The following is a 57,671-nucleotide window of genomic DNA, read 5'->3' as shown; positions in this document are numbered from 1 at the left end:
CCAAGGAGATCAAGGGCCTGATCGACGACTCGGTGGCCAGCGTGGCCGACGGCTCGGCGCTGGTGCGCAAGGCCGGCACCACCATGGGCGAAATCGTCGCCTCGGTGCAGCGCGTGACCGACATCATGGCCGAGATCTCTGCCGCCTCGCAGGAACAGTCGGCCGGCATCGACCAGGTCAACCAGACCGTGGTGCAGATGGACGAAACCACCCAGCAGAACGCCGCACTGGTGGAAGAAGCCACCGCCGCCGCGCGTGCCATGGAAGAACAGGCCGGCCAGCTGTCCGACGCCGTGGCCATCTTCCGCCTGGACAACCACGTGGCCGCTGCCGTCAGCGCGGTCACCGCGCGTGTGGTGGTGCCCGGCCCGGCCCGGCCTGCCGCCCGCCCGGCCGCGACCAGCCCGGTACGTGCCGCGCCCGCCCCGCGCGCGCCACGCACCACGCCCGACGACGGCAACTGGCAAGAGTTCTGAGCCTCCGCGGCGGCCACCCGGCCGCCGCCTCCCCACCCTCCTTCGAGTCCGCCCGTGTCCACGCCTTCTGCCCCTGCCACCACCGCCCAGAACGGCCGCGAATTCGAGTTCGCCGATCGTGATTTCCGCCGCGTCTGCGACCTGATCTACCAGCGTGTCGGCATCTCGCTGGCACCGGCCAAGCGCGACATGGTCTACGGCCGCCTGTCGCGGCGCCTGCGGGCGCTGGGCCTGCGCAACTTCCACGACTACCTGGACCAGCTCGAACGCGACGGCGGCGACGAGTGGCAGGCGTTCACCAACGCACTGACCACCAACCTCACCGCGTTCTTCCGCGAACCGCACCACTTCGAAAAGCTCGACACCGAACTGCGCGCGCGGGCCGGCCACGGCACCCTGCAGCTGTGGTCGTGCGCGGCCTCCACCGGTGAAGAGCCCTACTCCATGGCCATCACCGCCTGCGAAGCGTTCGGCACGCTCAAGCCGCCGGTACGGATCCTGGCCACCGACGTGGACACCCAGGTGCTGGCCACCGCCAGCCGCGGCGTGTACGCCATCGACCGTGTGTCCGGGCTGGACCCGGCGATCAAGAAGCGCTATTTCCAGCGTGGCAGCGGCCCCAACGAAGGCAGCTGCCGGGTCAACCCGGCCCTGCGCGACCTGATCGACTTCCGCCCGCTCAACCTGCTCAGCAACCGCTACGACGTCGGCGGTCCGTTCGATGCCCTGTTCTGCCGCAACGTGATGATCTATTTCGACAAGCCCACCCAGCGCGGCATCCTGTCGCGGCTGATCCAGCACATGGGCGATGACGGCCTGCTCTACACCGGCCATTCGGAGAACTACCTGCACGCCGCCGACCTGATCCAGCCGTGCGGGCGCACCCTGTACAAGCGTGCCCCCGGAGCCCCGGCATGAACGCCGTGGTCCGCACCGACGATGTGATGCGCTACTTCGACAGCCGCTTCAAGGTGACCGCCGCCAAGCTGCTGCCCACCCAGTACCTGGTGGTGGACGACGACACCGCGCTGACCACCACGCTGGGTTCGTGCGTGGCCGCCTGCCTGCGCGACCCGGTGCTGAAGATCGGCGGCATGAACCACTTCCTGCTGCCCGAAGGCAACGTCGGCGACGGCGCGCCCGCGCGTTACGGCAGCTATGCCATGGAACTGCTGATCAACGACCTGCTCAAGCGCGGCGCACACCGCAAGCGCCTGGAAGCGAAGGTGTTCGGCGGTGCCAACGTGCTCAAGGGCTTCACCAGCAACCCGGTGGGCACGCGCAACGCCGAGTTCGTGCGCCAGTACCTGCAGGCCGAGCACATCCCGGTGCTGGCCGAGGACCTGTGCGGCATCCATCCGCGCAAGGTGTGGTTCTTCGCCGATACCGGCCGCGTCGTCGTGCAGCGCCTGCCACACGCCCACGAAGCCGAAGTGGCCGCTACCGAATCGGCCGTGCGCGCCCGCCTGTCCAAGGCCCCGGTCACCGGCGGCGTGGAGCTGTTCGAATGACCCAGACCGGCCCCTGTCGCGTGCTGATCGTCGACGACTCCGCCGTGGTACGGCAGATGCTCAGCGAAATCCTCGCCAGCGATCGCGATATCGAAGTCGTCGGCACTGCCGCCGACCCGTTGCTGGCGCGCGAGAAAATCAAGCGCCTGGCCCCGGACGTGATCACCCTGGACGTGGAAATGCCGCGCATGGACGGCCTGGCGTTCCTGGAAAACCTGATGCGGCTGCACCCGCTGCCGGTGGTGATGATCTCCTCGCTGACCGAACGTGGCGCCGACACCACCCTGCAGGCGCTGGCGCTGGGTGCGGTGGATTTCGTGTCCAAGCCGAAATTCGACGTCGCCCGCGGGCTGCAGGCCTATGCCGAAGAGATCATCGGCAAGGTCAAGATGGCCGCGCGCTCGCGCGTGCGTACCCTCGCCCGCCCCAGCATCCCGCGCATCACCCTGGATGCGGTGGCCCCGGCCGCCGCGCCGCGCGCGATCCAGTTCCGCACCACCGACCGCCTGATCGCCATCGGCGCCTCGGCCGGTGGCACCGAAGCGCTGCGCGTGGTGCTGGAAGGCATGCCGGCCGATGCGCCGGCGGTGGTGATGACCCAGCACCTGCCTGCCACCTTCAGCACCCCGTTCGCCGAACGCCTGGACCGCCATTCGGCGATGTCCGTGCGTGAAGCCAGCGACGGCGAAGCGGTACTGCCCGGCCACGCCTACCTGCCGCCCGGCGGCAAACACCTGCGCATCATCCGCGACGGTGCGCGCTGGCGTTGCCGCGTGGACGACGGCCCGGCGGTGAACCGGCACAAGCCGGCGGTGGACGTGCTGTTCCGCTCGGTGGCCGAAAGCGCCGGCGCCAATGCGATCGGCGCGATCCTCACCGGCATGGGCGACGACGGCGCGCGCGGCCTGCTGGAACTGCGCAACGCCGGCGCCCCCACCCTGGTGCAGGACGAAGCCACCAGCGTGGTCTGGGGCATGCCCGGCGCGGCGTACAAGCTCGGTGCCACCGAAGAAATGGTCCCGCTGGAACGCATCGCCGAACGTCTGATGGCCATGGCCCGCGCATAACCGTATCGCCGGGCTCTGCCCGGCCGCCCGAATCACGTAGCGCCGGGCTCTGCCCGGCTGCCCGAATCACGTAGCGCCGCGCTCTGCCGGCCGCCCAAATCACGTAGCGCCGGGCTCTGCCCGGCCGCCTTTCGCGCGTTCCCCCCTGCCGGGCAGAGCCCGGCGCGACGGAAGCCACCCATCACAACGAAAAAACCCCCGGCGTGCGCCGGGGGTTTTCTGTTTTCAGCCCATCCACCAACGGTCGATGGTTACCGGGTGCCGGCCATCGGCCAGCACCGCATCAGGCAGCTACCGTCTTGGCCACGTCCTGATAATCCTCGATCTGGTCGAAGTTCATGTAGCGGTAGATGTCCTTGCTGCTGGCATCCAGCACGCCGATGTCGGCCATGTACTCTTCCTTGGTCGGGATGCGACCCAGACGCGAGCAGATCGCGGCCAGTTCGGCCGACCCCAGGTACACGTTGGAGTTGCGGCCCAGACGGTTCGGGAAGTTGCGGGTCGAGGTCGAGAACACCGTCGCGCCCTCGCGCACCTGTGCCTGGTTACCCATGCACAGCGAGCAGCCCGGCATTTCCATGCGTGCGCCGGCGGTGCCGAAGGTGCCGTAATGGCCTTCCTTGGTCAGCTCGGAGGCATCCATCTTGGTCGGCGGGGCCACCCACAGCTTGGTCGGGATGTCGCGCTTGCCTTCCAGCAGCTTGGCCGCCGCACGGAAGTGACCGATGTTGGTCATGCACGAACCGATGAAGACTTCATCGATGGCCGCGCCGGCCACGTCGGACAGCGTCTTGACGTCGTCCGGATCGTTCGGGCAGGCCACGATCGGCTCGTGGATGTCGGCCAGGTCGATCTCGATGACGGCGGCGTACTCGGCGTCGGCATCCGGGGCCAGCAGCTCCGGGTTGGCCAGCCACGCTTCCATTTTCTCGATGCGACGCGCCAGCGAACGGGCGTCCTGGTAACCCTCGGCGATCATCCACTTCAGCAGCGTGATATTGCTGTTGAGGTACTCGATGATCGGCTCCTTGTTCAGGTGCACCGAGCAACCGGCAGCCGAACGTTCGGCCGAGGCATCGGACAGTTCGAACGCCTGCTCGACCTTCAGCTCCGGCAGACCTTCGATTTCCAGGATGCGACCGGAGAAGATGTTCTTCTTGCCGGCCTTGGCCACGGTCAGCAGACCGGACTTGATCGCGTACAGCGGGATCGCGTTGACCAGGTCACGCAGGGTCACGCCCGGCTGCATCTTGCCCTTGAAGCGCACCAGCACCGATTCAGGCATGTCCAGCGGCATCACGCCGGTGGCGGCCGCGAAGGCGACCAGGCCCGAGCCGGCCGGGAACGAAATGCCCACCGGGAAACGGGTGTGCGAGTCGCCGCCGGTGCCGACGGTGTCGGGCAGCAGCATGCGGTTGAGCCAGCTGTGGATCACGCCGTCGCCCGGGCGCAGCGAGATGCCGCCACGGGTGGAGATGAACTCCGGCAGCGTGTGGTGGGTCTTGACGTCCACCGGCTTCGGGTACGCGGCGGTGTGGCAGAACGACTGCATCACCAGGTCGGCCGAGAAGCCCAGGCAGGCCAGGTCCTTCAGCTCGTCGCGGGTCATCGGGCCGGTGGTGTCCTGCGAGCCCACCGAGGTCATCTTCGGTTCGCAGTAGGTGCCCGGGCGCATGCCCTGGCCTTCCGGCAGGCCACAGGCGCGGCCAACCATCTTCTGCGCCAGCGAGAAGCCCTTGCCGGTATCCGGCGGGTCCATCGGCAGGCGGAACAGATCGGTCGGAGCCAGGCCCAGCGCTTCACGTGCCTTGGCGGTCAGGCCACGGCCGATGATCAGCGGAATGCGGCCACCGGCGCGCACTTCGTCGAACAGCACGTCGGACTTGACCTTGAACTCGGCGATCACCGCGCCGTCCTTCAGCGCCTTGCCGTCGTACGGGCGCAGCTCGATCACATCGCCCATGTTCATCTGCGACACGTCGAGTTCGATCGGCAGCGCGCCGGCGTCTTCCATGGTGTTGTAGAAGATCGGGGCGATCTTGGACCCCAGGCACACGCCGCCGAAGCGCTTGTTCGGGATGAACGGAATATCTTCGCCGGTGAACCACAGCACCGAGTTGGTGGCCGACTTGCGGCTCGAACCGGTACCGACCACGTCGCCCACGTAGGCCACCAGGTGGCCCTTGTCCTTCAGCGATTCGATGAACTTGACCGGGCCGCGCTTGCCGTCTTCTTCCGGCTCGATGCCATCACGCTTGTTCTTCAGCATCGCCAGGGCGTGCAGCGGGATGTCCGGGCGGGTGGTGGCGTCCGGGGCCGGCGACAGGTCGTCGGTGTTGGTTTCGCCGGTCACCTTGAGCACGGTGATGGTCAGGCTTTCGGGCACCTGCGGGCGGCTGGTGAACCACTCCGCGTCGGCCCAGCTCTGCAGCACGCCCTGGGCGTTGGCATTGCCGGCCTTGGCCTTTTCCTGCACGTCGTGGAAGGCGTCGAAGACCAGCAGGGTCTTCTTCAGCGCGTCGGCGGCGATGGCGCCGACCACGGCGTCATCCAGCAGCTGCACCAGCGGGGCGACGTTGTAACCGCCGAGCATGGTGCCCAGCAGTTCGGTGGCGCGCTCGCGGCTGATCAGCGCGTTGGTCTCGCTGCCCAGGGCGATCGCGGCCAGGTACGAGGCCTTGACCTTGGCGGCGTCATCCACGCCGGCCGGCACGCGGTGGGTCAGCAATTCCAGCAGGAACTCGGCTTCGCCGGCGGGCGGGTTCTTCAGCAGTTCGATGACGTCGGCCGTCTGCTGGGCGTTCAGCGGCAGCGGCGGGATGCCAAGCGCGGCGCGCTCGGCTACGTGGTGGCGGTAGGCTTCCAACATGACAACTCCCGGGATTTCTTTGAAAAGACTGCGATTGAATACAGCGGTGGAATAACTGGGCTCAAGCGTGCGGCACGATCAGCTTCAGGCCCTTGAAGTAGTCGCGGTAAAACGTATCGTTCCAGGTGATCAGGCCATCGCACTGCAGCAGCGCGTGGGCCCCCACCATGAAGTCGTCGAGGCTGCGTCGGCCTTGGCCGCGCTGCCGGTGGCGGCGCTGCATCTCGCCAGCGCGCAGGGCGGATTTGGCCTCCAGCGCGTTGAAGTGGACGCCCATTTCTTCCAGTGCTTCCAGCACCTCGGCGCCGCCGCGCAGCGAGGCGCAGAGCTCGGCCAGGGTCGCGCCGCAGACCACTACGCGGCCGCCGACCAGGCTCTGGCGCAGGCAGGCCTCGACCGCATCGGCCTGCGGGCCGTTGCTGAGCAGTTCGATCAACACCGGTGAATCGACGGCGATCATCGCGGGCTCAGTCTTCGTCACGGACGGCCTTCACAGCAGCCGCGGACGACTCGAACCCGTCCAGTGCGAATTTGCCGCGGGCACGCGAGATCGCATCGTCCACGCTCTTGCGCAGGATGATCCGGCCTCCTTCCAGCTCCACGGTGAGCTGGGTGCCCTTGGTCAGCCCAAGGGCATCGCGCACGGCCTTGGGCAGCGTGATCTGTCCGCGTTCAGCAACAGTAGCTTCCATGGGTAGGCCCTCTTCGGTATGTACGAATTATACATACCTGACCCCGCATACCGCCAGCGCCCGACAGCGTGTCTCAACACCCCGTGCGATGCAGATCACAGCGTGAGGGAAAAGGCCTTCCCGCGCGCCACGCGCCCGGCAAGCCGGCTGTCAGGCATCTGAACCGTTCCCATCCATTCGAGCCCCGCGGGCATCGATACCGCCTCCAGCAGGTGCACGCAGCGGAGGCGCTGGTGGCTGTCGCAGATCCGCAAGCGGTGCAGCAAGGTTTCCTGCCACCGAGCATCCGGTACGACCACCACGACGAGCCTATGCCGTTCAGTGCACCGCTTCGACTGCTGCCGCAGCAGACTTACCGACCGCGCCACCGCGAGTACCCGCTGGAGAGCACGAACGAAGTCATCCCGCACATGATCGGGGAATGCGAACGGCACGAACGTGGCGGCGGGTGCCACGCTCTCCCACTCTTCGGCGTCGGCGTAGGCGGCTACTGCGTCGGCCGCGATGGTAAGCCGCAGGGGCCGGAGTGCCGCAGGATCTGCACCGCGGGCATGCAGCAGCCGCAGTTGCCAACGGTGGCAACGGCGGCCCATGTCCGAATGGCCCCTGCACTGATCCAGCAAACGCTGGGCCACTGCGGTGTCGCCTGTCTCGATTGCATCCTCGACGGCCATCGACATCGCCAGGGTCAGGTCCGGCGTGCCAGACGCCAGCGCCTCCTCTACCGTGGCACGCCATTCCGCCTCGCCCAACTCCCTCTGGAGCCAGGCCAGCCGCTCCACCGCGTGGGCAGGCAATGCCTGGGTGACCCGACGGCAGAGCAACTGGTCCCTCTCCCGCCGCAGCCGCTCGCAACGGGCCACGTGTCCATCCCACGCGTCGGCGGCATCCTGCGGCCACCGGTGATCCAGGGTATCGGCCAGCGAGGTGGCAACAGCCAACGGCACCAGCGTTGAGAGCGCCGAGCCGGCCTGATCCACCGGCTCCAATGCCGGTGTGCAATCTCCCAGCAGCAGCTGGATCCGATCGCTCAAGAGCGGATGTGTAGTCGAGGGCACGACGCTGCACAACAAGGCCTCGTCAAGCCAGTACTGCTGCTCTCCCCGCCCAGGCCACTCCGGACCGTCCGCCAGTAAACGGCCAAAGGGCGCGGCGGCAGGTGCAGCACCGGTGCCGGTAGCCGGAAAGAACACGGGCCACCAGCGCGTGGACAGGGTGTACTTGGCCAGGCCGATCACGGCCAATGTTTCGGCCATCAACGCCGGACCGCAACAGCGGGCTGCCGCACGGTCGGACCGGTACTCGCAACTGTGCGCCAGACGCCGCCATCCGCGTTCCGCCGTGGGGCCACACACACGGCCCACCCAGGCAACCACGGCCCACACCCCTCGAGCGTACTGCGTGTGGGAAGTACCCGGAATGTTGCCCGAGGTGATCGCCAGCAACCTCGCCAGAACGGTATCCACTACGGCCCGCATCCCCCCGACATGCCCCAGCTCATGCGCCAGAACGGCCCGCAGTTGTGCAGGCGAAAGCGCCGCCATCAGCGGGAAGCCCAGTTTCAACACCGCTGCCGATGTGTCGCCCGGCATCCAGCGGCGCGTCACCTGAATGGAGGCATTGCACGCGTCATGAAACCAGATCTGGTCGACCGTCGGCACCTCCATCCTGCCGGCCACTGCATCCACTTCGGCGAACAGCGCGGGTGCATCGGCCCGTTCCACGACAGGCCATGCAGCAGCCGCGTCCGGCGCCGGCCGCCAGGTGGCCAGCATCCGTCCAGCGCGGCATAGGTGAACGGCGGCAACCGCGGTTGCCGGCGCCAGCAGAACGAGCAGCCAAGGCTGGCGTCCACCCCAGTACCACGCGAGTACCAGCACGCCAACCAGTGGCGCGGCAAGGATCACCGCGAGCGGCAACGCCAGCACCGCGGCCGCACCGCTGCCGGCAAGCAGACCGCCTGCGGCGTCCAGACAGTAGCGAGCTGCAGTCGCGGCCGCTGGACGATCAGCCGACATTGGCGGCCTGCGGCGGGGCGCCGAACGTCAGGGCATGCGCTGCGGGGACGACCCGTAGGCGGTCGCGCGCAATCGCGCGCCGCCAACGCAGCTGGCCTAGCCAGTAGCCCTTCATCTGCAGCCGATAACGCAGCTCTGCGACCCCTGGGTCATCTGGTTCGCGTTCTTCGGCACGCTCCAGCCAGACGCTGGCCAGCCAACGGTTGCAATCGACGCCCACTCCGACCAGGAATGCATTGGCCAGGTGCCTGGACGCCCACGCTTCCAGCGCGATGTCATCCTGAAGCCAGATCCGCGGCAGCACCTCATGCACGGCCTCCCAACGCTCCTCGGCCGTTCCATCCCACAGCAGCTGTACAAGATTCTTCATCGCGAACGGCCACGCCCGATGATGCGGCCCGGCAACGTCATGGACCCGCCGATAGCACCGCAGCGCATCGAGGCGCGCCTCAGGGCTGCCGCTTTCGTCGAATACACCGGCACGCCTGCATGCCCAGTGGCACAGTGCAATGGGGTGATCTGCAGCGGCGGCCTGCTCCAGCAATGCTGCGCTGCGCGTCGGATCCGGCGCAGCACGGCCACATCGGGAAGGCGCTGCGGTAGTTGATATCACCTCGGAGTAGGACAGCATCGCGTCCGCATGCCCGCGCGCGACCAGGCGTTCGAACAGCGCGATGCCAGCGTCCGAATTGGTGTCGTACAGATTGAGCGCATGCTGGCCCACATAGAGGTGCTCGACATCCGCCATCCTCAGGGCCAGGCTAAAACGCTCCTCGCGGCACCCCGCCGCTGCCGGCGCATCCCCCTCAAGACCGGCAAGGCCGGCCGGACGCGCAACGTCGAGCCACAGCAATGCGCTCGCATCGTTGTGCAGCAGCTCTTCAAGTCTCAGGCAGCGGCCCATGAGATCGGCGCTGTCAGGAATCCCGGCGTCAGCCGTGCATTGCTGCAACGTATATAGACTCCATTCCGCAAACCGGTACGGCATGAGCTCGAACATCTGCACCAGCATCGTGTAGACGCGCTGCATCATCACCGGATCCCAACGCACGACACTGTCCACCTCCGTGCGCGCCAGACAGGCCAGGTGCCGGGTGTAGGCGCGCAGCACACGTGCACGCGTGACCGGCAGCAGCGTGGTGGTCAGCAGCGCGTCGAGGCATTCCTGCACCTGGGCAATGTCGTCGGCATCTTCGCTGTCCTCAAGCATCCCGATCCAGTCGTTCTCCTTGAGCTCGCGGAGGTGATTGCGCTGCGCCTCGGTCAGCCCACTGCAGATCGGCCCATCGATGAAGCCCTGCATCTGCTCGTGGCTGCCACCCCAGCGCGGATAGAGAAAGTAGAGATAGTCGCAGAGCAGGTCCAGGTCATCGGGACTCACCGCCAACGCCTGACGCAACCAGTAGATCTTGCCGTCCTCGAACTCATGCGGCAGCCGAGGCGCCAGGCAGGCCGGCAGGCTGGGAATCTGCTGCAGCGGCCCACCAAGGGCGGCCACATGCGCCAGGCCCGCCTGCCACATTGCATCATCGTGCTCCCCGGCGGCGGAGCAGTCATCGGGTGCTGCGCCGGCCTGCTGCGCCAGCAGCCACTCCGGCTCGCCGAGATAGCAGGTCGCCCGCAGCAACCGGTGCCACGCCATGCGCCCCTGCGGGTTGCACTCCAGCGCCTGCAACAGGCAGGCCACCGCCTGCTCGCTGGCCATGCCTGCCCCGATCCACTGCGCGCGGCTGACCCGGTCCGCACACTGGCCGGATCGGATGCGTGCGGCCGCCGCTTCCCAGGCGATGCCCAGGGCGAGCCACGCATGGTAGCTGCGCGGGCTTCGCGCAGCCCATGCCCGCAATGTCTGCATCAGCGCGGCATGCTCCAGCCACGGTGCGACCAGCTGCTGCAGCAGCCACTGCGCGGAACCCATTCCAGTACGGCGACTGCCCAGGTCATCACGTGCCGCAAGCAGCAGCTCCAATGCCTCGCTGTCGCCCGCCAGGAGCAGCCTGCGGGCCGTGGCACGGGCGCTGACGGCGTCGACCAGTTCCGGACGCTCATGGGGGGTATCGGACGTTCAACGGTCATCTGCTTGGCCTTGTCGGTATCAACCGAGCACTCTGTGCAGCCCGCCCGGCCAGCGCCATGCAATAAGTTGCAACGTCATTGCCGGGGATGGGAACCGTGACACAGGCACTACACACAGCCATGTAACCTTGCGTCCTGCGCCAAGGGCGTTGATCCGGCCCTGTCTCCGCCATACTGGCGGGGATCCCGGGGGCCGGCATACCCCGGCAAACGCAAGCAGGCCTGCCTCGGGCGGGCCAACGCAAGCCATCCGCAAGAGGAGTCACCCGCATGAGCGATTCGTTCTCCACCCGCAGCCAGCTGGACGTCGGCGGCACGACCTACGACTACTTCAGCCTGCCCAAGCTCGGACAGCAGTTCGACATCTCCCGCCTGCCCTACTCCATGAAGATTCTGCTGGAGAACCTGCTCCGGCACGAGGACGGCGGCGCCACGGTCGGCCGCGACCACATCGAGGCGGTGGCCCGCTGGAACCCGACCGCCGAGCCGGACATTGAAATTGCGTTCATGCCTGCGCGCGTGGTCCTGCAGGATTTCACCGGCGTGCCGTGCGTGGTCGACCTGGCTGCGATGCGCGACGCGGTGGTCAAGCTGGGCGGCCGCCCGGAACAGATCAATCCGCAGATCCCGTCGGAACTGGTGATCGACCATTCGGTGCAGGTGGACGTGTTCGGCACGCCCGACGCGCTGGACCTCAACGGCAAGATCGAGTTCCAGCGCAACATGGAGCGCTACGGCTTCCTGCGCTGGGGCCAGAAGGCGTTCGACAACTTCAAGGTGGTGCCGCCCAACACCGGCATCGTCCACCAGGTGAACCTGGAGAACCTGGCGCGCGTGGTGATGACCGCCGACAAGGACGGTACGCCGGTGGCCTACCCCGACACCGTGTTCGGCACCGACAGCCATACCACCATGATCAACGGCATCGGCGTGCTCGGCTGGGGCGTGGGCGGCATCGAAGCCGAGGCGGCCATGCTCGGCCAGCCCTCCTCGATGCTGATCCCGCAGGTGGTGGGCTTCAAGCTCACCGGCAAGCTGCCCGAGGGCGCCACCGCCACCGACCTGGTGCTCACCGTCACCCAGCAGCTGCGCAAGCATGGCGTGGTCGGCAAGTTCGTCGAGTTCTTCGGCGAAGGCCTGCAGCACCTGCCGCTGGCCGACCGCGCCACGATCGGCAACATGGCCCCGGAATACGGCGCCACCTGCGGCATCTTCCCGATCGACGAAGAATCGCTGAACTACCTGCGCCTGTCCGGTCGCAGCCAAGAGCAGATCGCGCTGGTCGAGGCCTACGCCAAGGCGCAGGGCCTGTGGCACGACGCGCAGACCGCGCACGCCAGCTACAGCGCCACGCTGGAACTGGACATGGGCACGGTCAAGCCGTCGCTGGCCGGCCCCAAGCGGCCGCAGGACCGCGTGCTGCTGGAAGACGTCAAGCAGAACTACCGCGACAGCCTGGTCGGCCTGACCACCAACCGCGACAAGCGCAACGCGGATGTGTCCAACTTCGTCAACGAAGGCGGCGGCGCGGCGGTCGGCAACGAACAGCTGGCCAAGGGCTACAGCGATGTCGAACTGGACGGCACGACATTCCGCCTGAAGGATGGCGCGGTGGTGATCGCCGCGATCACCTCGTGCACCAACACCTCCAACCCGGCGGTGATGATCGGCGCAGGCCTGCTGGCGCGCAACGCGGCCGCCAAGGGCCTGGACCGCAAGCCGTGGGTGAAGACCTCGCTTGGCCCAGGCTCGCGCGTGGTCACCGATTACCTTGAAAAGGCCGGTGTGCTCACCGAGCTGGAAAAGATCGGCTTCTATGTGGTCGGCTACGGCTGCACCACCTGCATCGGCAACTCCGGCCCGCTGCCGGCCGAAGTAAGCGCCGGCATCGCCGCCGGCGACCTGGTGGTGACCTCGGTGTTGTCGGGCAACCGCAACTTCGAGGGCCGCGTGCACCCGGAAGTCAAAATGAACTACCTGGCCAGCCCGCCGCTGGTGGTGGCCTACGCGATTGCCGGTACCACCGACATCGACCTCACCACCGAACCGCTGGGCAATGACCGCGACGGCAACCCGGTCTACCTGCGTGACATCTGGCCGAGCAACAAGGAAATCGGCGATGTGATCGCCGCGACCATCGGGCCGGAGATGTTCAAGCAGAACTACGCCGACGTGTTCAAGGGCGACACCCGCTGGAACACCATCGCCTCGCCGGATGGCGACCTGTACGCATGGGACGGCGCGTCGACCTACATCAAGAACCCGCCGTATTTCGACGGCATGACCATGCAGGTCGGTCACGTCGACGACGTGCATGGCGCGCGGGTGATGGGCCTGTTCGGCGACTCGATCACCACCGACCACATCTCCCCGGCCGGCAACATCAAGAAGGACTCGCCGGCGGGCCGCTTCCTGCAGGAGCGCGGCGTGCAACCGGCCGACTTCAACAGTTACGGCAGCCGCCGCGGCAACGATGACGTCATGGTCCGCGGTACGTTCGCCAACATCCGCATCAAGAACCTGATGTTCGGCGGCGAGGAAGGCGGCAACACGCTGTACTTCCCCACCGATGGCGGGGAACCGCAAAAGCTGGCGATCTACGACGCGGCCATGAAGTACAAGGCCGACGGCGTACCGCTGGTGGTGTTCGCCGGCAAGGAGTACGGCACCGGCTCGTCGCGCGACTGGGCCGCCAAGGGCACCAACCTGCTGGGCGTCAAGGCCGTGATCACCGAGAGCTTCGAGCGCATCCACCGCTCCAACCTGGTGGGCATGGGCGTGCTGCCGCTGCAGTTCAAGGCCGGCGAGAACGCCCAGAGCCTGGGCCTGGACGGCTCGGAAACGATCGACATCACCGGTTTGAACGATGGCGCCAGCAAGACGGCCACGGTGACGGCGACCAAGGCCGATGGCTCGGCGAAGACCTTCGAGGTCCACGTCATGCTGCTCACGCCGAAGGAAGTGGAGTACTTCAAGCACGGCGGCCTGCTGCAGTACGTGCTGCGCCAGCTGGCAGCCAAGGGCTGATCCCGGCCGGCAGGCCCCGACCGTTGCTCGGGGCTGCCGCGAAGGGGCCACGACCGACGGTCGTGGCCCCTCTGTCCGTGGCCCTGCGCGGCCGTCTCCCCTGCGGCGAATCGCCGCCCCTTCACGCCCCCTTCGCCTTTTCCATCCGGCCCGGTATGCTGGCCGGACGTGAACTGGCGGATACTCAGGGCCAGCACACACTTCATCAACGATTCCTGGAGGGGGAATATGAGTCTGGAACGTCCCTGGCTGCAGAGCTATCCCAACGGCGTACCCGCCGAGATCGACGTCAACGAGTTCGCTTCGGTCTCTGCCGTGTTCGATACCTCGGTGGCCAAGTACCGCGACCGTCCCGCCTACTCCAGTTTCGGCAAGCAGCTCACCTACGGTGAAACCGACGCGCTGGTCGAGCAGTTCGCTGCCTACCTGCTCGGCGAGCTGCAGCTCAAAAAGGGCGATCGCGTCGCCCTGATGATGCCCAACTGCCTGCAGTACCCGGTGGCCACCTTCGGCGTGCTGCGCGCCGGCCTCACCGTGGTCAACGTCAACCCGCTGTACACCGCGCGCGAGCTCAAGCACCAGCTGGTGGATTCGGGCGCCGCGGTGCTGGTGGTTGTCGACAACTTCGGCGACACCGTCCAGCAGGTCATTGCCGACACGCCGATCAAGCAGGTGATCACCACCGGTCTGGGCGACATGCTCGGCGCCAAGGGCCTGCTGGTGAACTTCGTGCTGAAGTACATCAAGAAGATGGTGCCCAACTACAGCATCCGCGGCGCGGTGCGCTTCAACCAGGCGCTCAAGCTGGGCAGCCGCCACACCCTGCCCAAGGTCGAGATCGACCACGAGGATGTCGCCTTCCTGCAGTACACCGGCGGCACCACGGGCGTGGCCAAGGGCGCCATGCTCACCAACCGCAACCTGATCGCCAACATGCAGCAGGCCTCGGCGTGGCTGTCCACGTCGGGCATCGAGCCGGGCAAGGAAGTGATCATCACCGCCCTGCCGCTGTACCACATCTTCGCGTTGACGGCGAACGGCCTGGTCTTCATGAAGTTCGGTGGCTGCAACCACCTGATCACCAACCCGCGCGACATGAAGGGCTTCGTCAAGGAGCTCAAGGCCACCCGCTTCACCGCCATCACCGGCGTCAACACGCTGTTCAACGGCCTGCTCAACACGCCCGGCTTCGACGAGATCGACTTCTCCACGGTCAAGTTCACCCTGGGCGGCGGCATGGCCGTGCAGCGCGCGGTCGCCGAGCGCTGGAAGAAGGCCACCGGGGTGACCCTGGTGGAAGCCTATGGCCTCACCGAGACCTCGCCGGCGGCCTGCATCAACCCGCTCAACCTGGCCGAGTACAACGGTGCGATCGGCCTGCCGATCCCGTCCACCGATGCCTGCGTCAAGGATGACAACGGCAAGACCCTGACCCCGGGCGAAGTGGGCGAGCTGTGCATCAAGGGCCCGCAGGTGATGAAGGGCTACTGGCAGCGGCCGGAAGAAACCGCCCAGGCCATCGACGCCGACGGCTGGCTGCACACCGGCGACATGGCGCGGATGGACGAGCACGGCTTCTTCTACATCGTCGACCGCAAGAAGGACATGATCCTGGTGTCCGGCTTCAACGTGTACCCCAACGAGGTCGAAGACGTCATCGCGATGATGCCCGGCGTGCTCGAAGTGGCCGCGGTCGGCGTGCCCGACGAGAAGTCGGGTGAAGTGGTCAAGGTGGTCATCGTCAAGAAGGACCCGAACCTGACCGCCGAGATGGTCAAGGAACACGCCCGGGCCAACCTGACCGGCTACAAGCACCCCCGGATCGTGGAATTCCGCAAGGAACTGCCGAAGACCAACGTCGGCAAGATCCTGCGCCGCGAACTGCGCGATACGCCGGCGGCGTAAGCGGGCGGAGCAACCGCACTACCAAACGCCCGCAAGGCACTGCCTTGCGGGCGTTTTCGTTGCTGGCAGAACATTCTGCGGCGTTGCGACCGTGCCTCGGCCTACTTCCCGTAGCGCTCCTGCAGGATCTTCAGATAGTCGGCCAGAGGGCCCATCGACATGCTTGCCCTGCGCGAATCGACGCCATCCGGGTCGGAAAGGGATGTTGCAACCGCCTTTCCCGCCACGATCTCAACCTGGGTGCCGTAATACTGCTGCTTGCCTTCGGCCAGCAGAACGCGGTCGGTCAGTGCGGCGAACTGTTGCCTGGACATCTGACGCGAGTCCATCAACGGCCTGGCAAGCTCCAGAGCGCGCCGCTGAAACGCCGGATCATCGGTTGCATGTTGAACCAGCAGGAAGGCAGTAGATACGCCGTCCCGACCCACCATGCGGACGTCGGGAAACCCCACGTCGTCAAAGATTCTCTTTATCTCCCCGATATTTTTTCTGTCAATTTCCCGCATCTCGGCCAGCAGCTTTTCGCGCGCGGCTCCCGTCGCCGTGGAAAGCCCGGCCCGAGTGGCCTGGTCGCCCGCGATCATCTCTCCCAGGCGTCGACGAACTGCCGGCTGGGTATACGGTTTGAAGTCCGCCGAGAGCCGGGGATCACCATTGATATCAGAAAGGCTTTGCCCGGCCGCGTACGCGGACCTTGCTGAAGCGGTCTGCTCCTCCACAGATGGCAGGCCATAAAAATCACGGAAGAATCGTGCCCCACCGATGCCATCCAGCACCGGGCTGATCGCAATCCCGCCGTCGACCAGCCCCATGAGTGTTCCGTACGACTGGGTCTGATCGTGCCGGATCTGGATGTGATCGGAGAGCCGCGCGTAGCCAAGCGGATCGATGTCCATACCCACCCGATCATCCAGGAGCCGCAACAGCTGCTGCTGGAAATCAAAATCGTTCGATGCGCGGAGCAACAGTGTGCCGGCATTGTCGATGCCGTCCCTTCCCACCGCATCGAACGTGGGCCAGCCTCGTGTTTCAAGCAGGTCCCTGAAGCGCGCCAGTGCCGTTGCGGACAAGGGGTCCGTGCTAGCCGCCACCTGGGCAGCGATGCTTCTCTCGAGGTCCTGGTCCGGACCTTTCGCGCGTGAAATCCCGAGAGTGCGTTCGGCAGAGGACGCGGTCGTCGCTCCAACCAGGAGTGCGATAAACACGACCGCTGACGTTGTCACGCGCCCAACGCCTGCGACGTAAATTCCCTTCATTCCACCCCCCCTTTAACCCCTGTCATCGCGCCAGGAAACCACGCAATGGCGTAAGCACCCGCCGCACGTGACAGCAGAACGCGACCACTGAAGGGTCTATTAGTTACAGATCGGCACGCGGCGGGCAAGTGGCCCCGGCAGCGAGGGGCAGACCCGCGCACCTCCTCCCTGACCCGATGCACCCCGTCAGGATTCGTTCTATTCCGAACGCCGCCACCCAGAGCCCGGGACCTGCCGGGCCGGAGCCCGCAGCCTGCGCCAGAGCCCCGCGCCGCAAGGCTTTGCGGGGGTCAGCGCGGCATGAAGCGGTCCCGGATGACAGCCACCGGCCGTGCCTCGGTCTCCCGGGGCTGCGCCTGGCCGGGGCAGCGCTTGCGGGCGGTTCACACCCCGCGCATAGAATCACTCGCCGCCGCACGTTCTGCTCGCCCCCTTCATTCTCCGTCCGCAATGCGGTCGGCCGGACGGTCTTACGGAGAACTCCCATGTCTGCAGTCCATCCCTTTGCCCCCCGCCCGCAGCTGCACCCGACCCTGCGCATCACCGAAGAAGCGCACCGTGACGTGTACTGGATCCACATGCACGCCAACCTGGTCGACAACCCCGGCCGCCCCTGCTTCGCCTCGCGGCTGGTGGACGATATCGTGGGCTACCAGCGCGAGCTCGGCGAACGCCTGAGCATCTCCCATGCGCTGTCCCCGCATGTGGTGCTGGCCTCGGACAGTGACGTGTTCAACCTGGGCGGCGACCTGGAGCTGTTCTGCCGCCTGATCCGCGAGGGCGACCGCCCGCGCCTGCTCGACTACGCCCAGCGCTGCGTGCGTGGGGTGCATGCGTTCCACGCCGGCCTGGGCGTGCGCGCGCACAGCATCGCGCTGGTGCAGGGCAACGCGCTCGGCGGTGGCTTCGAAGCCGCACTGAGCTGCCACACCATCGTGGCCGAGGAAGGCGTGCTGATGGGCCTGCCCGAGGTGCTGTTCGACCTGTTCCCGGGCATGGGTGCCTACTCCTTCATGTGCCAGCGGATCAGCCCGCGCCTGGCCGAGAAGATCATGCTGGAAGGCAATCTCTACACCGCCCGCCAGCTGCACGAGATGGGCCTGGTGGACGTGGTGGTGCCGGTCGGTGAGGGCGTGGCCGCGGTCGAGCGGGTGATCAAGGACAGCAAGCGCATTCCGCACGCCTGGGCGGCCATGCGCGAAGTATCGGAAGTGTCCAGCATGGTGCCGCTGCACGAAATGATGCGGATCACCGAGATCTGGGTGGACACGGCCATGCAGCTGGGCGAAAAGTCGCTGCGTACGATGGACCGGCTGGTGCGTGCACAGGGACGGCGCAACGGTGATGCCGGCTGAGCCTGGCCATGTTCAGGAGGGCGTGCACTCGTCGCCATCGGACTGCCGCAGGGCGACAGCCCGGGCGTCGAGTGCCTTCCTTCCCTGCCGTAACGCATTGCCCAGCGCGGCCGCACGCGGGGTCCATTCGGCCTTGAGCTGCCAGTCGGGCATGCGCATCAGTTCACCCCCGGCGCTGGCCACCTGTACCAGGCCGAGGTTGCTGGCCACCCCACGCAGCGCGTGGGCGTGTTCGCGCAGCTGATCCCAGGCCTGCTGTTCACCACTGGCCTGGATGCGGGCCATGCAGCCGTCGACATCGCTCAGGCACTGGGCGATGAACTGCTTTTCAAACCCCTCCCCCATGCCCAGCGCGGCCAGTTCGTCGAGCACCGCCGGATCGAGTGCGCCGGCCACCACCGGCGCGGCGGGCACCGCCTGGATGCCCGGCTCGGGCCGGGTGTTGGCGGCGATGTCGGCCAGGATGTCCAGCAGGCGCGTGGCCACCACCGGCTTGGCCAGGAACGCCCGCGCGCCGGCCTGTTCGCAGCGCAGGATCGAATCGGGGGTGACGTCGGCGCTGAGCACCATCACCGGGATGTAGGGCATGCCACTGGCCTGCATCACCCGCAGCTGCTTGAGCAGGTCCAGCCCGCTCATGCCCGGCATGTGCAGGTCGACGATGGCGGTGTCGAAGTCGGACTGCTCCAGCATGTCCAGCACCTGCTCGCCACCGTTGACGCAGACCACCTTGTGGCCGGCCTTTTCCAGCAGGCGCTGCAGCACCATGCGGTTGGCCGCATGGTCGTCGGCCACCAGCACGCGCAGGCTGCGCACCCGGGCGCGGTGGCGCAGGAACGGATTGGAGAACGCAATGACGTTGCCGTTCTCGGTGGTGTCGCCGGTCAGTACCGGGGTCATCGCCACGTCCAGCGCGATTTCCACCCAGAACACGCTGCCGCGTGGGCTGTTGGGGGCATAGCCGATGCGGCCGCCCATCGATTCCACCAGGCCCTTGGCAATGGAGGTGCCCAGCCCGGTGCCCTCGTGGCGGCGGGCCAGGCCCACGTCGGCCTGCTCGAAGGCATCGAACAGGCGCTCGCGCAACGCAGCCGGCACGCCGATGCCACTGTCGAGGATCTCGAAGCGCAGCATCACCCGCTCGCCAGCCTGGCCGTCCAGCAGCGACACCCGCAACGCCACGAAGCCGTCATCGGTGAACTTGACCGCGTTGCCCATCAGGTTGAGCAGAATCTGCTGCAGGTGGCCGGCGTCGCCGTACAGGCGCGGCGGCACGTGCTCGTCCACCACTACGCGGTACTCCAGCGCCTTGGTGCGCGCCTGCGGGGTCAGGATCAGGTTGATCGCCTGCAGCACGTCGGCCAGGGCGAATTCGTGGCGCTCCACGCGGACTTTGCCGGCCTCGATGGCCGAGATGTCCAGCACCTCCTCCACCAGCGCCAACAGGCTGCGCGCCGAGGCCTGGATGGTGTTGAGGCACTCGCGCTGCTCCTCGTCCAGGCGCGTGGTGGCCAGCACTTCGGTCATGCCGGCCAGGCCGTTCAGCGGGGTGCGGAATTCGTGGCTCATGTTGGCCAGGAAGCGGCTCTTGGCCTCGTTGGCCTGGCGCGCCTCGGCCACCGCGCGGGTCAGCGCATGCAGCAGCGAATCGAAGTACAGCGGGATCGCCGCCAGGCCCAGCAGCAGCCCCCACGCCAGGTAGCTGTGCTGCTGCCAGTACGGCGCCAGCATGATGGTGCACAGGAAGGCGACGCAGCCCATGGCCGTGGCCACGCGCAGGTAGGTACTGCCATAGCGCATGCCGTTGCCGATGGTGACCCACAGGCACACCGCATACAGCGGCGCGGCCGGCTCGCCCTGGATGGTCATGATCAGCCCCATGCAGGAATAGTCGGTGAGCATGCCGATCACCCGCCGCACGTGCGACACGCCCGGCTGCAGCAGGATGGCCACCAGCAGCCCGGCCGACACGGTCAGTTCGAAGGCCAGGATCAGCCAGGTGGCCAGCAGCGTATCGCCGTGGTTTTCCAGGTAGCGCCAGCCCAGGTAGATGATGAACAGCGCGGTGATGGCGATGCGGATCAGGTTCTGCGCGTGCTCGCTGTCGGGCCGGCCGGACAGGCGCTGCTTGAAGCGGGCCAGCAGGTGCTGCTTGCCGGCGTGGCCGGTGCGGGGAGAGTCGTTCATGGGGGGCACTCGCATGCGTCGGCGCAGCAGGGTCGAGCAGCACATCGGCACCACTGCCAGCCCCAGCCAAAGGAAGAAAGCCAGCCTGGCGTTGTCCATCCAGTACGGAGTCAGCAACACGGTGGTGCCAAAGCCGAGCATCGCCAGCGCAATGGCCGCGGCCAGATACCGGTTGCCATAGCGCAGCCCATTGCCCACCGTCACCCACATCACCACCGCATACACCCAGGCCAGCGGCTCGCCCATCTGGATCATGCCCAGCGCGATCAGCCCGTAGTCGGCCAACATGCCAACCACCCGGCGCAGGTGCGAACGCTGCGGCCGCCACAGCAGCCAGCCCAGCAACAACAACGACAGGCCCAGCCCGGTCAGCGCCGTGGCCAGCACGCCGTGGTATTGGTCCAGCAGATGGTTGCGCGCCCCGGCAAGCAGCACATACAGCAGGATCAGCGAAATCAGCGCGATCCGCACGACCACCTGCCCGTGCTCGGTATCCGGACGTTGCGCCAGCCGGCGCTTCAGCCACGGGTACAGGGGCTGCATCTCACATTCCCGGGCGGGTCGAGGCGGTCGAGTGCTGGGCGCAGATCTCTTCCAGCTGCTCGCGGCCCTTCATCAGCGCATCCACGCAGCGCGGGTCGAACAGGCGGCCGCGCTGCGCATACAGGTAGGCCATGGTGGCTTCCATCGTCCAGGCTTCCTTGTACGGACGCGGCGAAATCAGCGCGTCGAACACATCGGCCACCGCCACGATCCGCGCTTCCAGCGGGATCGCATCGCCGATCAGGCCATCGGGATACCCGCTGCCGTCATAGCGCTCGTGGTGGCGCAGCGCGATCAGCGCGCCGACCTGGATGAAGCGGTTCTGGCTGCCGCTGAGCAGCTCGTAGCCGATCCGCGGGTGCCGGCGCATGATCGCCAGCTCTTCTTCGTTGAGCTTGCCCTGCTTGAGCAGCACCGCATCGGGAATGGCGATCTTGCCCATGTCGTGCAGCGGGGCGGCCATTTCGATCAGCTTGCACTCTTCCTCGGGCAGGCCGAGTTGTTCGGCAATCAGCCCGGCCACGTGCGCCATGCGCTCGAGGTAGGCGCTGGTGCCGGCATCACGGAACTCGATCGCACGGGCCAACCGCGACAGGGTTTCGCGTTCGCGCTCTTCCACTTCGTGCATGCTGGCCAGCAGGCGCTGCTCCAGCGACAGCGCACGCTGTTTGACGTTTTCCGATTGCTGGCGCAGCTGCAGCAGGTTGTAGCAGCGCGCGCGCAGTTCGCGCGGGCGGATCGGCTTGACCAGGAAATCGATCACGCCCGCTTCCAGCGCGGCCTGGCGGATGGGTTCGTCGCCGACCACGGTGATCAGGATCACCGGGATGTCGCGGTGCTTGGGCAGGCGGCGGAACCGGCGGGCGAATTCCAGCCCGTCCATTTCCGGCATGCGGTAGTCGAGCAGCAACAGGTCGACCGGGTGCGACTCGCACCAGGCCAGCGCGGTGAGCGGGTCACCGAAGTCGTGCACGCTCAGTTCGGGCGCGATGTCCTCGATGACATGACGCAGCATGGTGCGCGCGGACGTCTGATCGTCAACGATGACAATATTCAAGGCTGCTTCCGCCGTCTTCCTGGACCACACTGGAACATGCTGCGGAAAGGATACTCCGCCACTCTGCACACTGGCACCTTGCATGGATCCGCCTCCCGTCGCGATCGCCCGGTTCATGATCGTAGCCGCAGTGTGATGCGGGCGTCACGCCCGCTCCCTGCCCGATCATTGCCTGGCCATCACGCCGAACTGCCCGGATGACCACGCAGAAACGATACGCGCGCGGCCACGGCAGCGGAACCCCGCCCGGGATGCCCGTGCCGGGCACCCGGACGTACGTCTCAGTTTTCCGGACGCATGTAGGGGAACAGCAGCACATCACGAATCGAACTGCTGCCGGTCAGCAGCATCACCAGACGGTCGATGCCGATGCCCAGGCCGCCGGTCGGGGCCATGCCGTACTCCAGCGCACGGATGTAATCGGCGTCGTAGTGCATGGCCTCGTCGTCGCCGCCCTCCTTGGCCGTCACCTGGGCCTGGAACCGGGCCGCCTGGTCTTCCGGGTCGTTCAACTCGGAGAAGCCGTTGGCCAGCTCCTTGCCGTTGATGAACAGCTCGAAGCGGTCGGTGTAGCCCGGCTGGTCGTCGTTGGCACGGGCCAGCGGGGAGACCTCGACCGGGTGGTCGGTGATGAAGGTCGGCTGCACCAGGGTGTGCTCGACGGTGGCCTCGAAGATCTCCAGCAGCAGCTTGCCCCAGCCGTAGGACGGCTTGATGCGGATCTTCAGGCGCTCGCAATGGGCGGCCAGCGCGTCGCGGTCGGTGCAGTCGGCGGCGCTGATGTCCGGGTTGTGGTGGCGCACGGCCTCGTCCATGCGCCAGCGGCGGAACGCCGGGGCCAGGTCGATGGTGGCACCGTCCCACTCCACCGTGGTGGTGCCCAGCACCTTGCTGGCCACGTCACGGATCACGCCTTCGGTCAGGTCCATCACTTCGGTGTACGTGGCGTAGGCCTCGTACAGCTCCATCATGGTGAATTCCGGGTTGTGGCGGGTGCTCACGCCTTCGTTGCGGAAGTTGCGGTTGATCTCGTACACGCGCTCCAGCCCACCCACGACCAGGCGCTTGAGGTACAGCTCCGGGGCCACCCGCAGGTACAGATCCAGGTCCAGCGCGTTGTGGTGGGTGGTGAACGGCTTGGCCGTGGCGCCGCCGGGGATGTAATGCATCATCGGCGTTTCGACTTCCAGGAAGTCGCGGCTGTCCAGCCAGGCGCGCATGGCGCGGATGATCCGCGAGCGCTTGATGAACACCTCGCGCGACTCCGGGGTCACGATCAGGTCCACGTAGCGCTGGCGGTAGCGCTGCTCCACGTCGGCCAGGCCGTGCCACTTGTCCGGCAGCGGGCGCAGCGACTTGGTCAGCAGGCGGATGCTGGTGGCCTTGACCGACAGCTCGCCGGTCTTGGTGCGGGTCAGCCCGCCTTCCACGCCGATGATGTCGCCCACGTCCCAGCCCTTGAAGGCGGTGTAGGCATCGCCCAGGGTGCTGCCCTGCAGGAACAGCTGGATGCGGCCGGATTCGTCCTGGATCTGGGCGAAGCTGGCCTTGCCCATCACGCGCTTGGCCATGAGGCGGCCGGCCATCTTCACCTGGCGGTCGGTGGCTTCCAGCGCTTCGGCGGTCCACTGTTCGGCGTCGGCGAACTCTGCCTGCAGGGTGCCGGCGAACTGCTCGCGGCGGAAATCGTTCGGGTAGGCGATGCCCTGCCCGCGCAGGGCGGTCAGTTTCGCGCGGCGCTCGGCGATGAGGCTGTTCTCGTCGACGGGGGGCTGCGGCGCGGCGGTCTGATCGTTCATGGCGTGGGTCTATGTATGTCGGGGGGAGGTACGGTCCCCGCCATCATGCCGATGGTCGGGGCGGATTGCGAAACCGGGCGTGGCCCGGGCACAACGGATCGGGGCCGCGCGCGGCGGCCCCGACGGTCAGGCGTCGGTGCGTTTGGCACCCACGGCCAAGCCGGACTTCAGGCTGGCTTCGACGAATTCGTCGAGGTCGCCGTCCAGCACCTTCTGCGTGTCCGACCGTTCGATGCCGGTGCGCAGGTCCTTGATACGGCTCTGGTCGAGCACGTAGTTGCGGATCTGGCTGCCCCAGCCGATGTCGGACTTGGTGGCTTCCACGGCGTCACGCTCGGCGTTGCGCTTCTGGATTTCCAGCTCGTACAGCTTGGCGGCCAGCATCTTCATCGCGTTGTCGCGGTTCTGGTGCTGGCTGCGGCCGGTCTGGCAGGCCACGACCGTGTTGGTCGGAATGTGCGTGATGCGCACCGCCGATTCGGTCTTGTTGACGTGCTGGCCACCGGCACCGGAGGACCGGTACACGTCGGTGCGCAGGTCGGCCGGGTTGATGTCGATTTCGATGTTGTCATCGACTTCCGGCGACACGAACACCGAGGTAAAGCTGGTGTGGCGGCGGTTGTCCGAATCGAACGGCGACTTGCGCACCAGGCGGTGCACGCCGGTTTCGGTCTTCAACCAGCCATAGGCGTAATCGCCTTCGACGCGCAGCGTTGCCGACTTGATGCCGGCAACGTCGCCACCGGACACCTCCATCAGCTCGGTCTTCCAGCCGCGCGATTCGCACCAGCGCAGGTACATGCGCAGCAGGATCTCGGCCCAGTCCTGGGCTTCGGTACCACCGGCGCCGGCCTGGATGTCGACGAACGCCGCGGCGTTGTCCATCTGGCCGGAGAACATGCGCTGGAATTCCAGCTGTTCGACGTGCTTCTGGTACTTGTCCAGGTCGGCGACCACGGCCAGGGCGGTATCTTCGTCCTGTTCGCTGTCGGCCAGTTCCAGCAGTTCACCGGACTCGGACAGGCCATCCAGGATCGTGGCGATGCCGCCCACGGTCTTTTCAAGGTTGGCGCGTTCGCGGCCCAGGTTCTGGGCGTATTCGGCGTTGTTCCAGATATCCGGGTTTTCCAGTTCCCGGGTTACTTCTTCCAGACGCTCTTTCTTGGCGTCGTAGTCAAAGATACCCCCTGAGCGACAGCACGCGATCGGTGAGATCGGTGATGCGCTGGCGGACAGGATTGAGCTCGATCATGTCGGCAATTAGTGCGTGCGAAAAGACTGTCCATCATAGCCTATCCGGGGCTTTCCGGCCGCAACGGCCGGCGGCGCTGGCGCCCGGGCGGGCCGTGTCGGCGATCGGTGAACACGCCGGGCGGGCCAAAGGGTAGACTCCTGCCGCGCCCGGTGGCCCCCGCCAGCGGTCGCCCCCAATACCACCTACATGGAGCTTTACCCGATGAGGAAGTCATCCTCCGCTGTTCTGCTGGCCCTGGCCTGCTTCGCCGCTGGCAACGCCTCGGCCATCGACCTGAAGTCGCTGGCCGGCACCGGCATGAAGGCCGGCCAGGCCCTGACCCTGTCCGATGCCGACGTGGCCAAGGCCGCCGACCAGGCCTGCGCGTACATGGACAAGGACAACAAGGTCGCCCCGGCCAACAGCCCGTACGCCCAGCGCCTGGCCAAGATCACCCAGGGCCTGGCCAACGAAGACGGCCTGAACCTCAACTTCAAGGTCTACCTGACCGAAGACGTCAACGCCTGGGCGATGGCCAACGGCTGCGTGCGCGTGTACTCGGGCCTGATGGACATGGCCTCCGACGACGAAGTGCGCGGCGTGATCGGCCACGAGATCGGCCACGTGAAGCTGGGCCACAGCAAGACCAAGATGCGCACTGCCATGCTGACCTCGGCCGGTCGCGACACCCTGGCCGCCTCCGGCAACGCCAATATCGCCGACCTGACCCAGGGCCAGCTGGGCGAGTTGGCCGAAGGCTTCGTCAACGCCCAGTTCTCGCAGAAGGAAGAGAGCGCGGCCGACGAGTACGGCTACCGCTTCATGAAGCGCCACAGCTACGACCCGGCCGCGCTGGCCAGCATGTTCCGCAAGCTGTCCAGCGAAGGTGGCCTGATGTCCTCGCACCCGGGCTCGGAAGCACGTGCCGGTCGCATCGACGCGATGATCAAGAAAGACGGCAAGCGCTGAGCTGCCTGACGGCATCCCGGTCTGCCGGGATGCCACGCCGGCTGGCGGCGCTCCGCCGTCAGCCGGTGGCCTGCGCCGCCAATGCCTGGCGGAATGCCGGCAGCTGCCGACGACTGCAGGGCACCCGCCCGCCATCGTCCATGTGCAGCAGCGCCTCACCGCCGTCCAGGGGCTCGATCGAGACCAGCCGGCGCACGTTTACCACCCAACTGCGGTGGGCACGCACGAAGGTCGCCGGATCCAGCCGCTCCTCCAGCGCCGCCATGGTGCTGCGCAACGGATAGTCATGCCCGCGCACGCGCAGGTTGACGTAGTTGCCGGCGGCCTGGGCGTATTCGATATCGGCGGTGGCCACCAGGAAATCCCGGCCCAGCTTGCGCACCAGGAAGCGTTCGGGGCGCTCCACGGCCTGGGCCTCCTGCGGCGGGGCATCGTCGGCGACGGCCAACAGGTGCGCCTCGCCCTGCCGACGCCGCCCGAACCAGCTGAAGAAGTGTTCGATCGCCACGAAGCTGAAGAACGCACGCACATCCTTGAGGTACTCGTACACCAGCCGCGTCGGCCAGGGGGAGCCGTCTTCGTAGTGGTGGCCCAGCGCCGCATAGGACACGTGACGGATGGCCATCATCCCCACCACATGCACCAGCGACCACGCCACGCTGGCCAGCAGGTACGCCGGCAGCCGTCGCTTCCAGGTATCGGCGTGCAGTGGCCAGCGCTTGCAGCCCCACCACAGCAACGGCTGGGTCAGCAGGATCATGACGACACTGCTGAGCTCCCAGATCATCGGCTCCCACAGTGCCAGGCCATCGCCACGGCGCTGGGCGTCCATCACCTCGACGAAGGCATTGGCGACCGCAGTAGTGAGCAGGATGGCCGACCAGACCAGGAAGCGGGTGGCGGGGCGCCAGCGCACCGGCGCGGCGGGGGCCATGACAGGGTCCATGCAGAAGGGCCGGGGGAAATAGGGGCAGACACGGGATTGTAGCCGCCTGCCCCGGTGCAGACAGGGCGACGTCATCCGTGTCGCCCTGCCCTGCGTTCTGTCGGCCCGCGGTGACGTGCTAGCGCACCTCGAACTCGCCGACGAGCACGGTATCCGCGCGGTCCTTCAGGCGCATCGTGACCTGCTGGTCGCGCTGCTTGCCGGTGCCCCAGTGCGTGCTCAGGCGCAGGCTCAAGGTGGTGGCCCCGGTGACCAGCTGTTCGCGGCTGCCGAAGAAGTTCGCCTCCACCTTGTACTTGCCGGGCTTGGCATCGCGCAGCGAGAACTGCTCCGGCCCGTAGCCGCCGGTGAAGTCCTGCGACATCTGCCCGCCCTGGTAGGTGAGACGATTGCCGTAGTAGGCGCGCTCGCCGTTCGGATCGGTCACCCACAGATCCATGTCGCTGTTGTCGCTGTCCCAGCTGAGCACCACCCGCAGGTCCAGCGGCAGCGCCCGGCGCAGGCGCGGATCGACGGCGCGGGCATCCACCCGCTCGCGCGCCGCCAGGGTGTTGAGTTCGTCCAGGGCGATCAGCGAGATGCCATCGAAACGACTGTCCCAGGGCCGCACCACCACCTCGTTGAGCGCGTCCAGCGCGGGCTGGTACTGGCCGCTGGCCTCCAGCGCCAGGCCCAGGTCGCGGAAGCTCTGCGGCTCTTCCTCGCCCAGCCGCAGTACCTGGCGGAACACCGGCACCGCCAGGTCCGGCGCATTGGCCTGCATCAGGCGGTAGCCCAGCACGCGCAGCACATGGCGGTTATCCAGCTGCATCTCGGCCAGGTTGGACAATACGCGCAGGCCCAGCTCGCGCTGTCCGGCGGCCAGCAGCAGATCGGCTACGTCCAGGTAGAACGCGCTGCTGTCGCTGTGCTGCTCGCGTTCGGCCAGGTACAGCGCGTACAGCTGCGCCGGTGCGGCACCGCGCAGGCGACGGGCATAGGCCGAATCGGGTTCCCAGGCGGCCAGCGTGACGGCGATGGCGCCGCTGTTGGCGCTGCGGCTGCGCTTGCTGCCGGCGCCGGCGACCGCCTCCAGGTTGCCCTGCGGCGCAGCGTCCAGTGCCATCGGCGCCGGCGGTGCGGGCGGCGACGGCGGGGCAACCACGTCATTGGCGCGCGCCTCCATGTATACCGTCGCATCCGCAGCGGCAACCGCCATGGGCGCGGCCATGGGCGCGGCCTTGGTCAGCACCGGCTGGGTCGCGGGCGTCCCCTTGGGCCAGCGCGTATTCCACCAGCGCTCGCGTTCGGCGAACTGCGCCGCGATCTGATCCAGCCGTCGCGCACGTGCCTGCTGTTCGTCGTCGATGCGCACCGCATGCAGGCGGTCGTAGTCGGCGCGCAGCGGTGCCGGGGCGCGGATGCCATGGCGCAGGTAGTCGCCCAGGGTCTCCAGCACCAGCAGCGAGGTATCCGCACCGACCATCCCGAACTGCTGCGACAGCGTGCCGATCACCGCGGCGTTGCCCACCGGGTCGGCCGCGTAACCGGCCAGCGTGGCGCTGGCCCAGGCCTGGGCCACCAGCCCACCGTCCAGGGCGCGCGAACCGGCCAGCGGGATCCGTTGGGTGTGGTCGCGGCCATCGGCCAGGCGCACCTGCACCTCCACCACGCCATCAGCGCGCTGCACCCGGCCGGACACCCGCACCCAGCCCTGGCTGGCCGCGCTCGCGTCGGCTACCAGCTGGTCCACGCCGGTACCGCGCAGCGCCACTACCTGCGCCGGTTGCTGCAGCAACAAGGGCAGCACCGCCTCAACCTCGGCCGCGCTGGACAGCACCAGTGTCTGGCCGTGGTGGGCACCGGTCCACGCACGCAGGCGTGCGCCGTCGGTGCGCGCGCCGGCGCTGCTGAGCGCGTACAGGCGCTGACCTGAGGCCAGTGCCGGCGGCGCCGGCGTGCCGTAGTTGGAGAGGCCGTCACTGACCAGCAGGTACTCGCCGACGTCGGCGCGCGGCGTCCACGCGCCAAGCGCGCTGGCGCCGTCGAGCGGCAGGCCGGTCAGGTACGTCCTCAACGCACTCCAGTCGCCGCCCTGGATACGGAAGCGGCGCGAGGGCTCGGCGCGGTCGCGCAGCACGGTCAGGTCCACCTCGCCCGTGCCCAGCGCACCGAAGTAGCGATCCAGCACCGCGAATTCCGCGGCCCGGTCCCGCTGGCGCGCCGAACCGGACGCGTCCCACACCAGCCCCACCCGCCTGGGCAGCACCCGCGGCGTAGCCTGCGCCGGCACCGGCACCTGCGCCAGCAGATAGCGCTGCCCCTCGTGCAGGCCGGTGACCACGTCGGGCTGCCGCACCAGCGGCAGCCGCCACAGCACCTGTGCCGGCAATGCATCACCGCGCCCCTGCCACTGCGCAACATAGGCGCCCTGTTCGGGGCCGAACTTCCAGGGCGACGGCTGGATCGCCGTGGGGGCACCGGTGCCCCGGGCTTCCATCCGCAGCACCACTTCCTCGGCGCCCCGTGCGAACTGCAGCGGCATGGCCCAGCGCAACCCCTGTGCATCCACCGGCAGGGTGTCACGGAAGGTGAGCACGATGCGGCGGCTGCCGTGGGCCGGGATCGGGTACACGCGCAGGCGGAACTGGTTGCCCGCGGTCTGCTCCAGCAGGCCCGGGTCGACCCGGCGCCGCTCGATCGCCTCGAAGACCTGGCGGCCCTGCGCCTTGGGGACCGGCACCGCGTCGCGGAGCACGCCGTCGATGTCCAGCGCGAACCCGGCCACCTGCTGGCCGTCGGCCAGCGGGAATTCGAGCTGCCCTTCCAGCACGCGGCGGTTGGGGTTGAAGAAGGTCATCTCGATGCGGGTCTCGCCCAGGCCCGCCACCACGCGGCTGTCCAGGCGCACCTGGCGCAGCTGCACCGGCACCTCGGCCCCGGCCACCTGCAGCACCGGCGTCACCGGCGGCGGACGCGGCGCCGTGCGTGCCTGCGCGAGGCCGGCCTGCGTGCCCAGCAGCAGCATGCCCAGCATGCCGATCCCACGAAGTGTGCGTTGCATGTGACGCTCCTGATTGGATGACAGCAGGTTGAACGGACCATGCCGGCAAACGGGGTTGAGCCGCTGCAAGGCTTGGCGTGTCCGCCGCAGTGGGCCAAGATGCCGCTCCCCCATTGCGTCATTACAAGGATGTCCCGCATGCGCCTGTCCGCCCTGCTCCCCCTGCTGATGCTGGCCCCGTGGCTGCCCGCCCACGCCGCACCCGCCGCCGCCGTCAGCGGCCTGAGCTTCACCCACAACGACTGGACGCTGGCCTGCGACAACACCCGCACCTGCCGCGCGGCCGGCTACCAGAACGACGAGGACGGTGGCAATGCACCGGTGTCGATCCTGCTGACCCGGCTGGCCGGGCCCGACCAGCCGGTCAAGGCCGAGGTGATGCTCGGCCAGTACGACGAAACCAAACTGCCCAGGCAGTTGTCACTGCAGATCAACGACACGAAGCTGGGCGCGCTGGCGTACAAGGCCGCGGACGGCACCGCCGTGCTCTCGCCGGCGCAGGTGAAGACCTTGCTGTCCACCCTGACCGGCACCAGCAGGATCGTGCTGACCGGCAACGACGGCAAGCGCTGGACGGTGTCCGATCGCGGCGCCTCGGCGGTGCTGTTGAAGATGGACGAGTTCCAGGGCCGGCTGGGCACGCCGGGCGCGCTGGTCCGCAAGGGCACCAAGGCGGAAAACACGGTGCTGCCGGCCGTGACGATGCCGGTGGTGAAGCTGGCCAAGGTGGTGCCGACCCGCCCCGCCGATGAAGCACTGGGCGAATCGAAGGCACTGCGCGCTGCGCTGGCCGCATCGACCTCGGCCGACGACTGCGAGGCCCTGCACCCGGGCGACAGCGTGATCTCCAATGAAGGCCCGCAGGAGATCACCGTGCAGCGCCTGAGCGCGGACAAGCTGCTGGTCTCGCAGGCCTGCTGGCGCGCGGCCTACAACACCGGTGACGGCTACTGGGTGGTCAACGACCGCGCCCCGTACCAGCCCCGGCTGGTGACTACCTCGGGCGCGGGCGATGACGTGCGCACCATCGGCGAATCGCACAAGGGCCGCGGCCTGGGCGACTGCTTCTACAGCACCACCTGGGGCTGGACCGGCACCCAGTTTGTGAAGACTGAAGTCTCCAGCACCGGGCTGTGCCGGCTGGTCACGGCCGGCGGCGCCTGGGAAATGCCGACGTTGGTGACCAAGGTGCAGGAGTAAACAGCGGCACCGGTGCTGCGCGCCTCGCGCGCAGCATTCACACGTCGGCGCAGTGCTCCACGATCAGCTGGATCGCGCCGCCGCCGCGATAGTCATCGCTGACCAGACGGTAGGCGATATGCACATGATTGGCCGGGGCGGTGCCCTTCCAGCCACTGAAGTGGATCGCATTGATCGGTTCGGCACGGCCAGGCACGCGCAGGCTGAGTTTCAGGTGCTTCTCCTTCAGCACCTGCCAGCGCGCCACCTGGAAGTAACCGTCGAACAGCGGCTCGGGGAAGCCCTGCCCCCACGGGCCGGCCAGGCGCAGTGCTTCGGCGTGGCGGAAATCCAGCTCCCCCGGTGCCAGCTCGCCATCGCTCAGCAGCAACTGCTGCAGCGAGGCCGGGTCCATGCTGGATTCGACCACGGCCACGAACGCCCGCTGGAAATCCTCGAAGCGTGCGTGCGGCAGGCTCAGTCCCGCCGCCATGGCGTGGCCACCGAACTTGTCGATCAGGCCCGGGTGCGCGGCATTGACCAGCGCCAGCGCGTCACGGATGTGGAAGCCGGGGATCGAGCGTGCCGAGCCACGCAGTGAATCGCTGCCCGGTTCAGACGGGGCAAACGCAATCACCGGACGATGCAGGCGGTCCTTCATCTTCGAAGCCACCAGCCCCACCACGCCCGGATGCCACTCGGCATCGAACAGACACGCGGCGATCGGGCGTTCGCCTTCGGCAGTGAGCATCGCGCGCGACACCGCCAGTTCGGCGTCGTCGGTCATCAGCTGCTGCACCGCGCGGCGCTCGGCGTTGATCTGCTCCAAGGTCCGGGCGATCTCGCGGGCCTGGCCGCGGTCTTCGGTGAGCAGCAGTTCGATGCCCAGCGCCATGTCTTCCAGGCGCCCGGCGGCATTCAAGCGCGGGCCCAGCGCGAATCCGATGTCGGTGGCGCTCAGCCGTGCCGGATCGCGGCCGCTGGCCTCGATCAGGGCCTGCAGGCCCACGCAGCCCTGCCCGGCACGCAGGCGGCGCAGCCCGGCCGCGACCAGCGCACGGTTGTTGGCGTCGAGCGCCACCAGGTCGGCCACGGTGCCCACCGCGACCAGGTCCAGCAGGGTCAGCAGGTCCGGCTCGCGGGTCGCGGCAAACGCCCCCTGTTCGCGCAGGTGGCGACGCAGCGCCATCAACACGTAGAAGATCACGCCCACGCCGGCCAGCGCCTTGCTGGGGAAGGCATCGCCGCTGATGTTCGGGTCCACCAGCGCGTCGGCCGGCGGAAGCAATTCGCCGGGCAGGTGATGGTCGGTGACCAGCACTTTCCAGCCCAGCGCCTTGGCCGCCGCGACGCCGGCATGGCAGGCAATGCCGTGGTCGACGGTGACCAGCAGGCCCGGCTGCAGGTGCGCCAGGTCGGCCACCAACGACGGCGACAGGCCATACCCGTGCAGGATGCGGTTGGGTACCGCGTGCACCACGTCGCGTGCGCCGAGCATGCGCAGCCCGCGCACACCCACCGCGCATGCCGTGGCGCCGTCGCAGTCGAAATCGCCCACCACCAGAATGCGCGCGTTGCTGGCAATCGCCTCGGCCAGCAGGTTCACTGCAGCCTGCATGCTGCCCATCAGCTCCGGCGCGTGCAGCTGCGCCAGCTTTGGCTGCGCCTGCGCCGCATCGGTGACACCGCGTGCGGCATACAGGCGCTGCAGCAGCGGCAGCATGTCGTCGGGCCAGCCAGCCACGGGCACTGCGTCGCGACGCTGCAGGGTGACGGCGTGCGTGGTGGTCGGGGAAGCGGAGAGCGGCGCAGCAGCGGCGGTGGAAGACATCGGCATCGCCGGGTTGCAGAGAGTGCCGCCATGATACCGGCTGGCTCCGGCAGCTGCGCTGCGGGTGTATCGGTCGACACGTGCGTTCCCGTGCATGCGCCGATGTTGGATACTCCCTGCCCGCTTCCACCCGGCTTTTTCATGCCTCTCTCTGCATTGCCGCTGCGCCTGGCCATGGCCCTCTCGCTGGCACCGGTCACCGCCGCGACGGCTTCCTCACTGGGTACGTCGTTCTTCGAGCACGATTGGCTGCTGGCCTGTGACAACACCCGAACCTGCCGCGCCGCCGGATTCAGCGCCGACGCACCGTTGGCCTTCAGCCTGCTGCTGGAACGTGCCGGCGGGCCGGATACCCCGGTCACGGTGATGCTGGGCTACGTGGACGGCGCCCAATACGGGGATGCCGGTGAGAAGACGCCGGCGCCCAGGCCCACCGGCGCGCTGCAGCTGCGCGTGGACGGCCGTGCGCTGGGTACGGTGGTTCCCACGCAGCCCGAGGCACCGGCCACGCTCAGCCATGCGCAGGTCGAGGCGCTGCTGGTCGCGCTGCGGCGTGATGCGCCCATCGCGATCGTTGATGCGGCCGGCAGCGCCTGGCCCATTTCCAACCGCGGTGCCACGGCCCTGCTGCTGAAGATGGACGCGGCGCAGGACCGGCTCGACACCCCCGGTGCGCTGATCCAACGCGGCACCCGGCCGGAGTCGAGCGTACCGCCGGCCTTGCCCAGGCCGGTGCTGAAGAATCCGCCACCGCTGGCGGAAACACGGCCGAACGATGCGGCGCTTGCCGAACGCAAGGACCTGATGGACGCGCTGTTGGCCGGCCGCGACATGCAGGCGGTGTGCGCATGGCAGGAGGATCGGGTTGAATCGACGTCACTGGACGTGCACCGGCTGGACGCGGTGCACCTGCTGGTGTCGATGACCTGCCACGGGCCGGGCTACTACGCGAGCGGACCGAGCTGGGTGATCCGCGCGCAACCGCCGTTCGAGCCGGCGCTGGTCACCACCGCGCACGTGTTCCTGCGGCCTCCGGACGCGGTGCTCTACGAAGAGAGGGACGAGCGGACGCTGGGCCGCTGCGGGTTCGGGCGCTACTGGGTGTGGGATGGCACGCGGTTCGTGGTGAGCCGCGAATACGTGACCGGGCTGTGCCGGGCCATGCCGGGCGGCTTCTGGCACCTGGCCACGTTCGAGACAGAATTGCGCTGAGCCCTGGCGCTGGCCAGAGGCAGGAACGCCGACCCTCGGTCGGCGCTGTACTCAGGTGTCGTGAAGCTGGACCGGCTTCTTCCAGAAGCGCCAGCGCTGGCCCTTGTCGATCTCGAAGCGCACGCCGTCCTCGAAATCCAGCACCAGCCGACGCAGCTCGCCGCGCTGCAACGCCGACAGCAGCGGGCGGATCGCATCGTTGCCTAGCTGCTCCAGCGAACGCAGCTGGCGCAGGTCGACCAGCGCATCCACCTGCTGTTCGCCATCGGCATGCACGCCGGCCGCGCGGGCCAAGGCCTGCAGCAGCGACTCCCGGCTGCGCACCTGGGCATGCGGGGTCTGTACCGCCTGCGGCAGCTCGCCGCCGCCCCAGAACCACAGGGAGTTGATCGGCCGTTTGCCATCGGCGACCCGCTGCTGGTTCCAGTCATGGGTGTGCAGCACCACCTGCGCCTCGGTCAGCAGCGCGCGCCAACGGCGCCCGGCGTCGCCCTCGGGCAGGTGGGCGAACAGGTCATCGCCCAACACATCGTCGGGCGTGTCGAACTCGGGAAGGTGGGTGCCCGGTGGCAGGCGCAGGTACCAGCGTGAGGGTACCGGCGCATCGAGGGTAAACCCGAAACCGGCAAACAGCGGCTGCAGGGCCGGCAGTAGCTGCGCCGCGTCCTGTGCATCGGGCCGCAGCGTGTCGCCGTGGCCCATCATCCGCGCGCCCTGCATGTCCGGCACCACGTTGGCCGGGTCGGCACGCAGCCAGATCGCATCGGCGGCATCGCCCACGTCAAGCTGGCGGGTCAGCGCGGCCACCGGCCAATGCGCCGGCTGCAGCTGGAAATGCCGCTGCAGCTGGGCACGCTCGCCGGCCTGGACACTGCTGCGCTCGGCCCGCCCCAGCGCCTTTGCCACGTCATCGGGCAAGGGCGCGGCGGGAAAACGGCTGCGGGCCGGCAGCAGCAGCGTCGCGGTGGCCATCGTTTCAGTCCAGGTACTGGACGCTGACGATTTCGTACTCGCGCTGGCCGGCCGGTGCGTCGATGGTGACCGCATCGCCTTCCAGCTTGCCGATCAACGCACGCGCCAGCGGCGAGGAGATGGCGATCAGGCCAAGCTTGATGTCCGCTTCCAGGTCACCCACGATCTGGTAGCGCTTTTCCTCGTCGCTTTCCACGTCCGACAGCTCGACGGTGGCACCAAACACCACCTTGCTGCCAGCGTTGAGCTTGGTGATGTCGATGATCTCGGCGTGCGAGAGCTCGCCTTCCAGCTGCTTGATGCGGCCTTCGATGAAACCCTGCTCCTCACGCGCGGCGTGGTACTCGGCGTTCTCCTTGAGATCGCCGTGTTCGCGCGCTTCGGCGATCGCCGCGATGACCTTGGGGCGCTTGACCGACTTCAGGTGGTCCAGCTCTTCGCGCAGACGCTGCGCGCCCTTCAACGTGATCGGTGCTCTCATGCGTTCAACTCCTTGTGCAGTTCCTGCAGCGACCAGACCGGGCCGGTCCCGCGGAATTCCAGTGATTGCACCAGCGCCTTGGCGCCGGCAATGGTGGTCGAATAGGTGACGCGGTGCTGCAGCGCCTCGCGACGGATCGAGAACGAGTCGTTGATCGCCGCACGCCCTTCGGTCGTGTTGACGATATACACGATCTCGCCGTTCTTGATCGAGTCGACGATGTGCGGACGGCCTTCGACCACCTTGTTGACGATCTCGCAGTCCATGCCGTGCTGCTGCAGCCACGCACCGGTGCCACGGGTTGCCACCAGCGTGTAACCACGCTCCAGCAGCAGCTTGGCCACCGGCAGCACGCGCTGCTTGTCCGGGTCACGCACCGACACGAACGCCTTGCCCAACGGCGGGGCCTTGATGCCACCGGCCTCCTGCGCACGTGCGAAGGCGGCGCTGAAGCTGCGGCCCACACCCATCACCTCACCGGTGGAGCGCATTTCCGGCCCGAGGATCGGGTCGACGCCCTGGAACTTGGCGAACGGGAAGATCGCTTCCTTGACCGAGTAGTAGTCCGGCACGATTTCCTTGGTGGCGCCCTGCTCGGCCAGGGTCTTGCCGGCCATGCAGCGCGCGGCGATCTTGGCCAGCGCCATGCCGGTGGCCTTGGACACGAACGGCACGGTGCGCGAGGCACGCGGGTTCACTTCCAGCAGGTACACGATGTCCTCGCCGTTCTCGCCGGCCTGGATCGCGAACTGGGTGTTCATCAGGCCGACCACGTTCAGGGCCTTGGCCAGCTCCACCACCTGGCGACGCAGCTCGGCCTGGGTTTCAGCCGACAGCGAGTACGGCGGCAGCGAGCAGGACGAATCGCCCGAATGCACGCCGGCTTCTTCGATGTGCTCCATCACGCCGCCGATCAGCACGTTGCCGTCCTTGTCGGCAATGATGTCCACGTCCACTTCCACCGCGTTGTCCAGGAAGCGGTCCAGCAGCACCGGCGAATCGTTGGACACCTTCACCGCGTCACGCACGTAGCGGGCCAGGTCGGATTCGCCGTACACGATTTCCATCGCGCGGCCGCCCAGCACGTAGCTCGGGCGCACCACCAGCGGGTAGCCGATTTCGCGCGCCAGCAGCAGGGCTTCCTGGTCGTTGCGGGCGATGCGGTTCGGCGGCTGCTTCAGGCCCAGCTTGTCCACCAGTTGCTGGAAGCGCTCGCGGTCTTCGGCCAGGTCGATGGAGTCCGGCGAGGTGCCGATCACCGGCACGCCGTTGGCTTCCAGCGCGCGCGCCAGCTTCAGCGGGGTCTGGCCGCCGTACTGCACGATCACGCCCTTCGGCTGTTCGAGCTCGACGATCTCCAGCACGTCTTCCAGCGTCAGCGGCTCGAAGTACAGGCGGTCGGAGGTGTCGTAGTCGGTGGAGACGGTTTCCGGGTTGCAGTTGACCATGATGGTTTCATAACCATCCTCGCGCAGCGCCAGGGCCGCGTGCACGCAGCAGTAGTCGAACTCGATGCCCTGGCCGATGCGGTTCGGACCGCCGCCCAGGATCATGATCTTGTCGCGGTTGCTCGGCGCGGCCTCGCACTCGTCCTCGTAGGTCGAGTACAGGTAGGCGGTGCTGGTGCCGAACTCGGCGGCGCAGGAATCCACGCGCTTGTACACCGGGCGCACCTTGTGCGCACGGCGCAGCGCGCGCACGGCCGCTTCATTGGTGCCGGTCAGTTCGGCCAGGCGGGCGTCGGAGAAACCGGCGCGCTTGAGCTTGCGCAGGCGTGCGCCGTCCAGTGCGTCGATACCATCGGCCGTGACCTGTGCTTCGGCCTGGATGATCTCTTCGATCTGGTCCAGGAACCACGGGTCGATGTGCGACAGCGCGAACACGTCTTCCACGCTGAAGCCGGCACGAAACGCGTCACCCACGAAGAACAGACGCTCCGGGCCCGGGGCCTTCAGCTCGCGCTTGATGGTGGTGATGTCGTCTTCGTTGGCCAGGTCCAGGCCGGTCGGGTCCAGCCCGATCTTGCCGGTTTCCAGGCCACGCAGGGCCTTCTGCAGCGATTCCTGGAAGGTGCGGCCCATCGCCATCACCTCGCCCACCGACTTCATCTGGGTGGTCAGGCGCGCATCGGCGGCCGGGAACTTCTCGAAGGCAAAGCGCGGAATCTTGGTGACGACGTAGTCGATCGACGGCTCGAACGAGGCCGGGGTCAGGCCGCCGGTGATCTCGTTCTTCAATTCGTCCAGGGTGTAACCGACCGCCAGCTTGGCGGCGACCTTGGCGATCGGGAAGCCGGTGGCCTTGGAGGCCAGCGCCGACGAACGCGACACGCGCGGGTTCATCTCGATCACCACCACGCGGCCGGTGGTCGGGCTGATGCCGAACTGCACGTTGGAACCGCCGGTATCCACGCCGATCTTGCGCAGCACGGCGATGGACGCATCGCGCAGGCGCTGGTATTCCTTGTCGGTCAGGGTCTGGGCCGGGGCCACGGTGATCGAGTCACCGGTGTGCACGCCCATCGGGTCCAGGTTCTCGATCGAGCAGACGATGATGCAGTTGTCGGCGGTGTCGCGCACCACCTCCATTTCGAATTCCTTCCAGCCCAGCACCGACTCTTCGACCAGCACTTCGGTGGTCGGCGACAGTTCCAGGCCGCGGGTCACGATATCGACCAGCTCTTCGCGGTTGTAGGCGATGCCGCCGCCGCTGCCGCCCAGGGTGAAGCTGGGGCGGATGATGGTCGGGTAGCCGACGCGGGTCTGGATCTCGATCGCTTCTTCCAGCGTGTGCGCGACGGCGGCCGACGGGCAGTCCAGGCCGATCTCGCCCATGGCCACGCGGAACAGCTCGCGGTCTTCGGCCATGCGGATCGCGTCGCGCTTGGCGCCGATCAGTTCAACGTTGTACTTCTCCAGCACGCCGTTGTCGGCCAGGTCCAGTGCGCAGTTCAGCGCGGTCTGGCCGCCCATGGTCGGCAGCAGTGCGTCGGGCTTTTCCTTGGCGATGATCTTCTCGACCGTCTGCCAGTTGATCGGCTCGATGTAGACGGCGTCGGCCATCTCCGGGTCGGTCATGATCGTGGCCGGATTGCTGTTGACCAGCACCACGCGATACCCCTCGTCACGCAGCGCCTTGCAGGCCTGCGCGCCGGAGTAGTCGAACTCACAGGCCTGGCCGATGACGATCGGGCCAGCACCGATGATGAGGATGGTTTTAAGGTCAGTGCGCTTGGGCATTGTCTTCTCTAAGTCAGTACAGCGTGTCGGGGTGATCGCACGCTGTCGATCAGGAAACTTCCGGGGGTGCAGCGCCGCGCCAAGGGCTGCGGCACTGCAGGGACTCGCGTTCCGTCGCGATGCCGCCGGGGTCGCCGGCGGCGGCGGATCAGGCCTTGGCCTGCGCCATCAGGGTCACGAAACGGTCGAACAGCGGCGCCACGTCGTGCGGACCCGGCGAGGCTTCCGGATGGCCCTGGAACGAGAACGCCGGCACGTCGGTACGTGCGATGCCCTGGTTGGTGCCATCAAACAGCGAGCGGTGGGTCACGCGCAGGGTGGCCGGCAGCGTGGCTTCATCCACCGCGAAGCCGTGGTTCTGCGACGTGATCATCACCCGGCCATCGTCGAGGTCCTGCACCGGGTGGTTCGCGCCGTGGTGGCCGTGGCCCATCTTGACCGTCTTGGCGCCGGAGGCCAGCGCCAGCAGCTGGTGGCCCAGGCAGATGCCGAACACCGGCAGCTTCTTGTCCAGGAACACCTTGATCGCCTCGATCGCGTAGTCGCACGGTTCCGGGTCGCCCGGGCCGTTGGACAGGAACACGCCGTCCGGGTTCATCGCCAGCACGTCGGCGGCCGGGGTCTGCGCCGGCACCACGGTGATGTCGCAGCCACGCTCGGCCAGCATGCGCAGGATGTTGAGCTTTGCGCCGAAGTCGTAGGCCACCACGTTGAATCTGGGCGCGGCGCTGACGAACTCGTTGTTGTCCAGGTCCAGCTGGCCTTCGGTCCACGGGTAAGCCTTGTCGGTGCTCACCACCTTGGCCAGATCCATGCCCTTCAGGCCGGGGAACTTGCGTGCGGCTTCCAGGGCCGTGTCCACGTTGAGGCCCTCGCCGGCCATCAGCGCGCCGTTCTGGGCGCCGCGTTCGCGCAGAATGCGGGTCAGCTTGCGGGTATCGATACCGGAGATGGCCACCACGCCGCGCTGCAGCAGCCAGTCCTGCAGCGACACCTGGCTGCGCCAGTTGCTGGGACGGCGCGGCACGTCGCGCACGATCAAACCGGCCGACCACACCTTGTGGGCCTCGTCGTCCTGGTCGGTCATGCCGGTGTTGCCGATATGCGGGTAGGTCAGCGTGACCATCTGCCGGGCGTAGGAAGGATCAGTCAGCACTTCCTGATAACCGGTCATGGCGGTGTTGAACACCACCTCGCCGACGGACAGGCCGGGCGCGCCTACGGATTCGCCCTCGAATACGGTGCCGTCTTCGAGGACGAGGATTGCGGCTTGGGTCACGGAGATCTCACTTTGGCTACCGATGGGGGCACCGAAGTCACGCCTGCGCTCCACGAAAAAGCGGCTGCAAAAAAGCGCGGACTGCGGTGCGGGACCGGTCCGGCTGTCGTGATTCGGCGAGCGGGAATTGTAAAGGCAAGGGGGCTGCGACGCCAGCGTTTACATGCATGCGCTGACGTACGGGCGCAATCACCGCGCCCGGGGTTCAGCCAGCGCACCGCTCCCGGCCCCGCCGGGCCGGTCGGCCCCGATCGACCGGCCGGCCTGTTCAGCCGGCCCGTTCAGCCAGCAACGGCGGGCGTGGCGCCGGCCAGCAGGTCGCGGACCCGGTAGCTGCCCGGCGCGCGGCCGGCCAGCTGGGTGGCGGCAAACAGGGCGCCGCGGGCGAAGATGTCGCGGTTGGTGGCACGGTGGGTCAACTCGATACGCTCGCCCAGCCCGGTGAACTGGACCAGGTGCTCGCCCACGATGTCCCCGGCGCGCAGGCTGGCGTAGTGCGGGTCTGCCCCGCCCTTCTGCGCCGCGGCCCCGAGCGTCAGCGCGGTCCCGGAGGGCGCGTCCTGCTTGTGCACGTGGTGCGACTCGACGATGTCGCAGTTCCAGCCGGCCAGCGCGGCTGCGGCGCGCTCGACCAGCTCGTCCAGTACCGCCACGCCCAGGCTGAAGTTCGACGCCCATACCAGCGGGATGCTGGCGGCCGCCTGGATCAGCGCCTGGCGCTGCGCCTCGCTGATGCCGGTGGTGCCTGACACCAACCCGGCCCCCCGTTCGACGCACAGTGCCAGGATCGGGTCGAAGCCTTCGGGCAGGCTGAAGTCGATGGCCACGTCGAACGTGGGCGCACCGGCCAGTTCACTGCTGGCGAAATGCGGCACACCGTCCACCACCCGTTGCGCCGGCGACCGGCGGGTCACTGCGGCGACGATCTGCAGGGAAGGATTCTCGGCGGCGAGACGCAGCAGGGCCTGGCCCATGCGTCCGGACGCGCCGTGGATGAGCAAACGAAGAGGGGGAGTGGTCATGCCCGCAGGCTAGCGGTGCGCGCAGGCCTGCACAAGGGGAAATACGGCACGCATGCGCCCGCTTGCTACCCTGTGCGCCTGTTTTTCAAGGCCATCGCCCATGCAGCTTTCGCAGCAACGCGTTCTTGTCACCGGCGGCGCCCGCGGGCTCGGCCAGCACCTGGTACGTGCATTCGTCCGCGAGGGCGCGCAGGTGGTGATCAACTACCTGCACAGCGCCGATGCGGCGCAGGCACTGGCGGCCGAACTGGGGCCGACCACGTTGGCGGTGCAGGCCGATGTCACCGACCGGCGTCAGGTCGATGCCCTGTTCGCCCGCGCCCACGCGCACTTCGGTCACCCGATCAACTGCGTGGTCAACAATGCACTGGCCGCCTTCTCCTTCAACGGCGACGCGCGCGCCAAGGCCGACACCATCGCCTGGCCTGCGTTCCGCGCGCAGTTCGACGGCAGCGTGCAAGGCGCGCTGAACACCGTGCAGGCCGCGCTGCCCGGCATGCGCGCGCAGCACTTCGGACGGGTGATCAACATCGGCACCAACCTGTTCCAGAACCCGGTGGTGCCCTACCACGACTACACCGCCGCCAAGGCCGCGCTGCTGTCGCTGACCCGCACCCTGGCCGGCGACCTCGGTCCGGACGGCATCACCGTGAACATGCTGTCCGGTGGCCTGCTGCGCACCACCGACGCCAGCGCCGCCACGCCCGAGGCGGTGTTCGACTACATCGCCGCCAACACCCCGCTGCGCAGCGTGACCACGCCTGCCGAGTTCGCCGATGCGGCGCTGTTCTTCGCCTCGCCGTGGTCGCGCGCGGTCACCGGGCAGAACCTGGTGGTGGACGGCGGCCTGGTGCGCGACTGACATGCGCATTTCCGAGGTGGCCCGGCGCAGCGGCGCCAGCCAGAAGGCGATCCGCCTGTACGAGGCGCGCGGCCTGCTGGCCACGGTTCCGCGCATCAACCGGTACCGCGACTACAGCGAACAGGACCTCAACCTGGTGCTGTTGATCCGTCAGGCGCTGGTACTGGGCTTCCGACTGGCCGATGTGGCTGCGTTGCGACGGCCCGATGGCAGCATCGACTGGGACCGGGTGCAGGCCTTGCTGGCGTCACGCCAGCGGGCGGTGCGCGCCGACCTTGCGCGGCTGCGGCAGCTGGACAGCGCCTTGACCGACCTGCGTGCCGAGGTCGCCGTGCTGGCCGCCGAGGGCCACAGCGGCCCGCTCGATGCCTGCCTCGCCCAGGGCGCGTGCGTGGCCGCTTGACTCTGCCCCATGGGGCAGACCGTAGCCTGCACCGCCCGGCAACGAGCGCCCGCATGTCCCGATCCATCGTCATCCTGCTTGGCCACCCCGACCGCGACAGCCTGTGCGGCGCCCTGGCCGAGCGGTACCAACACGCCGCGCTCGCCGCCGGCCACACGGTGCAGCTGTTCGCGCTGGGCGAGATCGACTTCGACCCGATCCTGCGCCACGGCTACCGCCAGATCCAGCCGCTGGAGCCGGGCCTGGAGCAGATCAACACCGCCATCGCCGGCTGCGAGCATCTGGTCCTGGTGTATCCCACCTGGTGGGGCGGCATGCCGGCGTTGCTCAAAGGTTTCTTCGACCGCGCCTTCCTGCCCGGGGTCGCCTTCCGCTACCGCGCCGATTCGGTGTGGTGGGACCGGCTGCTGGCCGGACGCAGCGCACGGGTGATCACCACCCTGGACACCCCGCCCTGGTACTTCCGCTGGGTATACCGCATGCCGGGGCACCAGCAGATCCGGCGGACGATCCTGGAATTCTGCGGCATCCGCCCGGTGAAGATCAGCGGCTTCGGGCCGGTACGCAGCGCCTCCGCGGCGCAGCGCGAGGCCTGGTTGCAGCAGGCCGAGCAGCTGGGCCGCCAGGCCCGCTGACCCGCCGTAGCGCCGGGCTCTGCCCGGCTTGCATCAGTTCACCGCATCAGGGAGCGAAGAGTAGCCGGGCAGAGCCCGGCGCTACGCGGCTTGCTTCGGTTCCGGGCTACCTGCCGAGAGACCCTCCGTAGCGCCGGGCTCTGCCCGGCCTGCGTCAGATCCCCGAACGATCCGCCGAAGAGCAGCCGGGCAGAGCCCGGCGCTACGTGGCTTGCGTCGGATCCGCGCTACCTGCCGAGAGACCCTCCGTAGCGCCGGGCTCTGCCCGGCCTGCGCCAGATCCCCGAACGATCGGCCGAAGAGCAGCCGGGCAGAGCCCGGCGCTACGCGGCATGCGTCAGCACCGGGCTACCTGCCGAGAGACCCTCCGTAGCGCCGGGCTCTGCCCGGCCTGCGTCAGATCCCCGAACGATTGACCGAAGAGCAGCCGGGCAGAGCCCGGCGCTACTCAGTGCTGTTTCGGGGTGCTTGGGCCGCAGCTGTCGCAGCCGCCACACGCGCCACCGCCGCCGCTGGCCGGGGGCGCGATCTTCCGCCCCAGTGCCTGGAGCCAGGCGGCGCGCTGCGGCTTCACCAGCCCCAACGCGATCGCCGCACGCGCCTTGCGCACGGTGCCGGGGAACTGCTTCTTCAGCACCACCCAGGCACTGACCATGACGATCAGCACCACCACGACGTACTGCAGCAGCAGGCCGGTGCTCATCAGCCGCCGCCCAGTGCCACGGTCACCTGGTAGGTGACCAGCGCGGCAACGTAGGCCGCCGCGAACAGGTAGACGGTGGCAAAGCCCACCTGCTTCCACGAGTTGGTTTCACGCTTGATCGTGGCCAGCGTGGAAATGCACATCGGCGCATAGATGAACCACACCAGCAGCGACAGGCCGGTAGCCAGCGACCAGCCATGGGCCACCACCGGGGTCAGCGCCTGGATCGCCGCATCATCGTCGGCGGCGGACAGCGCATAGATCGTGGCCAGCGAGGACACCGCCACTTCGCGCGCGCCCATGCCCGGGATCAGGGCGATGCAGATCTGCCAGTTGAAGCCCAGCGGCGCGAAGATCGTGGTCATGGCATGACCGATCTGGCCGGCAAAGCTGTAGTCGATGGCCGGCATGGTCGCGTTGGCCGGGGCCGCCGGGAACTTCAGCAGCACCCACAGCAGGATGGTCAGCGACAGGATGATGCCGCCCACGCGCTTGAGGAAGATCATGCCGCGCTCGTACAGGCCCACGGCCAGGTCGCGCGGGTGCGGAATGCGGTACGACGGCAGCTCCAGCATCAGCGGGTGCTCGCTCTTGTCGCGGCGCCACTTCTTCATCACCCACGACATCGCCAGCGCGCTGAGGATGCCGGCCATGTACAGACCGAACAACACCAGCCCCTGCTGGCTGACAAAGCCCCACAGGGTTTTGGCCGGAATGAATGCGCCAATCAGCAGCGCATACACCGGCAGCCGCGCCGAACAGGTCATCAGCGGCGCCACCAGAATGGTCGCCAGACGATCACGGGGGTCCTGGATGCTGCGGGTGGCCATGATGCCCGGCACCGCGCAGGCGAAGCTGGACAACAGCGGGATGAACGAGCGCCCGGACAGCCCGGCGGCGGCCATCATGCGATCCAGCAGGAACGCCGCGCGCGGCAGGTAGCCCGATTCTTCCAGGGCCAGGATGAAGGCGAACAGGATCAGGATCTGCGGCAGGAACACCACCACCCCGCCGACGCCGGCAATGATGCCGTCGGTGATCAGGCTGGTCAGCGGGCCTTCGGGCAGCACCGCGGCCACGTACTCGCCCAGCCAGCCGAAGCCGGCTTCGATACCGTCCATCAGCGGCGTGGCCCAGGCAAACACCGCCTGGAAGATCAGGAACATCACCACCACCAGGGTGATCAGCCCGAACACCGGGTGCAGCAGCCAGCGGTCCAGCGCGTCGTCGATCTTCGCGGTGCGGGTGGGCATGCTGACCGACGCGGCCAGGATGCCGCGCACCTGCGCGTGGTAATCCGCCGCCGCGTCCGGTACCGCCACGGGCGCCTGCAGGTGCGGCACCATCGCGTCCAGCCGCGCGACCAGCGCCTGGGCACCGTTGCGGCGCACCGCCACGGTTTCCACCACCGGCACGCCGAGCGCCTGTTCCAGCGCTGGCACGTCGATCTTGATGCCCCGGCGCTCGGCCGCGTCCACCATGTTCAGCGCCACGATCATCGGCTTGCCCAGCTCGCGCAGTTCCAGCGCGAAGCGCAGGTGCAGGCGCAGGTTGGTGGCGTCGATCACGCACAGCAGCACATCCGGCGCGGCCTCGCCCGGGTAGAAGCCCCGGCACAGGTCGCGGGTGATCGCTTCGTCCAGGCTGGCCGGCTGCAGGCTGTAGGCGCCCGGCAGGTCGAGCACGGCGAACTCACGGCCGGACGGCGCACGCAGGCGGCCTTCCTTGCGCTCGACGGTCACGCCGGTGTAGTTGGCCACCTTCTGGCGGCTGCCGGTGAGCTGGTTGAACAGCGCGGTCTTGCCGCTGTTGGGGTTGCCCACCAGCGCCACGCGCAGGGTTGCGGTCGCCGCGTTCATGCCGGCACCCCGACGGGCAACGCGGTCACGTGGACGCGCCGGGCCTCGCTGCGGCGCAGGGCAAAACGGGTAAACCCGACCTGTACCAGCAGCGGCTCACCGCCCACCGGACCACGGGCGACCAGACGCACATCTTCACCCTTGACGAAGCCCAGCTCCTTGAGCCGGCGGGCGATGGCATCGTTGGCGTGTAGTTCCTGCACCGATTCCACCAGGGCGGAGCTGTGCAGAGGCAGATCGGACAGCGTCACGGAGCGCCTTGTGGTTGATAGGAATGGTTATCAATTCTAGCATCGCCGCGTCGCGTCATGGCCGCTGCCCCACGGCCCGCTATGATCTGTACATGTATGGAGCAACCACAGGTCCCCTGCCCCCATGAGTGATGCATTACGGATAGAACGCAGCGCCTCGGTGCTGACGCTGTGGCTGAACCGCCCCACCCTGCACAACGCCTTCGATGCGGCCCTGATCGCCCAGCTCACCGCAGCGTTGGAGGCGGCCGGCCGTGACGAACAGGTCCGGGCGGTGGTGCTGGCCGGCCAGGGCGCGTCGTTTTCAGCAGGCGCGGATATGCAGTGGATGCGCGGCATGGCCGCCGCCAGCGAGGACGCCAACCGCGAAGATTCGCTGGCCCTGGCCCGGCTGATGCGCACCCTGGACGAGCTGCCCAAGCCCACCATCGCACGGGTCCAGGGCGCCGCCTTCGGTGGCGGGGTGGGCCTGGTGGCCTGCTGCGACATCGCCATTGCCAGCACCGCCGCCCGCTTCGGGCTGACCGAAAGCCGGCTGGGCCTGCTGCCGGCGGTGATTTCCCCCTACGTGATCGACGCGATCGGCCCGCGCCAGGCCCGCCGCTGGTTTGCCACCGGCGAGCATTTCGATGCCGAGACCGCGCTGCGGATCGGCCTGGTGCACCAGCTGATCGAACCTGAACGCATCGACGAGGCGGTCCAGCGCCAGCTGGGCCTGCTGGACAAGGCCGGCCCGGTGGCCTCGGCCTCGGCCAAGGAACTGGTGCGCCGGGTCAGCGTGGGTCGCGACCGCGACGCGCTGGACCGTGACAACGCCGCGCTGATCGCGCGCCTGCGGGTGTCGGCCGAAGGCCAGGAAGGCCTGGGCGCCTTCCTGGACAAGCGCGCCCCGCATTGGGTCACCCAGGACTGAGGACACACGCATGCTCGACCACATCGGGATCCGCTGCGCCGACTTCGCGCGCAGCCTGTCGTTCTTCCAGCAGGCCCTGGCCCCGCTGGGCATCAGCGTGGTGATGCAGGTCAGTGCCGAACAGACCGGCGACCATGACCATGCCGGCTTCGGCCGCACCGGCAAGCCGGACTTCTGGATCGGCAACGCCCCCGGCGCCCACGGTGGCGTGCACGTGGCCTTCAGTGCCGACAGCCGCGAGGCGGTGGATGCGTTCCACCGCGCCGCACTTGCCGCCGGTGGCCAGGACAATGGCGCCCCGGGCATCCGCGAGTACTACCACCCGAACTACTACGGGGCGTTCGTGCTCGACCCGGACGGCAACAATATCGAAGCGGTCTGCCACCGCCCGGGCTGAGCGCCCCCGGTCGCCCCCGACGACCGCGATCCTTCAGCGCAGGCTGGCCGCTTTGTCGCCCAGCCCGCGTATCCCCCTTTCGTGGCCCGCCGGGGAACGTGGGCCACCCTCTTTCCCTTGGTATCCCTGTGACCCGACCCCTGCCCCTTCTGCAGCCTGCTGTGCGCCGTCCCGTCCGCCGGGAGGCCTGCCATGGATGATGTCGTCCGCATCGTCGAAGTCGGCCCGCGCGACGGCCTGCAGAACGAAGCCCAGCCGGTGGCCACCGCCGACAAGATCGAGCTGATCCGGCAGCTGTCCCTGACCGGCCTGCGCACCATCGAAGCCACCAGCTTCGTGAGCCCGCGCTGGGTGCCGCAGCTGGCCGACGCCGCCGAGGTTTACGCCGGCATCGAGCGCCGCCCCGGCATCGCCTACCCGGTGCTGGTGCCCAACGAACAGGGCTATGACCGTGCCCGCGCCGTGGGCGTTTCCGAAGTGGCGGTGTTCACCGCCGCCTCGGAAACCTTCAACCGCACCAACACCAACGCCGGCATCGACGAATCGCTGGCGCGCTTCGCCCCGATCCTTGAACGGGCCAAGGCCGACGGGGTCAAGGTCCGCGGCTATGTGTCCACCGTGCTCGGCTGCCCGTACCAGGGCGAGGTGGCGGTCAGCGAGGTGGTGCGGGTCGCGCGCGCCCTGCACGAGATGGGCTGTTACGAAATCTCGCTGGGCGACACCATCGGCGTGGGCACCCCGCGCAAGGCCCGCGCGATGCTGCACGCGGTCGCCGCCGAATTGCCGATGTCGGCGCTGGCCGTGCATTTCCATGACACCTACGGCCAGGCGCTGGCCAATATCGATGCGTGCCTGGAAGAAGGCGTTCGCGTGATCGACTCGGCCGTGTCCGGCGCCGGTGGCTGCCCGTACGCCAAGGGCGCCAGCGGCAATGTCGCCAGCGAAGACGTGGTGTACCTGCTGCACGGGATCGGCATGCGCACCGGCATCGACCTGCCGGCGCTGGCCGCGACCGGCCGCTGGCTGGCGGCGCGGCTGGGCCGCGAGACCGGCAGCAAGGCCGGCAAGGCGCTGGCGGCCACATGAGCCGCCGCGGCCCGCGCCGGGACGTTGCGGTCGGTGACCACCTCACCGCCCACGTCCACGCGCTGGCCGCCATGGATCGCGCCCTGGCGAGCCCGCCGGACCAGGCCGATCTGCGCACCCTGCTGCGCGAGGTGCAGCAGGCCCTGCAGGAAGCGATGGACGACCGCCAGCTGGCGCTGCGCCGGTATGCCGCGCTGTTTGACGCCGTACCCGACCCGGTCAGCATCCTGAGCGAAACGGGCGTGGTGCTGGACCTCAACAATGCCGGCGTGCGCGCCTATGGCCGCCCGCGCGAGGACATCGTCGGGCAGCCGATCGAACTGCTCAACCCCGACCTGCCCAACGACCACCTGGACCCGGTGTGGGAAGCGCTGCACCGGGGCGAAACCTACGTCATCGAAGTCACCAACATGCGCGGCGACGGCAGCCGCTTCCCGGTGGAGGTGCACTCGGCCGGGTTCGAACACCAGGGCGAGCACTGCATCGTGGCGGTGGCGCGCGACCTGAGCAGCCGCTGGCAGGCCGAATCGCGCTACCGGCTGCTGATGGAATCGATCGACAAGGGCGTGGTGCTGTTCGATACGCACCTGCGCGTGGTCTCGGCCAACCCGGCCGCGCACCGCATCCTGGGCACCGCCGGCAACGGCGGCAGCCTGCAGGCGATGCTGGCCCCGGACGACTGGATCTGCGTGGACGAACACGGCCACCCGCTCAACCGCGAGCAATGGCCGGCGGCAGTGTCGCTGCGCACCGGCCGGATCATCCGCAGCACCATCGTCGGGCTGTACCACCGTCCGCGCGGTCGCATGATCTGGATCTCGACCACCAACGTACCGGTGTTCGGCACCGGCCGCGACTGCCCGGACCACGTGTTCGGCATGTTCAGCGACATCACCGAACTCAAGCGCACCAATGCGCTCTTCGACCGCGCCCAGTCGCTGGCGCACATCGGCGGCTGGGAATGGGACCGCGGCCTGCAGCGGCTGTACCTCACCGACGAGGCCAACCGCATCCTTGGCCAGGAGCTGCCCCTGCACGACATGGCGCACCTGCTGGAATGCCTGCGCGTGGACGACCGCTCGCAGCTGCAGCAGGCACTGCTGGACGTGATCGACAAGCAGGTGCCGTTCGAGCTGGAGCTGCAGGGCCAGCGCAGCGACGGCCATTCGTTCTGGGTGCGCATGATCGGTGAAGCCGAAGCGGGCGACGTGGATGCCGCGCGCATCGCCGGCACCGTGCAGGACATCACCGCGCGCAAGCAGGCTGAGGAAACCCTGCGCATCCAGGCGCGTACCGACCCGCTCACCGGCATCATGAACCGCGATGCGGTGCTCAACGACCTGGCTGCGCGCATGGCCAACCCGACCCACTGCCGGGTGGCGGTGCTGTACATCGACCTGGACCGGTTCAAGACCGTCAACGACCTGCTGGGCCACAACGCCGGCGACGAACTGCTGATCGATGCCACCCGCCGCATCGCCACCGCGATCGGCACCGAGGGGCTGCTGGCGCGCTTCGGCGGCGATGAATTCCTGGTGGTCTGCGACACTCGCGACCAGGCCGACCAGCCCGAGCGCCTGGCCGAGGCGATCACGCGCGGGTTCAGTACGCCGTTCCGGTTCGGCAGCGACGAATTCGCGGTCACCACCAGCATCGGCATCGCGCGCGCGCCGCAGGACGGGCTGCGCCCGCAGCAGCTGATCCAGAACGCCGACATCGCCATGTACGACTGCAAGCGCCGCACCCGCAACGGCTGGCAGGTGTTTTCACCGGAGCTGGCGCAGCGCCAGCACGACCGCCTGCAGATCGAAAGCCGCCTGCACCGCGCGCTGGACGACGATGAGTTCCACCTGGTCTACCAGCCGCAGGTCAGCCTGCACGACGGCCGCATGGTGGCTGCCGAGGCCCTGATCCGCTGGCGCAACTCGCAGCTGGGCGAACTGCGCCCGGACATCTTCATTGCGCATGCCGAAAGCACCGGCGACATCGTGCGGATCGGCCTGTGGGTCCTGCGCGAGGCCTGCCGCCAGGTGCGCCAGTGGCAGGATGCCGGGCTGGGCATCGTGCGGGTGGCAGTGAATGTGTCCTACCGGCAGTTCGTCGGCGAGGACCTGGCCCGCCACGTGCGCCAGGTACTGGACGAGTTCGGCCTGCCCGGCAGCGCACTGGAGCTGGAGTTCACCGAGCGGGTGCTGATCGAGGACGCGCCGGACACCCTGCAGACCTTCGCGCGTCTCCGCGAAATGGGCGTGCAGCTGACCATCGACGACTTCGGCGAAGGCTACAGCGCGCTGAACTACCTGCGCCGGCTGCCGATCCACGGGCTCAAGCTGAGCCAGCTGTTCGTCGAGGGCGTGCCGGGCAACCGCTCCGACGAAGCAGTGTGCGAGGCGGTCTGCGGGATCGCCCGCAGCCTGGGGCTGGGGCTGGTCGCCGAGGGGATCGAATCGGAGCCGCAGCGGCGTTTCCTGCAGGCGCTGGGGGTGACGGTCGGGCAAGGGTTCCTGTTCGCGCCCGGGCTGGCGCCGGATGAATTCGCCCGGCGCCTGACACCCCGCCACTGAGCCCGGCGCGCAGCGCACAACAGCGGCACGCCCCGCTTCCGCTAGAATCGGCGGTTCCTGATCCAGCGGAACCTTGCGATGCAGCTGTCTTCTGTCCGTGCCGTCATCACCGGTGGCGTCTCCGGCCTCGGCCTGTCCGTGGCCCAGTTCCTGGTTGCCCAGGGCGGCAAGGTCGCCCTGTTCGATCTCAATGACGACAAGGGCGCGGCCGCCGTGGCCACGCTTGGCGCCGACAACGCGCGCTACTTCACCACCAACGTCAGCGACGAAGCGGCCGTGGCCGCGCAGATCGATGCCGCACACGACTTCCTGGGCGGCCTGAATGTCGCCATCAGCTGCGCGGGCATCCTCGGTGCCGGCCGCGTGCTGGGCAAGGAGGCGCCGATGCCGCTGGCCAACTTCCAGACCACGGTGATGGTCAACCTGGTGGGCAGCTTCAACGTCGCCAAGGCCGCGGCCAACCGCATGCAGCACAACACCCCCGGCGACGACGGCGAGCGCGGGGTGATCATCAACACCGCCAGCGTGGCCGCCTACGAGGGCCAGATCGGCCAGGCCGCGTATTCGGCGTCCAAGGGCGGCGTGGTCAGCATGACCCTGCCGATGGCACGCGAGCTGTCGCGCTTCGGCATCCGCGTGATGACCATCGCCCCGGGCATCTTCTGGACCCCGATGGTCGATGGCATGCCGCCGGCCGTGCAGGAATCGCTGGCCGCTTCGATTCCGTTCCCGCCGCGCCTGGGCAAGCCGGAGGATTTCGCCGGCCTGGTCGGCCATATCCTGGGCAACACCTACCTCAATGGCGAAACCATCCGCCTGGACGGTGGCGTGCGCCTGGCGCCCAAGTAAGCACATCCCCATCCCGCCGGGTGCCCGGACTGGCACCCTGACCTCCCACGAACCGACCTTCATTCCATGAAAGCCAACGACATCAAGAAAGGCAACGTCGTCGAATACAACAACGGCGTCTACCAGATCCGCGACATCGAGCGCAGCTCGCCGCAGGGTCGCGGCGGCAACGTCCGCTTCCGCTTCATCATGTACAGCGTGCCGGGCGGCAACAAGCTCGATGCCAGCTTCGATGCCGACGACAACCTGCCCGAAGTCGAACTGCTGCGCCGCCAGTCCACCTATTCCTACAAGGACGGCGACGCATTCGTGTTCCTGGACGACGAGGACTACACCCCGTACATGGTCGACGCGGAAGTGCTGGGCGATGACGCCGGCTACATCACCGATGGCCTGACCGGCATCTACGTGCAGGTGATCGACGAGACCCCGGTGGGCGTGCAGCTGCCGACCAGCGTGGTGCTGGAAGTGGTCGAAACCCCGCCGGAAATGAAGGGCGGCACGGCCACCAAGCGCCCGAAGCCGGCCAAGCTCAGCACCGGCATTGAAATCATGGTGCCCGAGTACATCGCCAACGGCGAACGCGTGCTGGTCAACACCGCCACCGGTGAGTTCGCCGGTCGTGCCGACTAAGCGCCTGGCGCTGGTGGGCTGCCTGTCCCTGCTTGCGGCGTGTTCGCCGCAGGCAGGCGACAGCGACACCCGCCCGGCCGACGCGGCACCGGTCGCCGCGGCTCCCGCGGCGGCTACACCTGCACCCGCGACGGAGGTGGCAGCCGATGCCGCCGTAACGCCTGCGGCCGATGCACCTACCGACATGGACGCAGGCGCGGACGTCGACGACGACGCCGGCATGCCCGACCTGGAACAGCTGCAACGCGCACGCGCCGCTGCGGGCTGCGAGGTATCCAACGACGTGGGCGAGTTGGCCGACATCCGCATCTACTGCGCGATGCCTGCCGATGTGCGCGCCTTCCTCGAACGCGAAAACACCTGCCAGCACTTCGCGGGCGAAGAGCCCTACGACGAGGAACGCCGCCAGGAGCTGGAACAGGCCTCGGCGGACTACTGCGATGGCCGCGAGCGGATCTTCGCGGCGTTGTACGCACGCCACCACGACGACTGCACCATCCGCCACGCATTGCGCGGCGTCGGCAAGCGCTACGACCTGTTCACCGGTCCGGTACCGGCCGACTGCCAGCCGTAGCGCCTGCGTGTCTGCGCCGCGCGTTTACGGCTTGGCGGCCAGCGCCGGCGCCCCGGCAAAATCACCACAGCCGTGATACTGGCGGGCGCCCACGGTCAACATCGCCGTGGCGCCGAATGCCTGCCCGCTCATATCGTCCTGGCACACGGTGCGCTGAAAGGTCAGCTTCACCGGCGTGCCATCTGCGGCCGTACCCGACCAGCCATCCTTGCCCTGGGTCGGCGCAGCGATCTCCAGCGTGCGCTGCCCGTAGTCGGTTTCCACGCGCAGGTGCGACGTGGCACCTGCGGCCACTTCGGCCAGCCAGCCCGGCTCGTTGCCGGTGGCGCGGAAGCCGGCGCTGGCGCTGTCCTGCGCGCCGGCAACCGGTGCCGCAGCGCCCTGTTCACCACTGCCGGTGCAGCTGCGCTCCGGCTCGCCCTTCAGTTGCAACGTGCCTTCGGTGGTGCCCTTGGTCCAGAAGGTATTGCCCTGGCCGTCACCGTAGCGCGCGCCGGATGCCGCCGGTTCCGATGCCATCGGGTAGGTGCGCCCGCCGACCACCACGCTGGCCGAATCCTGGCCGCGGTAAGTGGCCTGCACGGCGACGTCGCCACACTGGAAGGCGTAGCTGCGTTCATCGGAGGTAGCAGCGGCCAAGGACGGTGGCGCCTCGGCCGTACCAGCGTTGCCGGCGGTGCCCTCGGCGCGTTGCGCGGGCTGGCAGGCGCTCAGGCCGGTGGCGATGACCAGGCTGAAAAGCCACGGGGATGCACGCATGTTGGACTCCTTGCGGTTGTTGCGATCAGCCAACCATCCTAGCCCGCAGCCTGCAGCAGGAGGTGAAGCAGCCCTGACTCCAGCGGCTGCAGCACCGGTTCAGCCCCCGCGTGACGGCAGCAGTCCGATCGACAGCAGGTGCACCCCGGCTGCGTTCGATGCACTCGCCCAGACCCGCAGCAGGCGCAGCGCGCGCGCGTGTTCGCCGGCCGCGTCGACATAGCGCAGATGCACGTCACTGGAGACCAGTGTCAGTTGTCCGCATACCAAGCGCTCCACTGCGGCCTGCTCCAGCAGGGTGATCCGCAGCTGTCCGGTCGACCACGCCGTAAGGCAGGGATGGGCGCCCAGCCACTGCCCTGCCCCGTCGCTGAAGAACAACGACGGCGACAGCCAGGCCTGCAGCGCGTCCACGTCCTGCGCCAACAGCAACTGCAGCACCTGTGCCTCGGCGGTGGCGATGGTGTTTTCAAGCACGGTAGTACCCATGTCATTCCTCCCGGCGTCGCCGCCATGGCCAGCGCCAGCGACGTGCGCCCTGCACCAGTACGTAGAACAGCGGCACGAAGAACACCGCCAGCACGGTGGCGGTCAACATCCCGCCAAATACCCCGGTGCCGATCGCGTGCTGGGTTTCGGCCGATGCGCCGGTGGCCAGCATCAACGGCACCACGCCCAACGCGAACGCCAGCGAGGTCATCAGGATCGGGCGCAGCCGCAGCCGTGCCGCCTCGATCGCGGCCTCGACCAGGCCGTGCCCCTGCAGCTGCAACTGGCGCGCGAATTCCACGATCAGGATCGCGTTCTTGGCCGACAGCCCGATCACGGTGATCATCCCGACCTTGAAGAACACATCGTTGGGCAACCCGCGCAGCAGCACCGCCGCCACCGCGCCCAGCAGGCCCAGCGGCACCACCAGCAATACCGCCGCCGGGATCGACCAGCTTTCATACAGCGCAGCCAGCACCAGGAACACCACCAGCATCGACAGCAGCATCAGCCACGGCGCCTGCGCACCGGAGGCGCGCTCCTGCAGTGACTGCCCGGTCCAGGCCAGCGCGAAACCGGCCGGCAACTGCCGCGCCAGGCGCTCCATCTCGGCCATGGCCTCGCCGCTGGACGCGCCCGCTGCCGCATTGCCGGACAGGCTCAGCGACGGGAAGCCCTGGTAGCGTTCCAGCTGCAACGGCGTCTGCGACCACACCGGGGTGACCAGTTCGGCCAGCGCCACCATGCCGCCATTGACGTTGCGCACATGCAGCTTGAGCACGTCGTCCACCTGCATGCGGTGCGGTGCGTCGGCCTGCACGATCACCTGCTGCAGGCGACCGGCATTGGGGAAATCGTTGACGTACTGCGAGCCCATCGCCGCCGACAGCGTGTCGCTGATCGCACTGAAGCCCACGCCCATGGCCTGCGCTTTGTGCCGGTCGATCTCCAGCCGCACGGTGCTGCCCGAGGGCAGGCCTTCTGCGTGCACGTCGCGCAGCAGCGGGCTGGCCGCAGCCAGCGCCAGCAGCTGCTGTTGTGCGGCCTGCAGCTGCGCCTGACTCTGGCCGGTGCGCGCCTGCAGGCGCAGGTCGAACCCGGACGAGGTGCCCAGGCTGTCGATGGCCGGCGGGGTTACCACGATCACCTGCCCTTCCGGCGCGGCGGCCATGGCCTGCTGCGCGCGTTCCACCTCGTCGGCCACCGTGGCACCGGCGCGCGCGCCCCAGTCGTTGAGCATGGTGTAGGCCATCGCCGCGTTCGGCCCCGACCCGGCGAAGCTGTAGCCCATGATTGCCTGGTTGGAGGCAATGCCCGGGCGCGCGGCAATGTGCGCCTCATAGCGTTGCATCACCTCCAGGGTGCGCTCGGCGGTGGCATCGGCCGGCAGCTGTATGGAGGTCATGAAGTAGCCCTGGTCCTCTTCGGGCAGGAAGGCACCGGGCAGCAGGTGCAGGCCCAGCACCAACGCCACCACGAGCGCGGCGAACACGGCCATGCTGCGTCCGCCGCGCTGCAGGATGCGCACCACCCGTCCCTGGTACCCGTGGGTCATGCGCGCCATGCCGCGGTTGAACGCGCCGAAGAAGCCGCCGCGCCCGTGGTGGCCACGCGTGCTCGGCTTGAGCAGCGTGGCGCACAGCGCGGGGGTCAGGGTCAGCGCCAGCAACGCCGAGAACAGGATCGACACCGCCATGGCCAGGCTGAACTGTCGGTAGATCGCGCCCACCGAGCCATCGGCGAGCGCCATCGGAATGAACACCGCGGTGAGCACCAGGGTGATGCCGATCACCGCGCCGGTGAGTTCTTTCATCGCCTTGGCGGTGGCCTCGCGTGGCGGCAGGCCTTCCTCGGCCATGATCCGTTCGACGCCTTCCACCACCACGATGGCATCGTCGACGATGATGCCGATCGCCAGGACCATGCCGAACATGGTCAGCACGTTGATCGAGAAGCCGGCCGCGAGCATCACCGCGAAGGTGCCCAGCAGCGCGATCGGCGCGACGATGGCCGGGATGAGCGTGTAGCGGATGTTCTGCAGGAACAGGTACATAACCGCAAACACCAGCACCATCGCTTCGATGAGGGTGATGAGCACTTTCTGGATCGAGATCGCCACGAACGGCGCGGTGTCGAACGGTACCGTGGCCTGCATGCCCACCGGCAGGGTAGGCTCGAGTTCGGCCATGCGCGCGCGCACCGCGCCGGCCACCTTCACGGCATTGGCCCCGGGCGACAACTGGATGGCCGCCGCGGTCGCAGGCGCGCCGTTCTCGCGGGTGGACCACGCATAGCTTTCGGCGCCCAGCTCGACCCGGGCAACATCACCGATGACCACCCGGGAGCCATCCGGGTTGGCACGGAGCACGATGGCGGCGAACGCCTCGGGCGTACTCAACTGGCCTTCCACGGTGAGCGGAATGGTGACGCGCTGGCCCGGCATCGCCGGGGAATCGCCGACCCGGCCGGGGGCGATCTGCGCGTTCTGTTCGCTGATCGCGGTGGTCAGATCGCCTAGGGTCAGGCGGTAGGCCACCAGCTGCGCCGGGTCGACCCAGATCCGCATCGCGCGTTCGGCACCGAACAGCTGCACGCGGCCAACGCCCTCGATGCGCCGGAGTTCTTCGACGATGTTGCGCGCCATGTAGTCGCTCAGGGCCACTTCGTCCAGGCGGCCGTCGGTGGAGCGCAGTCCGACCAGCATCAGGAAGCCCGAATCGGCGGCCTCCACGCCCAGCCCGTTCTGGCGCACCGTCTGCGGCAGCCGCGATTCGATCGCCTTGATGCGATTCTGGACGTCCACCTGGGCCAGTTCGGGATCGGTGCCGGGGCGGAAGGTGGCGGTAATGGAGGCCTCACCCGAGGTATCGGTGGACGAGGAGAAGTACAGCAGGTGTTTGACCCCGGACAGCTCGCGCTCGATCAGCCCGACCACGGCATCGTTCATGGTCTGCGCCGACGCCCCGGGATAGCTGGCATAGATGCTGATACTGGGCGGCGCAACGCTGGGATAGCGCTCGATCGCCAGGCGCGGAATGGCCAACGCACCGGCCAGCACCACGAAAATAGCCAGCACCCACGCAAACACCGGGCGCTCAATGAAAAACTGCGGCATGCAACATCCTCTCGCCGTCGCACCGCGGCGAAAGCAGCCGGTGCAGTGGCATCGTCATCCACAAAAAAGGTTCTTCGTCGTACCCGATCAAAGGCACACAGCAAGGCAACGGCGTCACGTGTGCACCTGTGCTGGATTGGCTGGTGGGGGTGGGTTGGCGGGACACGCTGCAAGTACATCCATGTAAGCTCCGTCGCCGCATCCATGCGGCTCAGGGTCCCCCCCACCCCCCCCCCCCCCCCCCCGGCCCCCCCCCGGGCCCCCCCCAAAGCGAAACCACCCCCCCCACCCCCCCCCTTAAGCCCCAAACACCCCAAACCCCCGCCCCCCACCG

44 protein-coding genes (1 of these 44 running past the window's edge) are annotated in these 57,671 nt (G+C 68.0%); 20 read left to right on the top strand and 24 right to left on the bottom strand.

Going from position 1 to position 57,671, the window contains the following annotated elements; all coding sequences use genetic code 11:
* The 4 genes in view from ABIA71_RS04625 to ABIA71_RS04610 are tightly spaced (at most 54 nt apart) and all read left to right on the top strand, a layout consistent with a single transcriptional unit that may run on beyond the window.
* Positions 1-476, top strand: partial view of a methyl-accepting chemotaxis protein gene (locus ABIA71_RS04625; protein ID WP_354283522.1) — the final stretch only. Its footprint begins 1,795 nt before the window's first position; only the last 476 of its 2,271 coding nucleotides appear in the window; the start codon falls outside the window, past its left edge; it ends in the stop codon at positions 474-476.
* A 54-nt stretch (positions 477-530) separates the two neighbouring features.
* A complete protein-coding gene (locus tag ABIA71_RS04620; RefSeq protein WP_128096848.1) occupies positions 531-1,394 on the top strand; it encodes a CheR family methyltransferase in 864 nt (287 codons plus the stop codon).
* A complete protein-coding gene (gene cheD, locus ABIA71_RS04615; RefSeq protein ID WP_159496667.1) occupies positions 1,391-1,987 on the top strand; it encodes a chemoreceptor glutamine deamidase CheD in 597 nt (198 codons plus the stop codon). The genes ABIA71_RS04620 and cheD overlap by 4 nt, the downstream gene beginning before the upstream one ends.
* Positions 1,984-3,054 carry a protein-glutamate methylesterase/protein-glutamine glutaminase gene (locus tag ABIA71_RS04610; RefSeq protein WP_354283519.1) on the top strand — a complete coding sequence of 357 codons (1,071 nt, stop codon included), beginning with the start codon at positions 1,984-1,986 and terminating at the stop codon, positions 3,052-3,054. Before cheD ends, ABIA71_RS04610 begins: the two co-directional genes overlap by 4 nt.
* 283 nt (positions 3,055-3,337) lie before the next feature.
* On the opposite strand, the gene acnB is transcribed toward ABIA71_RS04610, so the two are convergent.
* The 5 genes from acnB to ABIA71_RS04585 form a co-directional block, all read right to left on the bottom strand.
* Positions 3,338-5,923 carry a bifunctional aconitate hydratase 2/2-methylisocitrate dehydratase gene (acnB, locus tag ABIA71_RS04605; protein WP_354283517.1) on the bottom strand — a complete coding sequence of 862 codons (2,586 nt, stop codon included), beginning with the start codon at positions 5,921-5,923 and terminating at the stop codon, positions 3,338-3,340.
* A gap of 61 nt (positions 5,924-5,984) precedes the next feature.
* Positions 5,985-6,383 carry a type II toxin-antitoxin system VapC family toxin gene (locus ABIA71_RS04600; RefSeq protein WP_121036709.1) on the bottom strand — a complete coding sequence of 133 codons (399 nt, stop codon included), beginning with the start codon at positions 6,381-6,383 and terminating at the stop codon, positions 5,985-5,987.
* 7 nt (positions 6,384-6,390) lie between these two features.
* Positions 6,391-6,615 (bottom strand): AbrB/MazE/SpoVT family DNA-binding domain-containing protein, encoded by a 225-nt coding sequence (locus ABIA71_RS04595; protein ID WP_354283515.1) that lies wholly within the window; start codon positions 6,613-6,615, stop codon positions 6,391-6,393.
* 95 nt (positions 6,616-6,710) lie between these two features.
* Entirely contained in the window at positions 6,711-8,633 is a 1,923-nt protein-coding gene (locus tag ABIA71_RS04590) for a M48 family metallopeptidase (protein ID WP_354283513.1), read from the bottom strand.
* On the bottom strand, positions 8,623-10,602 hold the full coding sequence (locus ABIA71_RS04585; protein ID WP_354283511.1) for a DUF4034 domain-containing protein: 1,980 nt from the start codon (positions 10,600-10,602) through the stop codon (positions 8,623-8,625). The genes ABIA71_RS04590 and ABIA71_RS04585 overlap by 11 nt, the downstream gene beginning before the upstream one ends.
* A gap of 377 nt (positions 10,603-10,979) precedes the next feature.
* Here ABIA71_RS04585 and acnA point away from each other — a divergent pair, with 377 nt between their 5' ends.
* Together acnA and ABIA71_RS04575 are read left to right on the top strand one after the other, a co-directional pair.
* The gene (acnA, locus tag ABIA71_RS04580; RefSeq protein ID WP_354283509.1) at positions 10,980-13,736 is read left to right on the top strand and encodes an aconitate hydratase AcnA; all 2,757 of its coding nucleotides are present in this window, start codon (positions 10,980-10,982) and stop codon (positions 13,734-13,736) included.
* 228 nt (positions 13,737-13,964) lie between these two features.
* Positions 13,965-15,641, top strand: a complete 1,677-nt coding sequence (locus ABIA71_RS04575; RefSeq protein WP_354283507.1) for a long-chain fatty acid--CoA ligase — start codon at positions 13,965-13,967, stop codon at positions 15,639-15,641.
* Between the two features lie 101 nt (positions 15,642-15,742).
* On the opposite strand, the gene ABIA71_RS04570 is transcribed toward ABIA71_RS04575, so the two are convergent.
* Entirely contained in the window at positions 15,743-16,897 is a 1,155-nt protein-coding gene (locus ABIA71_RS04570) for a DUF6624 domain-containing protein (RefSeq protein ID WP_354283505.1), read from the bottom strand.
* 485 nt (positions 16,898-17,382) lie between these two features.
* Here ABIA71_RS04570 and rpfF point away from each other — a divergent pair, with 485 nt between their 5' ends.
* Positions 17,383-18,252, top strand: a complete 870-nt coding sequence (gene rpfF / locus ABIA71_RS04565) for a diffusible signal factor synthase RpfF (protein WP_128098049.1) — start codon at positions 17,383-17,385, stop codon at positions 18,250-18,252.
* A gap of 12 nt (positions 18,253-18,264) precedes the next feature.
* On the opposite strand, the gene ABIA71_RS04560 is transcribed toward rpfF, so the two are convergent.
* The 4 genes from ABIA71_RS04560 to prfB all read right to left on the bottom strand — a co-directional run bounded on the left by ABIA71_RS04560 (position 18,265) and on the right by prfB (position 25,090).
* Positions 18,265-20,439 carry a response regulator gene (locus ABIA71_RS04560; protein WP_354283748.1) on the bottom strand — a complete coding sequence of 725 codons (2,175 nt, stop codon included), beginning with the start codon at positions 20,437-20,439 and terminating at the stop codon, positions 18,265-18,267.
* A 544-nt stretch (positions 20,440-20,983) separates the two neighbouring features.
* Entirely contained in the window at positions 20,984-22,123 is a 1,140-nt protein-coding gene (rpfG, locus tag ABIA71_RS04555) for a cyclic di-GMP phosphodiesterase response regulator RpfG (protein WP_038688550.1), read from the bottom strand.
* A 197-nt stretch (positions 22,124-22,320) separates the two neighbouring features.
* On the bottom strand, positions 22,321-23,838 hold the full coding sequence (gene lysS, locus ABIA71_RS04550) for a lysine--tRNA ligase (protein WP_354283502.1): 1,518 nt from the start codon (positions 23,836-23,838) through the stop codon (positions 22,321-22,323).
* Between the two features lie 126 nt (positions 23,839-23,964).
* A protein-coding gene (gene prfB, locus ABIA71_RS04545) for a peptide chain release factor 2 (protein WP_102100629.1) occupies positions 23,965-25,090 on the bottom strand; the annotation gives its coding sequence in 2 pieces (ribosomal slippage) (positions 23,965-25,014 and positions 25,016-25,090; 1,125 coding nt in all).
* Between the two features lie 204 nt (positions 25,091-25,294).
* On the opposite strand from prfB, the gene ABIA71_RS04540 reads away from it, so the two are divergent.
* Positions 25,295-26,041, top strand: a complete 747-nt coding sequence (locus ABIA71_RS04540) for a M48 family metallopeptidase (protein WP_354283498.1) — start codon at positions 25,295-25,297, stop codon at positions 26,039-26,041.
* A gap of 58 nt (positions 26,042-26,099) precedes the next feature.
* Here the strand turns inward: ABIA71_RS04540 and ABIA71_RS04535 are convergent, their stop codons facing one another.
* Both ABIA71_RS04535 and ABIA71_RS04530 read right to left on the bottom strand, forming a co-directional pair.
* Entirely contained in the window at positions 26,100-26,975 is an 876-nt protein-coding gene (locus tag ABIA71_RS04535; protein ID WP_354283496.1) for a LytTR family DNA-binding domain-containing protein, read from the bottom strand.
* Between the two features lie 130 nt (positions 26,976-27,105).
* Positions 27,106-30,030, bottom strand: a complete 2,925-nt coding sequence (locus ABIA71_RS04530; RefSeq protein WP_354283494.1) for a DUF2135 domain-containing protein — start codon at positions 30,028-30,030, stop codon at positions 27,106-27,108.
* Positions 30,031-30,168: 138 nt separating this feature from the next.
* Here ABIA71_RS04530 and ABIA71_RS04525 point away from each other — a divergent pair, with 138 nt between their 5' ends.
* A complete protein-coding gene (locus tag ABIA71_RS04525; RefSeq protein WP_354283492.1) occupies positions 30,169-31,230 on the top strand; it encodes a DUF1176 domain-containing protein in 1,062 nt (353 codons plus the stop codon).
* A 37-nt stretch (positions 31,231-31,267) separates the two neighbouring features.
* Here the strand turns inward: ABIA71_RS04525 and recJ are convergent, their stop codons facing one another.
* Entirely contained in the window at positions 31,268-33,040 is a 1,773-nt protein-coding gene (gene recJ / locus ABIA71_RS04520) for a single-stranded-DNA-specific exonuclease RecJ (RefSeq protein WP_354283490.1), read from the bottom strand.
* A 141-nt stretch (positions 33,041-33,181) separates the two neighbouring features.
* On the opposite strand from recJ, the gene ABIA71_RS04515 reads away from it, so the two are divergent.
* The gene (locus ABIA71_RS04515) at positions 33,182-34,252 is read left to right on the top strand and encodes a DUF1176 domain-containing protein (protein ID WP_354283488.1); all 1,071 of its coding nucleotides are present in this window, start codon (positions 33,182-33,184) and stop codon (positions 34,250-34,252) included.
* 51 nt (positions 34,253-34,303) lie between these two features.
* Here the strand turns inward: ABIA71_RS04515 and ABIA71_RS04510 are convergent, their stop codons facing one another.
* The 5 genes from ABIA71_RS04510 to dapB form a co-directional block, all read right to left on the bottom strand.
* Entirely contained in the window at positions 34,304-35,224 is a 921-nt protein-coding gene (locus ABIA71_RS04510; RefSeq protein ID WP_354283486.1) for a phosphoglycerate mutase, read from the bottom strand.
* 4 nt (positions 35,225-35,228) lie between these two features.
* Positions 35,229-35,693, bottom strand: coding sequence for a transcription elongation factor GreA (gene greA / locus ABIA71_RS04505; RefSeq protein ID WP_026069738.1), 465 nt, complete (start codon positions 35,691-35,693; stop codon positions 35,229-35,231).
* Positions 35,694-35,701: 8 nt separating this feature from the next.
* A complete protein-coding gene (gene carB, locus ABIA71_RS04500; protein WP_354283484.1) occupies positions 35,702-38,944 on the bottom strand; it encodes a carbamoyl-phosphate synthase large subunit in 3,243 nt (1,080 codons plus the stop codon).
* 148 nt (positions 38,945-39,092) lie between these two features.
* Positions 39,093-40,223, bottom strand: coding sequence for a glutamine-hydrolyzing carbamoyl-phosphate synthase small subunit (gene carA, locus ABIA71_RS04495; RefSeq protein ID WP_354283482.1), 1,131 nt, complete (start codon positions 40,221-40,223; stop codon positions 39,093-39,095).
* A 281-nt stretch (positions 40,224-40,504) separates the two neighbouring features.
* A complete protein-coding gene (gene dapB / locus ABIA71_RS04490) occupies positions 40,505-41,245 on the bottom strand; it encodes a 4-hydroxy-tetrahydrodipicolinate reductase (protein ID WP_354283480.1) in 741 nt (246 codons plus the stop codon).
* A gap of 100 nt (positions 41,246-41,345) precedes the next feature.
* Between dapB and ABIA71_RS04485 the strand changes: the two genes are divergently transcribed.
* The 3 genes from ABIA71_RS04485 to ABIA71_RS04475 are packed head-to-tail and all read left to right on the top strand — an operon-like array spanning position 41,346 to position 43,145.
* Complete coding sequence (locus ABIA71_RS04485) at positions 41,346-42,107, top strand: 3-oxoacyl-ACP reductase (protein ID WP_354283478.1); 762 nt, start codon at positions 41,346-41,348, stop codon at positions 42,105-42,107.
* Position 42,108: 1 nt separating this feature from the next.
* On the top strand, positions 42,109-42,510 hold the full coding sequence (locus ABIA71_RS04480) for a MerR family transcriptional regulator (RefSeq protein ID WP_159496652.1): 402 nt from the start codon (positions 42,109-42,111) through the stop codon (positions 42,508-42,510).
* A 53-nt stretch (positions 42,511-42,563) separates the two neighbouring features.
* Positions 42,564-43,145, top strand: coding sequence for an NAD(P)H-dependent oxidoreductase (locus ABIA71_RS04475; RefSeq protein ID WP_354283476.1), 582 nt, complete (start codon positions 42,564-42,566; stop codon positions 43,143-43,145).
* Positions 43,146-43,593: 448 nt separating this feature from the next.
* On the opposite strand, the gene ABIA71_RS04470 is transcribed toward ABIA71_RS04475, so the two are convergent.
* From ABIA71_RS04470 to ABIA71_RS04460, 3 genes are read right to left on the bottom strand one after another with little or no spacing between them, the layout of a single operon-like run.
* Positions 43,594-43,848: a DUF6587 family protein gene (locus tag ABIA71_RS04470; protein WP_354283474.1), complete on the bottom strand. Its 255-nt coding sequence runs from the start codon at positions 43,846-43,848 to the stop codon at positions 43,594-43,596.
* A complete protein-coding gene (gene feoB / locus ABIA71_RS04465) occupies positions 43,848-45,707 on the bottom strand; it encodes a ferrous iron transport protein B (protein ID WP_354283472.1) in 1,860 nt (619 codons plus the stop codon). The genes ABIA71_RS04470 and feoB overlap by 1 nt, the downstream gene beginning before the upstream one ends.
* Complete coding sequence (locus ABIA71_RS04460; RefSeq protein ID WP_128098063.1) at positions 45,704-45,958, bottom strand: FeoA family protein; 255 nt, start codon at positions 45,956-45,958, stop codon at positions 45,704-45,706. The genes feoB and ABIA71_RS04460 overlap by 4 nt, the downstream gene beginning before the upstream one ends.
* Positions 45,959-46,082: 124 nt before the next feature.
* Here ABIA71_RS04460 and ABIA71_RS04455 point away from each other — a divergent pair, with 124 nt between their 5' ends.
* The 7 genes from ABIA71_RS04455 to ABIA71_RS04425 all read left to right on the top strand — a co-directional run bounded on the left by ABIA71_RS04455 (position 46,083) and on the right by ABIA71_RS04425 (position 52,974).
* Entirely contained in the window at positions 46,083-46,871 is a 789-nt protein-coding gene (locus ABIA71_RS04455) for an enoyl-CoA hydratase-related protein (protein ID WP_354283469.1), read from the top strand.
* 10 nt (positions 46,872-46,881) lie between these two features.
* Positions 46,882-47,268 carry a VOC family protein gene (locus tag ABIA71_RS04450; RefSeq protein ID WP_354283467.1) on the top strand — a complete coding sequence of 129 codons (387 nt, stop codon included), beginning with the start codon at positions 46,882-46,884 and terminating at the stop codon, positions 47,266-47,268.
* Positions 47,269-47,460: 192 nt separating this feature from the next.
* Positions 47,461-48,354, top strand: coding sequence for a hydroxymethylglutaryl-CoA lyase (locus ABIA71_RS04445; protein WP_354283465.1), 894 nt, complete (start codon positions 47,461-47,463; stop codon positions 48,352-48,354).
* Positions 48,351-50,918: a sensor domain-containing protein gene (locus tag ABIA71_RS04440; protein ID WP_354283463.1), complete on the top strand. Its 2,568-nt coding sequence runs from the start codon at positions 48,351-48,353 to the stop codon at positions 50,916-50,918. The genes ABIA71_RS04445 and ABIA71_RS04440 overlap by 4 nt, the downstream gene beginning before the upstream one ends.
* A 78-nt stretch (positions 50,919-50,996) precedes the next feature.
* Complete coding sequence (locus ABIA71_RS04435) at positions 50,997-51,767, top strand: SDR family NAD(P)-dependent oxidoreductase (protein WP_354283461.1); 771 nt, start codon at positions 50,997-50,999, stop codon at positions 51,765-51,767.
* 66 nt (positions 51,768-51,833) lie between these two features.
* Positions 51,834-52,400, top strand: coding sequence for an elongation factor P-like protein YeiP (gene yeiP / locus ABIA71_RS04430; protein WP_128098065.1), 567 nt, complete (start codon positions 51,834-51,836; stop codon positions 52,398-52,400).
* Positions 52,390-52,974, top strand: coding sequence for a hypothetical protein (locus ABIA71_RS04425; protein WP_354283459.1), 585 nt, complete (start codon positions 52,390-52,392; stop codon positions 52,972-52,974). The genes yeiP and ABIA71_RS04425 overlap by 11 nt, the downstream gene beginning before the upstream one ends.
* A gap of 24 nt (positions 52,975-52,998) precedes the next feature.
* Here the strand turns inward: ABIA71_RS04425 and ABIA71_RS04420 are convergent, their stop codons facing one another.
* The 3 genes from ABIA71_RS04420 to ABIA71_RS04410 form a co-directional block, all read right to left on the bottom strand.
* Positions 52,999-53,733 (bottom strand): MliC family protein, encoded by a 735-nt coding sequence (locus tag ABIA71_RS04420; protein ID WP_354283457.1) that lies wholly within the window; start codon positions 53,731-53,733, stop codon positions 52,999-53,001.
* Between the two features lie 99 nt (positions 53,734-53,832).
* On the bottom strand, positions 53,833-54,222 hold the full coding sequence (locus ABIA71_RS04415; protein WP_128098067.1) for a nuclear transport factor 2 family protein: 390 nt from the start codon (positions 54,220-54,222) through the stop codon (positions 53,833-53,835).
* A gap of 1 nt (position 54,223) precedes the next feature.
* Positions 54,224-57,337: a multidrug efflux RND transporter permease subunit gene (locus tag ABIA71_RS04410; protein WP_354283454.1), complete on the bottom strand. Its 3,114-nt coding sequence runs from the start codon at positions 57,335-57,337 to the stop codon at positions 54,224-54,226.
* Positions 57,338-57,671 lie beyond the last annotated feature (334 nt).

This window comes from Stenotrophomonas sp. 2619 (assembly GCF_040548725.1).
Taxonomy (GTDB): domain Bacteria; phylum Pseudomonadota; class Gammaproteobacteria; order Xanthomonadales; family Xanthomonadaceae; genus Stenotrophomonas; species Stenotrophomonas maltophilia_AP.
This window is presented reverse-complemented; position numbering and strand designations above follow the sequence as displayed.

Coding starts and splice junctions, on each gene's coding strand:
- ABIA71_RS04440 (WP_354283463.1), top strand. CDS start 48,351: ATGAGCCGCCGCGGCCCGCGCCGGGACGTTGCGGTCGGTGACCACCTC.
- rpfG (WP_038688550.1), bottom strand. CDS start 22,123: ATGCAAGGTGCCAGTGTGCAGAGTGGCGGAGTATCCTTTCCGCAGCAT.
- ABIA71_RS04450 (WP_354283467.1), top strand. CDS start 46,882: ATGCTCGACCACATCGGGATCCGCTGCGCCGACTTCGCGCGCAGCCTG.
- rpfF (WP_128098049.1), top strand. CDS start 17,383: ATGTCTGCAGTCCATCCCTTTGCCCCCCGCCCGCAGCTGCACCCGACC.
- ABIA71_RS04595 (WP_354283515.1), bottom strand. CDS start 6,615: ATGGAAGCTACTGTTGCTGAACGCGGACAGATCACGCTGCCCAAGGCC.
- ABIA71_RS04485 (WP_354283478.1), top strand. CDS start 41,346: ATGCAGCTTTCGCAGCAACGCGTTCTTGTCACCGGCGGCGCCCGCGGG.
- ABIA71_RS04575 (WP_354283507.1), top strand. CDS start 13,965: ATGAGTCTGGAACGTCCCTGGCTGCAGAGCTATCCCAACGGCGTACCC.
- ABIA71_RS04420 (WP_354283457.1), bottom strand. CDS start 53,733: ATGCGTGCATCCCCGTGGCTTTTCAGCCTGGTCATCGCCACCGGCCTG.
- ABIA71_RS04535 (WP_354283496.1), bottom strand. CDS start 26,975: ATGGCCCCCGCCGCGCCGGTGCGCTGGCGCCCCGCCACCCGCTTCCTG.
- ABIA71_RS04570 (WP_354283505.1), bottom strand. CDS start 16,897: ATGAAGGGAATTTACGTCGCAGGCGTTGGGCGCGTGACAACGTCAGCG.
- ABIA71_RS04435 (WP_354283461.1), top strand. CDS start 50,997: ATGCAGCTGTCTTCTGTCCGTGCCGTCATCACCGGTGGCGTCTCCGGC.
- ABIA71_RS04470 (WP_354283474.1), bottom strand. CDS start 43,848: ATGAGCACCGGCCTGCTGCTGCAGTACGTCGTGGTGGTGCTGATCGTC.
- ABIA71_RS04480 (WP_159496652.1), top strand. CDS start 42,109: ATGCGCATTTCCGAGGTGGCCCGGCGCAGCGGCGCCAGCCAGAAGGCG.
- lysS (WP_354283502.1), bottom strand. CDS start 23,838: ATGAACGATCAGACCGCCGCGCCGCAGCCCCCCGTCGACGAGAACAGC.
- ABIA71_RS04560 (WP_354283748.1), bottom strand. CDS start 20,439: ATGAACGACTCTCCCCGCACCGGCCACGCCGGCAAGCAGCACCTGCTG.
- recJ (WP_354283490.1), bottom strand. CDS start 33,040: ATGTCTTCCACCGCCGCTGCTGCGCCGCTCTCCGCTTCCCCGACCACC.
- dapB (WP_354283480.1), bottom strand. CDS start 41,245: ATGACCACTCCCCCTCTTCGTTTGCTCATCCACGGCGCGTCCGGACGC.
- ABIA71_RS04510 (WP_354283486.1), bottom strand. CDS start 35,224: ATGGCCACCGCGACGCTGCTGCTGCCGGCCCGCAGCCGTTTTCCCGCC.
- ABIA71_RS04540 (WP_354283498.1), top strand. CDS start 25,295: ATGAGGAAGTCATCCTCCGCTGTTCTGCTGGCCCTGGCCTGCTTCGCC.
- acnB (WP_354283517.1), bottom strand. CDS start 5,923: ATGTTGGAAGCCTACCGCCACCACGTAGCCGAGCGCGCCGCGCTTGGC.
- carB (WP_354283484.1), bottom strand. CDS start 38,944: ATGCCCAAGCGCACTGACCTTAAAACCATCCTCATCATCGGTGCTGGC.
- acnA (WP_354283509.1), top strand. CDS start 10,980: ATGAGCGATTCGTTCTCCACCCGCAGCCAGCTGGACGTCGGCGGCACG.
- cheD (WP_159496667.1), top strand. CDS start 1,391: ATGAACGCCGTGGTCCGCACCGACGATGTGATGCGCTACTTCGACAGC.
- ABIA71_RS04515 (WP_354283488.1), top strand. CDS start 33,182: ATGCCTCTCTCTGCATTGCCGCTGCGCCTGGCCATGGCCCTCTCGCTG.
- yeiP (WP_128098065.1), top strand. CDS start 51,834: ATGAAAGCCAACGACATCAAGAAAGGCAACGTCGTCGAATACAACAAC.
- feoB (WP_354283472.1), bottom strand. CDS start 45,707: ATGAACGCGGCGACCGCAACCCTGCGCGTGGCGCTGGTGGGCAACCCC.
- ABIA71_RS04410 (WP_354283454.1), bottom strand. CDS start 57,337: ATGCCGCAGTTTTTCATTGAGCGCCCGGTGTTTGCGTGGGTGCTGGCT.
- ABIA71_RS04530 (WP_354283494.1), bottom strand. CDS start 30,030: ATGCAACGCACACTTCGTGGGATCGGCATGCTGGGCATGCTGCTGCTG.
- ABIA71_RS04455 (WP_354283469.1), top strand. CDS start 46,083: ATGAGTGATGCATTACGGATAGAACGCAGCGCCTCGGTGCTGACGCTG.
- ABIA71_RS04610 (WP_354283519.1), top strand. CDS start 1,984: ATGACCCAGACCGGCCCCTGTCGCGTGCTGATCGTCGACGACTCCGCC.
- ABIA71_RS04590 (WP_354283513.1), bottom strand. CDS start 8,633: ATGTCGGCTGATCGTCCAGCGGCCGCGACTGCAGCTCGCTACTGTCTG.
- ABIA71_RS04525 (WP_354283492.1), top strand. CDS start 30,169: ATGCGCCTGTCCGCCCTGCTCCCCCTGCTGATGCTGGCCCCGTGGCTG.
- ABIA71_RS04475 (WP_354283476.1), top strand. CDS start 42,564: ATGTCCCGATCCATCGTCATCCTGCTTGGCCACCCCGACCGCGACAGC.
- ABIA71_RS04600 (WP_121036709.1), bottom strand. CDS start 6,383: ATGATCGCCGTCGATTCACCGGTGTTGATCGAACTGCTCAGCAACGGC.
- ABIA71_RS04415 (WP_128098067.1), bottom strand. CDS start 54,222: ATGGGTACTACCGTGCTTGAAAACACCATCGCCACCGCCGAGGCACAG.
- ABIA71_RS04445 (WP_354283465.1), top strand. CDS start 47,461: ATGGATGATGTCGTCCGCATCGTCGAAGTCGGCCCGCGCGACGGCCTG.